The sequence below is a fragment of the Alpinimonas psychrophila genome (genome assembly GCF_014137865.1).
In the GTDB taxonomy this organism is placed as follows: domain Bacteria; phylum Actinomycetota; class Actinomycetes; order Actinomycetales; family Microbacteriaceae; genus Alpinimonas; species Alpinimonas psychrophila.
In genome coordinates, this window is record NZ_JACGWU010000001.1 from 805,917 (window position 1) to 862,614 (window position 56,698).

General features: G+C 58.5%; 53 protein-coding genes, 2 tRNA genes, 1 pseudogene and 1 riboswitch (2 of these 57 only partly in view). Of the genes and pseudogenes, 25 read left to right on the forward strand and 31 right to left on the reverse strand.

Annotation, left to right across the window (positions count from 1 at the left end):
- On the reverse strand, nt 1-1,902 hold the 5' portion of the coding sequence (locus FB555_RS03740) for an Rne/Rng family ribonuclease (protein ID WP_182484282.1). The gene continues 612 nt to the left of window position 1, outside the view; the window shows 1,902 of its 2,514 coding nt (coding positions 1-1,902); it begins with the start codon at nt 1,900-1,902; its stop codon lies beyond the left edge, outside the window.
- A 516-nt stretch (nt 1,903-2,418) separates the two neighbouring features.
- On the opposite strand from FB555_RS03740, the gene FB555_RS03745 reads away from it, so the two are divergent.
- The gene (locus FB555_RS03745) at nt 2,419-3,015 is read left to right on the forward strand and encodes a vitamin K epoxide reductase family protein (protein ID WP_182484065.1); all 597 of its coding nucleotides are present in this window, start codon (nt 2,419-2,421) and stop codon (nt 3,013-3,015) included.
- Nucleotides 3,016-3,101: 86 nt separating this feature from the next.
- A complete protein-coding gene (locus FB555_RS03750) occupies nt 3,102-4,610 on the forward strand; it encodes an MDR family MFS transporter (protein ID WP_182484066.1) in 1,509 nt (502 codons plus the stop codon).
- Here the strand turns inward: FB555_RS03750 and ndk are convergent.
- The 4 genes from ndk to ileS are packed head-to-tail and all read right to left on the reverse strand — an operon-like array spanning nt 4,607 to nt 10,104.
- Nucleotides 4,607-5,029: a nucleoside-diphosphate kinase gene (gene ndk, locus FB555_RS03755; protein WP_425485582.1), complete on the reverse strand. Its 423-nt coding sequence runs from the start codon at nt 5,027-5,029 to the stop codon at nt 4,607-4,609. The two genes, FB555_RS03750 and ndk, sit on opposite strands and share 4 nt — an antisense overlap.
- Entirely contained in the window at nt 5,026-5,382 is a 357-nt protein-coding gene (locus tag FB555_RS03760) for a DUF4233 domain-containing protein (protein ID WP_343046394.1), read from the reverse strand. The genes ndk and FB555_RS03760 overlap by 4 nt, the downstream gene beginning before the upstream one ends.
- A complete protein-coding gene (locus FB555_RS03765; protein ID WP_182484068.1) occupies nt 5,379-6,740 on the reverse strand; it encodes a bifunctional folylpolyglutamate synthase/dihydrofolate synthase in 1,362 nt (453 codons plus the stop codon). The genes FB555_RS03760 and FB555_RS03765 overlap by 4 nt, the downstream gene beginning before the upstream one ends.
- Nucleotides 6,733-10,104 carry an isoleucine--tRNA ligase gene (gene ileS, locus FB555_RS03770; protein ID WP_182484069.1) on the reverse strand — a complete coding sequence of 1,124 codons (3,372 nt, stop codon included), beginning with the start codon at nt 10,102-10,104 and terminating at the stop codon, nt 6,733-6,735. The genes FB555_RS03765 and ileS overlap by 8 nt, the downstream gene beginning before the upstream one ends.
- Nucleotides 10,105-10,412: 308 nt before the next feature.
- Between ileS and valS the strand changes: the two genes are divergently transcribed.
- Both valS and FB555_RS03780 read left to right on the forward strand, forming a co-directional pair.
- Entirely contained in the window at nt 10,413-13,040 is a 2,628-nt protein-coding gene (gene valS / locus FB555_RS03775; protein ID WP_182484284.1) for a valine--tRNA ligase, read from the forward strand.
- A gap of 2 nt (nt 13,041-13,042) precedes the next feature.
- Nucleotides 13,043-13,300, forward strand: a complete 258-nt coding sequence (locus FB555_RS03780; protein ID WP_182484070.1) for a hypothetical protein — start codon at nt 13,043-13,045, stop codon at nt 13,298-13,300.
- A 14-nt stretch (nt 13,301-13,314) separates the two neighbouring features.
- Here the strand turns inward: FB555_RS03780 and clpX are convergent, their stop codons facing one another.
- The 3 genes from clpX to FB555_RS03795 all read right to left on the reverse strand — a co-directional run bounded on the left by clpX (nt 13,315) and on the right by FB555_RS03795 (nt 16,046).
- A complete protein-coding gene (clpX, locus tag FB555_RS03785) occupies nt 13,315-14,592 on the reverse strand; it encodes an ATP-dependent Clp protease ATP-binding subunit ClpX (RefSeq protein ID WP_182484071.1) in 1,278 nt (425 codons plus the stop codon).
- A 170-nt stretch (nt 14,593-14,762) separates the two neighbouring features.
- A complete protein-coding gene (locus FB555_RS03790) occupies nt 14,763-15,428 on the reverse strand; it encodes an ATP-dependent Clp protease proteolytic subunit (protein ID WP_182484072.1) in 666 nt (221 codons plus the stop codon).
- A 30-nt stretch (nt 15,429-15,458) separates the two neighbouring features.
- A complete protein-coding gene (locus FB555_RS03795) occupies nt 15,459-16,046 on the reverse strand; it encodes an ATP-dependent Clp protease proteolytic subunit (RefSeq protein ID WP_182484073.1) in 588 nt (195 codons plus the stop codon).
- Nucleotides 16,047-16,203: 157 nt separating this feature from the next.
- Between FB555_RS03795 and FB555_RS03800 the strand changes: the two genes are divergently transcribed.
- Together FB555_RS03800 and FB555_RS03805 are read left to right on the forward strand one after the other, a co-directional pair.
- Nucleotides 16,204-16,836 carry a LysE/ArgO family amino acid transporter gene (locus tag FB555_RS03800; protein WP_182484074.1) on the forward strand — a complete coding sequence of 211 codons (633 nt, stop codon included), beginning with the start codon at nt 16,204-16,206 and terminating at the stop codon, nt 16,834-16,836.
- Between the two features lie 70 nt (nt 16,837-16,906).
- Nucleotides 16,907-17,068: a hypothetical protein gene (locus FB555_RS03805; RefSeq protein ID WP_182484075.1), complete on the forward strand. Its 162-nt coding sequence runs from the start codon at nt 16,907-16,909 to the stop codon at nt 17,066-17,068.
- A 24-nt stretch (nt 17,069-17,092) separates the two neighbouring features.
- On the opposite strand, the gene tig is transcribed toward FB555_RS03805, so the two are convergent.
- A complete protein-coding gene (gene tig, locus FB555_RS03810) occupies nt 17,093-18,544 on the reverse strand; it encodes a trigger factor (protein WP_182484076.1) in 1,452 nt (483 codons plus the stop codon).
- 72 nt (nt 18,545-18,616) lie between these two features.
- Nucleotides 18,617-18,691, reverse strand: a tRNA-Pro gene (locus FB555_RS03815).
- A gap of 125 nt (nt 18,692-18,816) precedes the next feature.
- Between FB555_RS03815 and FB555_RS03820 the strand changes: the two genes are divergently transcribed.
- Nucleotides 18,817-18,887, forward strand: a tRNA-Gly gene (locus FB555_RS03820).
- Nucleotides 18,888-19,019: 132 nt separating this feature from the next.
- On the opposite strand, the gene FB555_RS03825 is transcribed toward FB555_RS03820, so the two are convergent.
- Genes FB555_RS03825 through FB555_RS03835 form a run of 3 tightly spaced genes read right to left on the reverse strand, consistent with a single transcriptional unit; the run spans nt 19,020 to nt 20,909 of the window.
- The gene (locus tag FB555_RS03825) at nt 19,020-19,289 is read right to left on the reverse strand and encodes a type II toxin-antitoxin system RelE family toxin (RefSeq protein ID WP_182484077.1); all 270 of its coding nucleotides are present in this window, start codon (nt 19,287-19,289) and stop codon (nt 19,020-19,022) included.
- On the reverse strand, nt 19,282-19,545 hold the full coding sequence (locus FB555_RS03830; protein WP_182484078.1) for a type II toxin-antitoxin system Phd/YefM family antitoxin: 264 nt from the start codon (nt 19,543-19,545) through the stop codon (nt 19,282-19,284). The genes FB555_RS03825 and FB555_RS03830 overlap by 8 nt, the downstream gene beginning before the upstream one ends.
- 32 nt (nt 19,546-19,577) lie before the next feature.
- On the reverse strand, nt 19,578-20,909 hold the full coding sequence (locus FB555_RS03835; protein ID WP_182484079.1) for an MFS transporter: 1,332 nt from the start codon (nt 20,907-20,909) through the stop codon (nt 19,578-19,580).
- Nucleotides 20,910-21,009: 100 nt separating this feature from the next.
- Here FB555_RS03835 and FB555_RS03840 point away from each other — a divergent pair, with 100 nt between their 5' ends.
- Genes FB555_RS03840 through FB555_RS03850 form a run of 3 tightly spaced genes read left to right on the forward strand, consistent with a single transcriptional unit; the run spans nt 21,010 to nt 24,508 of the window.
- Nucleotides 21,010-21,537: a PadR family transcriptional regulator gene (locus FB555_RS03840; RefSeq protein ID WP_182484080.1), complete on the forward strand. Its 528-nt coding sequence runs from the start codon at nt 21,010-21,012 to the stop codon at nt 21,535-21,537.
- A complete protein-coding gene (locus tag FB555_RS03845) occupies nt 21,534-22,277 on the forward strand; it encodes an ABC transporter ATP-binding protein (RefSeq protein WP_182484081.1) in 744 nt (247 codons plus the stop codon). Before FB555_RS03840 ends, FB555_RS03845 begins: the two co-directional genes overlap by 4 nt.
- Complete coding sequence (locus FB555_RS03850) at nt 22,274-24,508, forward strand: FtsX-like permease family protein (RefSeq protein WP_182484082.1); 2,235 nt, start codon at nt 22,274-22,276, stop codon at nt 24,506-24,508. Before FB555_RS03845 ends, FB555_RS03850 begins: the two co-directional genes overlap by 4 nt.
- A 21-nt stretch (nt 24,509-24,529) precedes the next feature.
- On the opposite strand, the gene FB555_RS03855 is transcribed toward FB555_RS03850, so the two are convergent.
- From FB555_RS03855 to FB555_RS03865, 3 genes are read right to left on the reverse strand one after another with little or no spacing between them, the layout of a single operon-like run.
- A complete protein-coding gene (locus FB555_RS03855) occupies nt 24,530-26,014 on the reverse strand; it encodes an amidohydrolase (protein WP_182484083.1) in 1,485 nt (494 codons plus the stop codon).
- 6 nt (nt 26,015-26,020) lie between these two features.
- Nucleotides 26,021-27,028 (reverse strand): zinc finger domain-containing protein, encoded by a 1,008-nt coding sequence (locus tag FB555_RS03860; RefSeq protein ID WP_182484084.1) that lies wholly within the window; start codon nt 27,026-27,028, stop codon nt 26,021-26,023.
- A 3-nt stretch (nt 27,029-27,031) separates the two neighbouring features.
- On the reverse strand, nt 27,032-27,520 hold the full coding sequence (locus FB555_RS03865) for a ribose-5-phosphate isomerase (protein WP_182484085.1): 489 nt from the start codon (nt 27,518-27,520) through the stop codon (nt 27,032-27,034).
- Nucleotides 27,521-27,615: 95 nt separating this feature from the next.
- On the opposite strand from FB555_RS03865, the gene pepN reads away from it, so the two are divergent.
- Genes pepN through FB555_RS03880 form a run of 3 tightly spaced genes read left to right on the forward strand, consistent with a single transcriptional unit; the run spans nt 27,616 to nt 31,682 of the window.
- A complete protein-coding gene (gene pepN / locus FB555_RS03870; protein WP_182484086.1) occupies nt 27,616-30,183 on the forward strand; it encodes an aminopeptidase N in 2,568 nt (855 codons plus the stop codon).
- A gap of 9 nt (nt 30,184-30,192) precedes the next feature.
- Nucleotides 30,193-31,242: a mechanosensitive ion channel family protein gene (locus FB555_RS03875; protein ID WP_182484087.1), complete on the forward strand. Its 1,050-nt coding sequence runs from the start codon at nt 30,193-30,195 to the stop codon at nt 31,240-31,242.
- 32 nt (nt 31,243-31,274) lie between these two features.
- Complete coding sequence (locus FB555_RS03880) at nt 31,275-31,682, forward strand: globin (RefSeq protein ID WP_182484285.1); 408 nt, start codon at nt 31,275-31,277, stop codon at nt 31,680-31,682.
- A gap of 30 nt (nt 31,683-31,712) precedes the next feature.
- Here FB555_RS03880 and FB555_RS03885 read toward each other — a convergent pair whose 3' ends face one another.
- Nucleotides 31,713-32,348, reverse strand: coding sequence for a DUF8185 domain-containing protein (locus FB555_RS03885; protein WP_182484088.1), 636 nt, complete (start codon nt 32,346-32,348; stop codon nt 31,713-31,715).
- A 107-nt stretch (nt 32,349-32,455) separates the two neighbouring features.
- On the opposite strand from FB555_RS03885, the gene FB555_RS03890 reads away from it, so the two are divergent.
- Nucleotides 32,456-33,331 carry an acyl-CoA thioesterase gene (locus tag FB555_RS03890; protein WP_182484089.1) on the forward strand — a complete coding sequence of 292 codons (876 nt, stop codon included), beginning with the start codon at nt 32,456-32,458 and terminating at the stop codon, nt 33,329-33,331.
- Nucleotides 33,331-33,738, forward strand: coding sequence for a Rieske (2Fe-2S) protein (locus FB555_RS03895; RefSeq protein ID WP_182484090.1), 408 nt, complete (start codon nt 33,331-33,333; stop codon nt 33,736-33,738). The genes FB555_RS03890 and FB555_RS03895 overlap by 1 nt, the downstream gene beginning before the upstream one ends.
- Here the strand turns inward: FB555_RS03895 and FB555_RS03900 are convergent.
- A complete protein-coding gene (locus FB555_RS03900; RefSeq protein ID WP_182484091.1) occupies nt 33,735-34,229 on the reverse strand; it encodes a thioesterase family protein in 495 nt (164 codons plus the stop codon). The two genes, FB555_RS03895 and FB555_RS03900, sit on opposite strands and share 4 nt — an antisense overlap.
- On the reverse strand, nt 34,226-35,785 hold the full coding sequence (gene hflX / locus FB555_RS03905; RefSeq protein ID WP_182484092.1) for a GTPase HflX: 1,560 nt from the start codon (nt 35,783-35,785) through the stop codon (nt 34,226-34,228). Before hflX ends, FB555_RS03900 begins: the two co-directional genes overlap by 4 nt.
- A gap of 269 nt (nt 35,786-36,054) precedes the next feature.
- On the opposite strand from hflX, the gene FB555_RS03910 reads away from it, so the two are divergent.
- The 5 genes from FB555_RS03910 to FB555_RS03930 all read left to right on the forward strand — a co-directional run bounded on the left by FB555_RS03910 (nt 36,055) and on the right by FB555_RS03930 (nt 38,451).
- The gene (locus FB555_RS03910) at nt 36,055-36,300 is read left to right on the forward strand and encodes a helix-turn-helix transcriptional regulator (RefSeq protein ID WP_182484093.1); all 246 of its coding nucleotides are present in this window, start codon (nt 36,055-36,057) and stop codon (nt 36,298-36,300) included.
- 109 nt (nt 36,301-36,409) lie between these two features.
- Entirely contained in the window at nt 36,410-37,108 is a 699-nt protein-coding gene (locus tag FB555_RS03915) for a class I SAM-dependent methyltransferase (protein ID WP_220475748.1), read from the forward strand.
- A gap of 66 nt (nt 37,109-37,174) precedes the next feature.
- A riboswitch (SAM riboswitch) is annotated at nt 37,175-37,292 on the forward strand.
- Between the two features lie 36 nt (nt 37,293-37,328).
- The gene (locus tag FB555_RS03920) at nt 37,329-37,604 is read left to right on the forward strand and encodes a hypothetical protein (RefSeq protein ID WP_182484094.1); all 276 of its coding nucleotides are present in this window, start codon (nt 37,329-37,331) and stop codon (nt 37,602-37,604) included.
- A 108-nt stretch (nt 37,605-37,712) separates the two neighbouring features.
- Complete coding sequence (locus FB555_RS03925) at nt 37,713-37,937, forward strand: TM2 domain-containing protein (protein ID WP_182484095.1); 225 nt, start codon at nt 37,713-37,715, stop codon at nt 37,935-37,937.
- 130 nt (nt 37,938-38,067) lie between these two features.
- Nucleotides 38,068-38,451, forward strand: coding sequence for a nuclear transport factor 2 family protein (locus FB555_RS03930; protein WP_182484096.1), 384 nt, complete (start codon nt 38,068-38,070; stop codon nt 38,449-38,451).
- A gap of 3 nt (nt 38,452-38,454) precedes the next feature.
- Here the strand turns inward: FB555_RS03930 and FB555_RS03935 are convergent, their stop codons facing one another.
- Together FB555_RS03935 and FB555_RS03940 are read right to left on the reverse strand one after the other, a co-directional pair.
- Nucleotides 38,455-38,691, reverse strand: a complete 237-nt coding sequence (locus FB555_RS03935) for a hypothetical protein (RefSeq protein ID WP_182484097.1) — start codon at nt 38,689-38,691, stop codon at nt 38,455-38,457.
- A 213-nt stretch (nt 38,692-38,904) separates the two neighbouring features.
- Nucleotides 38,905-41,061, reverse strand: a complete 2,157-nt coding sequence (locus FB555_RS03940; RefSeq protein WP_182484098.1) for a GmrSD restriction endonuclease domain-containing protein — start codon at nt 41,059-41,061, stop codon at nt 38,905-38,907.
- A 191-nt stretch (nt 41,062-41,252) separates the two neighbouring features.
- Between FB555_RS03940 and FB555_RS03945 the strand changes: the two genes are divergently transcribed.
- The gene (locus FB555_RS03945) at nt 41,253-42,080 is read left to right on the forward strand and encodes a ribonuclease H-like domain-containing protein (protein ID WP_281362540.1); all 828 of its coding nucleotides are present in this window, start codon (nt 41,253-41,255) and stop codon (nt 42,078-42,080) included.
- A 17-nt stretch (nt 42,081-42,097) separates the two neighbouring features.
- On the opposite strand, the gene FB555_RS03950 is transcribed toward FB555_RS03945, so the two are convergent.
- The 4 genes from FB555_RS03950 to FB555_RS03965 form a co-directional block, all read right to left on the reverse strand.
- A complete protein-coding gene (locus FB555_RS03950; RefSeq protein WP_182484100.1) occupies nt 42,098-43,051 on the reverse strand; it encodes an abortive infection family protein in 954 nt (317 codons plus the stop codon).
- Between the two features lie 909 nt (nt 43,052-43,960).
- Nucleotides 43,961-45,631, reverse strand: a complete 1,671-nt coding sequence (locus FB555_RS03955; protein WP_182484101.1) for an AAA family ATPase — start codon at nt 45,629-45,631, stop codon at nt 43,961-43,963.
- A gap of 243 nt (nt 45,632-45,874) precedes the next feature.
- Nucleotides 45,875-46,612, reverse strand: a complete 738-nt coding sequence (locus FB555_RS03960) for a PaeR7I family type II restriction endonuclease (RefSeq protein ID WP_182484102.1) — start codon at nt 46,610-46,612, stop codon at nt 45,875-45,877.
- 2 nt (nt 46,613-46,614) lie between these two features.
- Nucleotides 46,615-48,312, reverse strand: coding sequence for an Eco57I restriction-modification methylase domain-containing protein (locus tag FB555_RS03965; protein WP_182484103.1), 1,698 nt, complete (start codon nt 48,310-48,312; stop codon nt 46,615-46,617).
- Between the two features lie 336 nt (nt 48,313-48,648).
- Here FB555_RS03965 and FB555_RS03970 point away from each other — a divergent pair, with 336 nt between their 5' ends.
- Nucleotides 48,649-48,807 carry a hypothetical protein gene (locus tag FB555_RS03970; protein WP_182484104.1) on the forward strand — a complete coding sequence of 53 codons (159 nt, stop codon included), beginning with the start codon at nt 48,649-48,651 and terminating at the stop codon, nt 48,805-48,807.
- Between the two features lie 740 nt (nt 48,808-49,547).
- Here FB555_RS03970 and FB555_RS03975 read toward each other — a convergent pair.
- The 4 genes from FB555_RS03975 to FB555_RS03990 are packed head-to-tail and all read right to left on the reverse strand — an operon-like array spanning nt 49,548 to nt 51,538.
- Nucleotides 49,548-49,988: a hypothetical protein gene (locus tag FB555_RS03975; protein WP_182484105.1), complete on the reverse strand. Its 441-nt coding sequence runs from the start codon at nt 49,986-49,988 to the stop codon at nt 49,548-49,550.
- A 28-nt stretch (nt 49,989-50,016) separates the two neighbouring features.
- Nucleotides 50,017-50,670 (reverse strand): arsenate reductase ArsC, encoded by a 654-nt coding sequence (locus FB555_RS03980; protein ID WP_182484106.1) that lies wholly within the window; start codon nt 50,668-50,670, stop codon nt 50,017-50,019.
- Between the two features lie 32 nt (nt 50,671-50,702).
- Nucleotides 50,703-51,131, reverse strand: a complete 429-nt coding sequence (locus tag FB555_RS03985; RefSeq protein WP_182484107.1) for an arsenate reductase ArsC — start codon at nt 51,129-51,131, stop codon at nt 50,703-50,705.
- Nucleotides 51,132-51,184: 53 nt separating this feature from the next.
- Nucleotides 51,185-51,538 carry an ArsR/SmtB family transcription factor gene (locus FB555_RS03990; RefSeq protein ID WP_182484108.1) on the reverse strand — a complete coding sequence of 118 codons (354 nt, stop codon included), beginning with the start codon at nt 51,536-51,538 and terminating at the stop codon, nt 51,185-51,187.
- A 103-nt stretch (nt 51,539-51,641) separates the two neighbouring features.
- Here FB555_RS03990 and arsD point away from each other — a divergent pair, with 103 nt between their 5' ends.
- The 3 genes and pseudogenes from arsD to FB555_RS04005 form a co-directional block, all read left to right on the forward strand.
- The gene (arsD, locus tag FB555_RS03995) at nt 51,642-52,073 is read left to right on the forward strand and encodes an arsenite efflux transporter metallochaperone ArsD (protein WP_182484109.1); all 432 of its coding nucleotides are present in this window, start codon (nt 51,642-51,644) and stop codon (nt 52,071-52,073) included.
- A gap of 18 nt (nt 52,074-52,091) precedes the next feature.
- Nucleotides 52,092-53,882: an arsenical pump-driving ATPase gene (arsA, locus tag FB555_RS04000; protein WP_182484110.1), complete on the forward strand. Its 1,791-nt coding sequence runs from the start codon at nt 52,092-52,094 to the stop codon at nt 53,880-53,882.
- Between the two features lie 336 nt (nt 53,883-54,218).
- Nucleotides 54,219-54,410: pseudogene (locus FB555_RS04005) on the forward strand (helix-turn-helix domain-containing protein); the annotation flags it as partial.
- Between the two features lie 280 nt (nt 54,411-54,690).
- On the opposite strand, the gene dapF reads toward FB555_RS04005, so the two are convergent.
- Nucleotides 54,691-55,608, reverse strand: a complete 918-nt coding sequence (gene dapF, locus FB555_RS04010; protein ID WP_182484112.1) for a diaminopimelate epimerase — start codon at nt 55,606-55,608, stop codon at nt 54,691-54,693.
- 9 nt (nt 55,609-55,617) lie between these two features.
- A protein-coding gene (locus tag FB555_RS04015) for a hypothetical protein (RefSeq protein WP_182484113.1) crosses the window boundary here: on the reverse strand, nt 55,618-56,698 show its 3' portion. 59 nt of this gene lie beyond the right edge of the window; only the last 1,081 of its 1,140 coding nucleotides appear in the window; its start codon lies off the right edge, out of view; it ends in the stop codon at nt 55,618-55,620.

Consider the following 56,698-nt stretch of genomic DNA (forward strand, 5'->3'; position numbering starts at 1 on the left):
TCGCGTAACAGGTTCATGGTGCACGATGACGCCACGGCCTGCACAGACCTCACAGGGCTCGCTGAACGTCTCGAGTAGTCCGAGGCCAAGCTTCTTTCGAGTCATCTGAACGAGACCCAACGATGTAACCTCAGCAACTTGGTGCTTCGTGCGGTCACGACTCAGGCACTCAATGAGGCGGCGGTGCACGAGATCACGGTTGGATTCCAGCACCATATCGATGAAGTCGATAACGATGATGCCACCGATGTCACGAAGACGAAGTTGACGAACAATCTCTTCAGCAGATTCGATGTTGTTCTTAGTGACGGTCTCTTCCAAGTTTCCGCCAGATCCGACAAACTTTCCCGTGTTGACATCGACAACGGTCATCGCCTCGGTACGGTCGATGACGAGTGAACCGCCAGAGGGCAGGTAAACCTTGCGGTCAAGCGCCTTTTCAATCTGCTCGGTAATGCGGTACTGCTCGAAAGCATCGCGGTTACCAGTGTGCGCCTCAACGCGATCCAGAAGCTCTGGAGCGACCTGGTTGAGATAGTTCTCAATCGTGGCTTTGGCCTCAGATCCGGAGATGACCATGCGGTGGAAGTCTTCGTTGAAGACATCACGAACAATTTTAATGAGCAAGTCGGATTCACTGTGCAGCAATGACGGGCAGGGCTCAATCTCGGCTTTACGGCTAATTTCGGCCCACTGCGTTGTCAAACGTTGAACGTCGATCGTGAGTTGTTCCTCCGTGGCACCCTCAGCTGCAGTGCGCACAATGACACCAACGTTTTCTGGCAAGACCTCTTTCAGGATGCGCTTCAACCGCGCGCGCTCCGTGTCAGGAAGTTTGCGGCTAATACCGTTCATCGATCCGTTCGGGACGTACACGAGGTAACGGCCAGGAAGGGAAACTTGGCTTGTCAAGCGTGCCCCCTTGTGGCCCACTGGATCTTTTGTCACCTGCACGAGGACTTTGTCGCCGGGTTTCAGCGCCAACTCGATGCGACGAGGCTGGTTACCCGTTTCGGCGGCATCCCAGTCGACTTCACCGGAGTACAAGACAGCATTACGGCCACGCCCGATATCGACGAAGGCTGCTTCCATGCTGGGGAGAACATTCTGGACTTTACCGAGGTAGACATTTCCAATCAGGCTCGCCTCGGAAGACCGGGCCACGTAGTGCTCAACAAGCACGCCGTCTTCGAGAACGCCAATCTGGATGCGTTCGTCCTTGTCACGCACAATCATGGTGCGGTCAACTGCCTCACGGCGGGCGAGGAATTCGCTCTCGGTTACGACAGTACGACGGCGACCTGCATCGCGGCCATCACGACGACGCTGCTTCTTAGCTTCCAGACGCGTGGAGCCCTTAATCCGTTGGGGCTCGGTAATGAGTTCCGGTTCGCGAGGAGTGCGAATACGGACAACAGTGTTGGCCGGATCGTTGTTCCCAACGTGCTCCTCTCCCGGGCGGCGGCGCGCGCGGCGGCGAACCGTTGAACCGCTGTCATTGCCAAAGTCATCATCAGGATCGTTACCGCGATCGATGCCGCGATCGAGATTGCGGTCGAGATTGCGGTCACCGTTTCGATCCAGGTTGCGATCGACATTCCGATCGTAACGAGGGTTACCCCGAGGCGATTCATTGTCAAAACGCTCGGGGAAACGTTCGTTGAAACGATCGCGGGGAGCCGAACGCTCGACGATGGGAGGTAGGTCTGGGGCATAAAACACAAGGTCAGTTACCGAGGTTGCCACCAGAGTCGGGTACTTCGGATTGGCGGGAATCTCAGGCACTACAGGAAGAACTTCGACCGATTTCTCGGCAGATTCCTCGACGGATTCTTCCACAGAAGCTTCTGCGGCAGTTTCCTTCACAGAAGCTTCGGCGGCGACCAGATCATCCACCGGCATGGCAGCGATCGTCGCCTCATCGAGAATCACGTTCACATGAGCGACTTCGGCAACTTCCAAATCAACCTCCGACGCAACCTCCGCAGAGACCTCAGCAATGACGTCCTCGATAAGGACTGGAACACTCTCCTCGACAACCTCGACGGGTACGTCTTCAGATTTCTTTCTTCTCACCATGACGGTGCACTCTCCGCCAAATCCGTGCCACCGCGCCTACTGAATTTGGCTAATACTCGTATGGCAAGAAACCGAAGTCTCTCACCTAAATCTTTTGTTAATCTTCCTGATTTACCGGCTCTAAAGCTCTGGCATCTCAGCGGCAAATCGCGGTGATTCCCCGTGCGCAAGACATGTTTGCCTTGCAAAGTCAATATTTGTCACTCTGCCCAATATAAAAGACAACACCTTTAGTATCGCACGTCCAGTCACAAGAACACGCTCTCCCGTCAAGCGCGGGGGCCTCCCTCGTCAACACTCATGCGATTGTTGGTCCGCGCATGGCATAGTGGACGTCATATGGATACCTCGCAGAGACGCCGCTCGATCGGCATTGCCACTTTCTTCATCATTGCCAGCGCCGTTGGCCTGCTCGCCGCTTTTGTTTTGCTGGTGGAGAAGCTCCAGATTCTGCAGTTCCCTGATTCAAAGGTTTCTTGCGACTTTGGGCTCGTGGTGCAGTGCGGTAAAAATCTTGCGTCGTGGCAAGGTTCCCTCCTCGGTTTTCCCAACCCGACTCTTGGCCTCATCGCTTGGCCCGTCGTAATGGCCACTGGTGTTGCGATCCTCGCGGGAGCGCGCTTTGCTAAGTGGTACTGGCGCAGCTTCAATATTGTTGCCCTTGCTGCCCTCGGTTTTGTGATCTGGCTGATCTGGCAGAGCATTTTCTTTCTCGGAACCCTTTGTCCTTGGTGCATGGTTACGTGGTCGGTTGTTATACCGCTGTTTTGGGTATCGACGTTGTGGAATCTGAAACATGGAATCTGGACCGCCAACGAACGCGCCCGTGAATTTGGGGCACGCCTGTTGGGTTGGTCACCCACTCTGACGTTTGCAAGCTATCTCGTTGTTGCCGTGATAGCCCAGATTCAATTGGATGTTCTTTCCTACCTCTAAGAAAGATATATACCGTTGTGGGAATGAACTAGGGCCAAGCGCGTTGACTCCGTCAGTAGGGCCAACAGAAAGAGTCACCGCGCTAAATGAATAACAACGTCAATAACACCTCAGATGCGCTCATTCTGGATTCACAAGAGCACGCTGGCTCCGATGGCAGAGCCGTGATCCTTGAACCGCGTAGCCGGTTAATCTTGACGGTCCTCTTAATTTCCGCGTTTGTGGTCTTCTTGAACGAAACAATTTTGAACGTAGCAATTCCCCAAATCATGGAGCACCTTGGCATCAGTGCCAATACCGGTCAATGGCTAACTACCGCTTACCTCTTGACAATGGCGATTGTGATTCCCGTCACCGGGTTTCTTTTGCAACGCTTCACCACGCGATCGATGTACATCACCGCCATGTCCCTCTTTAGCATCGGCACCTTCGTTGCGGCCATGGCGCCCGACTTCACAACGCTCATCCTCGGTCGGATCGTTCAAGCGGTCGGAACAGCCATCATGATGCCGCTCCTCATGACGACCGTCATGGTCCTCGTTCCTTCCAGTATCCGTGGCCGCATCATGGGCATGATTTCAATCGTCATGGCGGTTGCTCCGGCGATTGGCCCCTCCCTCTCCGGCCTTGTCCTCAGTTTCTTGGACTGGCGGTGGCTCTTCTGGCTCGTCCTCCCTATTGCCTTGACAACGCTGCTGATCGGGGCCCTTCGCATCACGAATGCAGGAGAGACGCGAAAACTGCGCATCGATATCCTGTCTGTTGTAATCTCCGCTTTTGCCTTCAGCGGCCTCATCTTCGGGCTAAGTTCTTTCGGCGACGCCGCGCGGGGCGAGGCTCTCATTTCGCCGTGGATTCCCCTGGGCATCGGCGCAGCGGCGCTGGTCATATTTATCCTGCGTCAGGTGAGGCTCCAACACACCAACCGAGCGTTACTCGACCTGCGCACGTTCCGCTCCTCGGCGTTCAGTTCCGCCATGATCTTGATGGGCATTGCCATGATGAGCCTTCTGGGAACCATAATTTTGCTGCCGATCTATATGCAGAATGTTCTCATGCTCGAGCCCCTGCAGGCCGGCCTATTCTTGTTGCCCGGCGGGCTCGTCATGGGAATCCTTGGCCCCATTGTTGGCCGTCTGTATGACGGCGTTGGTGCCCGAAAGCTACTGATCCCCGGCGCCATAGTCGTCAGTGCGGCGTTATGGCTTCTCGCCACATTCAACCAATTCACGGCACCGCCGATGGTTATTGTGGCCCACGTGACGCTCAGCATCGGTCTGGCGTTCATTTTCACACCGCTCTTTACTCTCGGACTCAGCTCCGTTCCCCCGCAGCTGTACTCCCACGCCAGCGCCACACTGGGCACGATTCAACAGATTGGCGGAGCCGCGGGAACAGCATTGTTCGTCACGGTCTTGACCACCGTTTCCGTAAATCTCGGCAATCAAGGTTCGAGCGTCGTCGCCGCGACTGCCGGGGGAATGCAGTTCGCGTTCCTCAGCGGAGCCATCTTGTCCGTTGTGGCTATCGGCCTCGCGATCGCCATAAAGAAGCCCGCGAGCCCAGAGGAATTGGCTCGCGAGCTTCTCCCCTAGCTAAACCAGAGGGCCAGTTCACGGGTGGCAGACTCCACGGAGTCGCTGCCGTGAACGAGGTTCTGCTGGACTTTGAGGCCCCAGTCGCGCCCAAGGTCACCACGGATAGTGCCCGGGGCAGCGAGAGTGGGATCTGTCGTGCCCGCGAGGGAGCGAAAACCTTCGATGACGCGGTTGCCCGCGAGACGAATGGCCACAACAGGACCACTCTCCATGAACTCGACGAGAGGCTCGTAAAAAGGCTTTCCTGCGTGTTCCTCGTAATGCTTGCCGAGGAGTTCACGATCGGCCTGCACGAGGCGGATATCAACAAGGGCATAGCCCTTGGCTTCGATGCGAGACAGAATCTCGCCCGTCAATCCACGGGCAACTCCATCGGGCTTGACAAGGACGAGTGTTTCTTCAATGTGAGCCATCATGAGGCCCTCCTTTTTTCTCGGTCGATTCGTACGCCACTAAACATGGCATAGGTCCAAATTGCGGCAAAAAGCGCGCCGATGACAAACATCATCGTCACGAAAACGCCACACAAAATCATGAGGCCCTGCAGAACCCATCCAACGGCGGGTGCCCACGGGTAGCGCAACAGGCCCGCCGTGGCGAAGAGAGCAAGGCAGAGGGCAGCGCCTCCACCCAGGGCGACCACCGGCGAAACTCCGCCCAAACCATTGACGACCAAAGCCGCGAGGCCAACAACCACGGCCTCAAAGACCAGCACGATGGAACCCAGGAGTTCCTGGACCGAACGCTGCCGGCGCGGCCCGGTCGTCACTTCGTCCATCCGTTGGTGTCATTCGAACGGCCAACGGCTTGGCCGACGAGCGTGATGGAGCCGGTGATCAGCACCGCGCCCTTGGGTGAGTGGGCGGCATACCCGCGAGCCATCTCGATGGCGACGTCGGCATCCGGTTCAATAATGACATTCTCGGCGCCAAAAATCTTCGTGGCGATTGCCCCAAGATTAGCCGCCGTGCGAGTCCGTTCGGAGGGTGCCGTCGTAATGATGACGCGGGCGACCTGGGGTTGCAAAGCCGCAAGGATTCCCTCGGCATCTTTGTCTTCGAGAATGGCGACAACGGCCGTGACGTCGTCAAACGTGAAATACGACTCCAGCGCGGTAGCTAGAGAAGCCGCGCCGTGAGGATTATGTGCTGCATCTACGAGAACGGTGGGCTCCGTCGCAATGAGTTGCAGGCGACCGGGTGACGTGACGGTGGCGAACGCTTCGGCGAGAATATTGGGATCCAATTCGACACTGGCACCCCCTAAGAATGACTCCACCGCAGCGATGGCCAAGGCCGCATTCTGTGCCTGATGATCGCCGAAGAGATCAAGGAAAAGGTCGTTGTAGGTGCCGGCGATGCCTTGGATGCTGAAAAGCTGACCACCCACGGCCATGGTGTTAGAGATCACCGTGACTTCGCGCCCAACATAAGCGAAGGGCGACTCCGTGAGCGTCGTGGCCTCCTCGAGAACAGCCAATACGTCTGGCTCTTGAGTTGCGGAAACGACTAGGGCTGATGGCTTGATGATGCCGGACTTGGTGCGCGCTATCGCATCCAAAGTGGAACCAAGACGATCCATGTGGTCCATCGCAATGGGCGTGAAAACGGCGACGACGCCGTCCGCTACGTTCGTGGAATCCCACTCGCCGCCAAGACCGGCCTCGACTATGGCAACGTCGACAGGAGTATCGGCAAAAGTGCCGTACGCCAGAATCGTGAGCACTTCGAAATAGGTTAGGCGCAGTTCATTCTTCGCCTCGAGTTCGCGGTCCACCATCTCCACGTAGGGCTTCACATCGAGCCAATTCGTCAGCAATGCATCATTGTCGATGAGCTCGCCATCAATGAGAATGCGCTCGGCAAAGGAAACGAGGTGCGGACTCGTGAAGAGCCCCGTCCGCAGTCCGTAGGCGCGAAGAATCGCCTCGATCATGCGCGCTGTGCTCGTTTTACCGTTGGTTCCGGCAATGTGAATAACCGGATACGCGCGGTGAACGTCACCCAGTAGCTCGACAACGCGGCGTGTAGGTTCCAGGCGTGGCTGCGGGTTGCCTTCGCCGAGGCGCGTGAGGAGCTCCTGATAGACGAGATCGGCGGCGCGCGCGAATTCTTCAGCTTCAGACATTGTGGATTCGCTCCTGACGCGAGACGGCAACGATAAAGGTGTCGGCGTTAGCGTACTGGCCGGCGGTAAACGTCACGAAATGTTCCGGTTGCACCCCTGTCACATTGGCCAACCACTCCGACGCGAGGTCATGAGTGAAGCCAGTGAGTTGGGGGCTTGAGGTTGGTGAATGGATGGTGAACTCTGTGGCCAACGTGTCGCCCGCGATATCAACCGCAATGACGGACAATAATGCGGTGGCATCTTGGTCCGCGAAGCACACGACATCAAGGCGAATGCGGTCACTTACGTCGAAACCGGCTGACTTGCGAGTGTCCTGAGTGGCCCGAATAAGGTCGCGCGCGAGCCCTTCAGCTTCAAGCTCATCGGTGGTGACAGTGTCGAGCAACACGAAGCCCTCCCCCGGCAAGAGTGCGAGCGCCCGCTGGGGGCCGCCTTCCGTCTCGGCCGTTTCGAGAGTGAGGTCATATTCGCCTTCAACGAGTTCGATGCCACCGGCCGTCACGACCCCGGCGGCCTCCGACCAGTCCCCCGCCTTGGCTGCCTGAATGATGCGCTGAACATCCTTTCCCAGCCGGGGCCCGGCGGCGCGAGCATTGACCGCCAGTTTGGACGTGATGCCATATTCGGCGGCGCTCGAGGCTGCCAACAGAACCAGAGTGACCTTCTTGACGTTGAGTTCGTCCCGCAAGATGTCACTGAAGGGCGCCAGCGCAATGGCGTGCTCCGTCACGATGGTGAGCTCCGCGAGAGGCAAGCGAACGCGTAGACCTGTCTTTTTGCGTAGAGCCAACGTTGATGACGTGATCTCGCGGATCGCATCCATGGACGCCACCAAGCTCGCGTCGGCCGGGAACTGCTCGGAGTCGGGCCAGTCCGTCAAGTGCACACTGCGGCCCCCGGTGAGTCCCTGCCAAATGTTTTCGGTTACTAACGGCAACAGGGGCGCCGCCACGCGGGTCAGCGTTTCGAGCACAGTGAACAACGTGTCGAATGCCTCGCGACCGGCACCTTCGCCGGATTCAGCAGATGCACCCGCCCAGAAGCGGTCGCGCGAGCGGCGCACGTACCAGTTGGTCAGAACGTCAGCGAAGTCCCGCAGCGAAGCCGCGGCCAGAGTGGCATCCAGTGCGTCGAAATGCCCCTGAACATCGACGATGAGATCACGCGTCTTGGCCAAAAGATAGCGGTCGAGCACGTTCGTCGAGTCGGTACGCCAGGTTGCCTGGTACCCGTCGGCGTTGGCATACAAGGTGAAGAAATAATACGTGTTCCAGAGCGGCAGCAGCATCTGGCGCACGCCGTCACGGATACCGTCTTCACTCACAACCAAGTTGCCGCCGCGCAGAACCGAGGAGCTCATCAGGAACCAACGCATGGCATCTGAGCCATCACGGTCGAAAACTTCGGAGACATCCGGATAATTGCGCAACGACTTCGACATCTTCTGGCCGTCATTACCGAGCACAATTCCGTGGCTGACCACGTTCTTGAAAGCAGGACGATCGAAGAGCGCCGTGGAGAGAACGTGCAGCGTGTAAAACCATCCACGCGTCTGCCCAATGTATTCGACGATAAAGTCGGCGGGGCTGTGCTCGTCAAACCATTCCTGGTTCTCAAACGGATAGTGCACCTGAGCAAACGGCATCGATCCGGAATCAAACCAGACATCGAGCACATCTTCGATGCGACGCATGGTCGAGAGTCCCGACGGGTCATCCGGGTTCGGGCGCGTCAGCTCATCGATGTAGGGGCGGTGCAAGTCGGTCGGGCGGACGCCGAAGTCGGCCTCAATTTCGTCGAGGGAACCATAAACATCCATGCGGGGAAATTCTGGGTTGTCGCTCTTCCACACGGGAATTGGGGAGCCCCAATAGCGGTTTCGGCTGATCGACCAGTCACGAGCGTTACCAATCCACTTGCCGAATTGGCCTTCTTTTACGTTCTCAGGAACCCAGTTGATTCCCTGGTTGAGGTCTTCCATGCGGTCACGAAAATCGGTCACGCGCACGAACCAGCTGGAGACAGCGCGGTAAATCAGCGGGTTGCGGCAGCGCCAGCAGTGCGGGTAGGAGTGGTCATAACTTGCCTGACGGATGAGGCGGTTGCCATCGCGCAACAGTTGCGTGAGGGGCTTGTTGGCGTCAAACACCTGAAGCCCCGCGACCTCGCCGATGACGGAGAGGAACTTGCCCCCGGCGTCGATGGAAATCTGCACGGGGATTCCGGCAGCCTCACAGATTTTTTGGTCTTCTTCACCGTAGGCGGGGGCTTGGTGAACGATTCCCGTTCCATCGGCCGTGGTCACATAGTCGGCGACCAAGATGCGCCATGCGTTGTTTTCATACTCAGGCACGTCGGCGTAGTGATCCCACAGGCGCTCGTACCGAACGTCGGCCAGATCACGTCCTTCGAAGGTGCGCGAAACACCGGCACGGGCATCCTCAGGACTCTCGTAGCCCAACTCCTTGGCGTAATTGCCGAGAAGGTCATTGGAGAGAAGGTACTCTGCGATACCCGCTTCGCCACCGTCAGTAGCGCCCGCGGGACCCGCGAGAACAACGGCATAGTCAATCTCGGGACCAACGGCCAGGGCCGCGTTAGTGGGCAATGTCCAGGGGGTGGTCGTCCAGGCCAGAGCCCGAACGCCGGCGATTCCCAAGGCCTCGGCCTTTTCTCCCTCAAGAGGAAAGGTAACCGTCACGGACTGGTCTTGACGCATCTTGTAGACGTCATCGTCCATGCGTAGCTCGTGGTTCGAGAGCGGCGTCTCGTCGTTCCAGCAATAGGGCAAAACTCGGAAGCCTTCGTAGGCCAAGCCTTTGTCGTGTAGACGCTTGAAGGCCCAGATCACACTCTCCATGAAGGTGATGTCGAGCGTCTTATAGTCGTTCTCAAAATCCACCCAGCGGGCCTGGCGGGTGACATATTCCTGCCACTCTCCGGTGTATTTGAGAACCGATTCCCGGGCTGCCTCGTTAAAGGTCGCGATGCCCATTTCTTCGATCTCTTCTTTCTTGGTGATGCCCAACTGACGCATGGCTTCCAGCTCGGCGGGTAGTCCGTGAGTGTCCCACCCGAACCGTCGCTCGACGCGCTTACCCTGCATCGTTTGATAACGGGGGAAGAGGTCTTTGGCATACCCCGTAAGGAGGTGCCCGTAGTGAGGAAGGCCATTAGCAAAGGGTGGGCCGTCATAAAAGACCCACTCGTCAGCGTCCGCTTCGGCCCGCTGATCGATGGACGCTTGGAAGGTATCGTCTGCCTTCCAAAAAGCCAAAATCTCCTTTTCAAGCTCAGGAAAAGACGGCGAAGGCACAATGTCGGCGGGGATTCCAAATGCGGTGCGGCGGGGATACGTCACGGTGGGCTCCAGTTATCGATAATCACTGTGCCAGGACGGAGAATTGCCCCTCCGCGGTACCACCTGAGCTTGCCCGAAAGTTACCTTTCGAGCCCCTTGTTCTTTGGCTGTGACGGGCCAGACCCGCTCGGCTCTACTGAAGGCCAATGGCCTCGTTCTTCCGAAGACTCCCCGGTGATGGCCGGATTAGCGTCGTTATCCACCATTCTACGCGTTCGGTAAGCTTGAGTCATTCACATTTGAGGCATCTTCGTCAGCTCAATCGCTGGCAACAGACACGGTGCCGCCCATAGAGAGATCGAGAGATTATCGTGACAAACACGCCCGCTAACGTTCCAGAAAAGCCGGCTCTCGAAGGTCTCGAATCCAAATGGAATGGCCTGTGGGAGACCGCTGGGACCCATCACTTTAAGCGCGAGGGCCAGACCCGTGCCAGCATCTTCTCGATCGACACTCCCCCGCCAACGGCATCCGGATCACTGCACATCGGTCACGTCTTCAGCTACACGCACACCGACGTTATTGCCCGCTTTCAGCGCATGCTCGGCAAAGAGGTCTTTTACCCGATGGGCTGGGACGATAACGGCCTGCCGACCGAGCGTCGCGTGCAGAACTATTACGGCGTTCGGTGCGACCCGTCGCTTCCGTATGAAACCGGATTCGCTCCTCCCTTTGAAGGCGGCGACAATAAGAGTTCCAAGGCCGCCGATCAGAAGCCCATCAGCCGCAAGAACTTCATCGAGTTGTGTGAGCGCCTCACGGTTGAAGACGAGAAGCAGTTCGAAGACGTCTGGCGCATTCTGGGTCTCTCCGTCGACTGGAAGCAGACATACCGCACCATCGGCGACGAGTCGCTCTTTGTGAGCCAGCTTGCATTTACCCGCAACGTTGAACGCGGCGAGGCCTATCAAGCGCAGGCCCCCACCCTCTGGGACGTCACTTTTAGAACTGCCGTCGCCCAGGCCGAGCTCGAAGACAAAGAAATGCCCGGGGCGTATCACCGCCTCGCCTTTCACAAGCCCGACGGTACCGACATCCACATCGAAACAACGCGTCCTGAACTTCTCGCCGCTTGTGTCGCGCTCGTGGCTCATCCCGATGATGACCGCTTCAAACCGCTCTTCAACACGATGGTCACGACACCGATCTTTGGCGTCGAGGTTCCTGTCCTTGCTCACCACCTCGCTCAGCCCGACAAGGGTTCGGGCATTGCCATGGTCTGTACGTTTGGTGACCTCACCGACGTGATCTGGTGGCGTGAGCTTGACCTGCCCATCCGCGCTGTGATCGGATTCGATGGTCGCCTACTCCCCGAGGCTCCCGAAGGAATTGTCTCCGATGCAGGCCTCGCCGCCTACGCAGAGCTCGCCGGCAAGACGGTGTTCTCGGCCAAGCAGACCGTGGTCGAAATGTTGACCGCATCCGGCGAAATGATCGGTGAACCCAAGCCGATCGTTCACCCCGTCAAATTCTTCGAAAAGGGCGACAAGCCTCTCGAGATCGTCTCCACGCGACAGTGGTACATCAAGAACGGTGCCCGCGACGAGGTTCTGCGCGAGAAACTCCTCGGCTTTGGTCGCGACCTCGAGTGGCACCCCGAGTTCATGCGCGTTCGCTACGAGAACTGGGTGGGTGGCCTCTCGGGCGACTGGCTTATTTCCCGTCAACGCTTCTTCGGCGTGCCGATCCCTGTCTGGTACCCCTTGGACGCCGATGGCAACCCCGTATTTGAGAAGCCCATGATCGCCACGCGCGAACAACTTCCCGTAGATCCCTCCACGGATGTTCCTTCCGGCTTCACCGAGGCCCAACGCGGCGTCGCTAACGGCTTCGTCGGTGAGGTTGATGTGATGGACACCTGGGCCACCAGTTCGCTAACACCTCAACTGGCCGGCGGTTGGGAACGAGATGAAGAGCTTTTCTCGCTCGTATGGCCGTTCGACTTGCGCCCCCAGGGACAGGACATCATCCGCACGTGGCTCTTCTCGACCATGCTGCGCGCCACGCTTGAGCTTGGCGAGAAGCCCTGGAAGCACGCCGCGCTCTCGGGCTTTATCGTGGACCCCGACCGCAAGAAGATGTCAAAGTCCAAAGGCAACGTTGTGACCCCGGCTGACATGTTGGAACAACACGGTTCGGATGCCGTTCGCTACTGGGCCGCTTCCAGTCGCCTTGGAACGGATGCTGCATTTGACCCCCAGAACCCTACACAGATCAAGATTGGTCGCCGTTTGGCCATCAAGGTCTTGAATGCGTCAAAGTTCATCCTGAGCTTCGAGTCTTCTGACAATGTTCAGGTAACGAACGCGCTGGATCTCAGCATGCTCGCGTCGCTGCGCACGGTTGTCGCAGATGCCACCGCGGCGCTCACCAACTACGACCACGCCAAGGCACTCGAAGTGACCGAGAGCTTCTTCTGGACATTCTGTGATGACTACCTCGAGTTGGTCAAGGAACGCGCCTACAACCTTGAGCATCCCGAGCAGGCTTCGGCTGTGGCGGCGCTTCGCCTCGCCCTCAACGTCATGCTGCGCCTCTTCGCTCCAGTTCTCCCCTTCGCCACCGCTGAGGTTTGGTCGTGGTACCACGAGGATTCCATTCACCGCAGTGCGTGGCCCGTCGTCGGCGAGTTCGACACGGTCATGGTGGGCGAAAGCGACCCTGCCATTTTGGTCGCAGCTTCCGCTGCCCTCATTGGTATTCGCCGCGGCAAGACTGACGCCAAGGCATCACAGAAGACCGTGGTTCTCTCGGCAACGGTCAATGCTCCCGCGGCAATGGTTGCTCTCCTGACCCACGCCCTTGATGACCTCCGTGCGGTCGGTCGCATCGAGGTTCTCACCCTGGCGGTCGCCGACGAACTTTCGGTCACGGACTTCGAGCTCGCACCGGTCGTGGCCGCAACAATCGAATCTGCCACAAAATTGGGAAACTAGGGATGCAGCTCGGAACACGTTGGAACCTTTGGAAGCCGGCGCCGGCGGGACTTCCCGAATTGGTGCTAGCAGCGATTCACAGCACGGAGGCTGATCTCACGGCTGTGGCAGCAATAAATCCCGACGTGGGGATCGACTCCTGGCGCTGGACACTCACGTGGCTCGAAGGCCGCCCTGTGGTGGAGTTGGATGACGGCACGACAATTCGCGTTGATACTCACGGCCTCGTAACGGTCACCGACGACTCCGACGACGCCTAGGCACGATTAAGAGCCTAGGCTGACTTCTCTGCGCGCACAGGTTCGCGGGCGATGATTGTGGGAGCAGCCCCATCGACCACGGATTCGCGCGTGACGATGACTTTGGCAACCTGATCTGTCGAGGGAACCTCAAACATGATAGGGCCGAGCACGTCTTCCATGATGGAACGAAGACCCCGTGCCCCGGTCTGGCGCAGTACTGCGAGGTCGGCGATGGCCGACAGAGCATCGGTTTCGAATTCAAGCTCAACACCATCGATGGCAAACATGCGCTGATACTGCTTAATCAGCGCATTCTTGGGCTGAATCAAGATATCGATCAGAGCTTCGGCATCGAGGGGTGTGACCGTGGCAATCACAGGAAGGCGGCCGATGAACTCGGGGATGAGACCGAACTTGTGGAGGTCTTCGGGCATGACCTCACTGAAAAAATCACGGTTGTCATCTTTGCTGTGTAGGGGGGCACCGAAACCGATACCTTTTTTGCCGGCACGAGCCGAAATGATGTCTTCGAGACCCGCAAATGCGCCGGCAACGATGAACAACACATTCGTGGTGTCGATTTGAATGAACTCCTGCTGGGGATGCTTGCGGCCGCCCTGAGGTGGTACGGAGGCAATCGTGCCTTCAAGAATCTTGAGTAACGCCTGCTGAACACCCTCACCCGAGACATCACGCGTGATGGAGGGGTTCTCGGCCTTGCGAGCGACCTTGTCGATTTCATCGATGTAGATGATGCCGCGCTCGGCGCGAGCAACATCGAAGTCTGCTGCTTGCAAAAGTTTGAGCAAAATATTCTCGACATCTTCACCGACGTAGCCGGCTTCTGTCAGCGCTGTGGCATCGGCAACAGCAAAGGGAACATTGAGGCGACGCGCCAATGTTTGAGCGAGATAGGTCTTGCCACAACCGGTAGGACCAATCAGAAGGATATTGCTCTTAGCAATCTCAACCTCGTCGGCTTTGGCCTCGGCGGAGGTGATCTCGTCACTCGCGCGCACACGCTTGTAGTGGTTGTACACAGCAACCGCGAGAGCGCGCTTAGCTTGCTCTTGACCAATGACGTACTCCCCCAGAAATGCAAAGATTTCTTTGGGCTTAGGAAGGTCGAAATCTTCAAGAACTGCTTCGCCGGCCTCAGCCTGACGCTCCTCGATAATTTCATTGCACAGCTCAACGCATTCGTCGCAAATGTAGACGCCGGGGCCCGCAATGAGCTGCTGAACCTGCTTCTGGCTTTTGCCGCAGAAGGAACACTTAAGCAGGTCAGCGCTTTCGCCAATGCGTGCCATTGTGTGTCTCCATCTACAAAACTTCTTCGGTGTGCAAATTTAGCCTAACCCGAACCGGTGACATCGCCATGCAACCTGCCGGCTCCGTTCAACAGCGTGCCGCTCTAGACACGCAGATACAACGAATCCCCAACCGAAGTCAGGGAATCGTCAACAGTGATAAACGCTCGCTAGACCGGAACAACCACATTCTTGCGCGAGGTCAGAACCTGGTCGATGAGACCGTATTCCAGAGCCTCAGCGGCAGAAAGAATCTTGTCGCGATCAATGTCCTTGTTGACCTGCGGAACACTGCGGTTCGAGTGCTTCGACAAGGTCTCTTCGAGCCATTCACGCATGCGCATGATCTCTTTAGCCTGAATCTCGATGTCGCTGGCCTGGCCGCGTCCACCTTCACCAGCGGAAGGTTGGTGAATGAGAACACGAGCGTTGGGCAACGCCAAACGCTTTCCGGGCGTACCCGCAGCCAAGAGAACGGCTGCTGCCGACGCTGCCTGACCGAGGCAGACGGTCTGAATCTGCGGGCGGATGTACTGCATCGTGTCGTAAATCGCCGTCATCGCAGTGAAGGAACCACCGGGTGAGTTGATGTACATCACGATGTCGCGATCGGGGTCTTGGCTCTCGAGCACAAGTAACTGAGCCATGACGTCATCAGCCGAAGCGTCGTCAACCTGAACACCGAGGAAAACGATGCGGTCTTCAAACAACTTGGCGTAGGGGTCTTGGCGCTTGTAGCCATAAGCCGTGCGCTCTTCAAACGTGGGGAGGATGTAGCGGCTCTCGGGAGCGCTCGAAGCGCCGAATGCCGTGCCACCGAAATTAGGGATGTTCATGTCAGTCCTGTTCGTCACAATTCTGGTGGGCTACTTGGTTGCCGTGCCGCCGCCACCGGCAACGTCGTTGAGGGTTTCGCGAACATAGTCAACAAAGCCATACTCGAGGGCTTCCTGGGCAGTGAACCAGCGGTCGCGGTCACCATCAATGTTGATTTGTTCGACCGTCTTGCCGGTCTGCGAAGCGGTGATCTCTGCGAGACGCTGCTTCATCGAGTTGATGAGTTGGGCCTGCGTCTGAATGTCGCTGGCAGTGCCACCGAATCCACCGTGGGGCTGGTGCAACAGCACGCGCGCGTTGGGCGTGATGTAGCGCTTGCCCTTGGTGCCGCTGGTCAGCAAGAGCTGGCCCATGGAGGCGGCCATGCCGATACCAACGGTCACAATGTCATTGGGAACGAACTGCATGGTGTCGTAGATGGCCATGCCAGCCGTAATCGAACCACCCGGTGAGTTGATGTAGAGAAAGATATCTTTCTCGGCATCTTCGGCCGCAAGCAGCAGAATCTTGGCGCAAATCTCGTTGGCGTTGTCATCGCGCACCTCTGACCCGAGCCAGATAATGCGATCTTTGAGAAGTCGCTCAAACACGCTGTTGGGCATTGGCATTTCGGCCATGTCACGCTCCATTTCACCTACACACGCCGGTACTTGACGCGATATGTCGAATCTATCGGAGCGCACCGACATGACACGGCAGTGTTCGCCCTTGGCAAAGAATTTGTACCGGATGTTCGCCTCAGGCGCAGAGAACACTGGCCAGTAAGCTGAAGAAATGGTCCTCCCCCTCACCGCGCTCTTGGCCGGCTTGGGTTTTGGCCTCGCTCTCATCGTGGCCATTGGAGCCCAGAACGCCTTCGTTCTGCGCCAGGGTTTGCGCCGCGAACATGTGCTTGTCATCGTCGCTATTTGCGCCATCTCAGACGCACTACTCATTGGCATCGGCGTTGCCGGGCTTGGTGCCATCATCAACCAACTGGAGTGGCTCCTTCTCGTCATTGAAGTAATTGGTGGCATCTTTCTCTGCACCTATGGTGTGATGGCGGCCAAGCGCGCCTGGAAGCCTGAAGTGCTCACGGCCGACACCGGGGGTGCGCCGCTGACACTCAAGGTTGCCGTCGGAACGATATTGGCTCTCACGTACCTAAACCCTCATGTCTACCTCGATACCGTTCTGCTCCTCGGTTCGGTGGCCGGCACCTACGAGTCCCAGCGCTGGTGGTTCGGCGTCGGAGCAATGTTCGGCTCGCTCCTATGGTTCAGCGTGCTCGGCTTCGGCGCGCGCCTTCTAGCGCCGGTCTTCACAAAACCTGCGGCATGGCGGGTGCTGGATGCCATTATTGCCGTCGTCATGTTCACCCTTGGAACGAGCTTGCTCGTCAGCTTCGCGCAGCGCCTAATGTCCTAGCCAGCTGCACAAGCGAGTCGGCGCAATTGGTGGCCTTCCAGCGGATTAACTCGTCGAGAAGGCGCAATTGGTGACCGACACGCCGATGGCGGTCACCAAATACGCCGACTCGATGAAGGTGTCGACGGTTCGGGTCACCAAACGAGGCATCTCGACGAGAATGGTGATTGTGGTCCGCAGGACGCCGCTGGCGACACCCACTAAGGCAAAAAGAAACCCCCTAGTTTTCTAGGGGGTCCCAATCAGGCAAAAAGTATTAGTCCTTTTTGACTGCAGGCTTCTTAGCCGCGGCCTTCTTTGCGGGCTTCTCAGCAGCAGCTTCGTCAGCCGCGTCTACAGCAGCGTCAGCCTTTGCCTTGGCGGGTGCCTTCTTGGCTGCAACCTTCTTGGCGGGCTTCTCAGCATCGCCTTCAGTAGCCCCCGCATCGGCGGTCGAAACGACCGCGAAAGCGCTCATGTCGACAGTCTTGCCCTTGGTGTCAACAACCTTGGACTTGCCCAAAACAATGGCAACAGCCTTGTTCCGAGCAACCTCGGCAACAATCGACGGGATTTGGTTGTTCTTGGTCAGGATCTCAGCGAATTCGCTGGGCTCCATTCCGTATTGCTGCGATCCCTGAATGATGTACTGGGTCAGCTCGTCCTGGCTGACTTCAACACTCTCAGCTTCAGCGATGGTGTCGAGCAGAATCTGGGTCTTGAAGGTCTTGGTGCTTTCTTCGGTGACCTCGGCGCGGTGCACATCATCTTCGAGGCGACTTTCGCCCTCAAGGTGGTTGTGGACCTCGGTCTCGATGAGGCCGGCAGGAACAGGGATGTCAATCGACGTCAGCAGTTGCTCAATGAGCTTCTCGCGGGCAACACGAGCGAGGTCGCCTGTCTTGCGACGCTCAACCTCTAACTTCAAGTTGGCCTTGAGCTCAACGATGGTGTCGAATTCGCTGGCAATCTGAGCGAAGTCGTCATCCGCCTTGGGAAGTTCGCGCTCCTTGACAGCGGTCACTGTGACGGTGATCTCGGCGATTTCGCCTTCGTTGTCGCCACCAAGCAACTTGGACTCAAACGTCGTGGTTTCCCCTGCGGTCAGCGAGTCAAGTGCCTCATCGATGCCCTCGATCAGTTCGCCACTGCCGAGCTCGTAGGAGATGCTCGAAGCGGTGTCGACCTCTTTGCCTCCGATAGTTGCAACCAGGTCAAGCTGAGCGAAGTCGCCCTTCTTGGCGGGGCGGTCAACCGAAATCAGGGTGCCGAAACGGCTGCGCAAGTTGTCAAGTTCTTCCAAAATTTCATCAGCGGATACCGACAGGGGCTCAACTTCAACCTTGAGACCGTCGAAGTCGGGAAGCGTAATGACGGGGCGAACATCCACCTCGATGGTGACAACGAGGTCACCAGTGAAGTCTTCGAAGCTCGGCCACGTCGTAATGTCAGCTTCAGGCTTGCCAAGGGGACGAATCTTGTTCTCGACAACAGCCTGACGGTAAAAGCCTTCGAGTCCTTCGTTGACGGCGTGCTCCATGATGGCAGCCTTGCCCACACGCTGTTCCAGAATGCGCGCAGGAATCTTGCCCTTGCGGAATCCGGGAATCGTGATTGTCTCGGCAATGTGCTCGTAGGCATGTGTCAGAGCGGGCTTGAGCTCCTCCGGCGTCACGGTGACCGTGATCTTTGCGCGAGTGGGGCTCAGGGTTTCGACCGTGGTCTTCACGTAGGGGTACTCCTGTGATGTGGTGTTGGGTGGTTGTGGATCTGGCCGTGCTGGTGTTTCTTTTCTTTCGTGTCGGGGCGACAGGATTCGAACCTGCGACCTCCCGCTCCCAAAGCGGGCGCTCTAGCCAAGCTGAGCTACGCCCCGGATCCTTATTTGCCAGAAGCAAACATGGGCTGCGTGTCATTCCCGCCGAAGCGAGAAGACCAAGAGCAACTCTAACGTATAGAATGAGTACCAGTGCCGAGCGACGTTATCGTTGCCAGCCCTTCGGGGATGTAGCTTAATGGTAGAGCCTTAGTCTTCCAAACTAATGACGCGGGTTCGATTCCCGTCATCCCCTCGTAACGCAGAAATGGTCCGCCCTCGTGGCGGGCCATTCTCGTTTCTCTAGTGCCTGTGAATCGAAGGAGAGTTTGAGACCTCTACTCAAACTCGGCGCTCCCGTCATCCAGCTATCCTTCAAATAAATCGACTAAAGATCTCGATAAACCTCTCGACGGTGCCCCATAGTCAGCACGAGAACAATGAGACGTTCGTCTTCAACCATGTACACGATTCGACAATCGCCCACCCGCACGCGCAAATATCCGGTATAACCGACAAGAGCCTTTGACGCGGGAGGCCTCGGCGTGTCCTTCAGAAGCGTGAGCGCGCCAAGGATTCGTCGCTGTACCTGTCGATCAAGTTTTCGAAGCTGGCGACCAGCCTGGGCAGAAAGCTCAACGTAGTACCCGTTAGCCAAGGGTGATGCCGAGCTCCTTGGCGATGTCGTCTAAAGAAATCGGGATACCCCCGGACGCCATCTCGGCGTCAGCCGCCTTCGCATCTGCAATATCTTGGGCATCCTCGAGCGCCTCCAACGCGCATTTTGCCACCGCCGCATCGAGCAACACCACGCTGGCACGCCCATGCTGAGTGATTGTGACTGGTTCGCGGTGAGCAAGCTCGAGAGTCTGGGCCCACTTTTGACGGGCTTCGGTAGCAGGAATAATGGTCATAGCTAAATTGTACATTTTAGCGTGGTAGGAGTCTAGGGCTTTTTCGTTTCTGGTCGAGAAGCCAGCACGTATGCCGCGACGAGCAGGAAAACGGCGATGGCGCCTGCCACAAAGAATGACTGCGGGACTCCTGACGTTTGAATGACAATCCCGGCTATTGCACTGCCTATAGCGGCACCAATGTTATGGCCGGTGTTGACCCAGGTCGTCGATTCTGTTTTGCGGGTGTCTCCCCCGAAATCATTTGCCCCAAAATAAGCCACGATCATCACCGGTGAGAAGAAGAGACCGGTGACCACGATTGCCGTTGCCACCCAAAACCCATTGCCGGTGAGTCCCGAAATCACGCCGACGAGTGTCGACAGTCCCGAAAGGATAAGAGCAATCAGGATGACCTGGAATCGCGGTCGTCCCGCAATCGGCATAGCACCAAAGATCAGACCACCGACGGCGCTGCCGCCTGCGAAAAGTCCGAGAACAATGCCCGCGGCTGCGGCACCGGATGTTCCAGGAAAGGCTGCGGGAACGGCAATTGTGAGGTTGCCGGAGATGAGACCAGCAACGATGGCGGGCAACAGAAGGCCGAGGAAATGAGGGTTTCGAAGCAACGTGGGGCGCTTTTTCGTTCGAGCTTTAGGGCTCGACTCGGAGCTTGAATGGGGGTTCGATTCAGCATTCACCGGAAAAACCGTTGATACGGGGGGCTCGCGTCGAATGGCGGGTGAGGAGACGAACATCACCGTGCCGGAGATCACAAGCACGGCGGGAACCAAGAGGACGAATCCTGGGGCAAACACAGCTAGGGCGAAACCCGCAGCGGCCGGGCCAACGAGCCAGAGCAACTCCTCCACGACGGAGTCGAAGCTCAGCGCTTTGCGCAGGAGCGCTGGTTGGGGTGTCAATTCGGCCCACGCCACACGCATCGATGGTCCCACCGGCGGCGCGACACTGCCCGCTAGCGAGGCGAGGACAACCATGAAGGCGCCCGGCCACGACATAAGCGCTCCCGCTGCCAGAGCGATGATGAACCCGCCAAAGGCAAGCGCCAGCACAAGAAGAACTACATATCGACCGTGACGATCGATGAGCGCAGCACGAACGGGTGCCAAAAACGACGCCGTGGCCCCGAATGCTGCGACAGCAATTCCGGCAGAGGCGACCGAACCCGAGGTTTCCTGAACGGCGAAGAACAGGGGCAGAATCACCAGTGCGTAGGCGGATCGTGCGACAAGAGCGCTGAGGAACGTGCGGGGAACATTCGGCAGTGTCAGAACGTCGACATAGCGTGCGCTCGTGAGCGAAGACATGGGAGAAACTCCAAGATGGGCGGGGAGGCGCGAGACCTGATCAGGCTCGATGTGCATCTGATGAATCTACCCTGCAGGGCCAAGGTCGCGGAGGCCCAACAGCCTACAATCTATCATGTATACATTGCGCGTATACGCATTGTGTATAGTTGCATTTATGGATAACACGCAGACCCTTTTGGGCATCCTCGGCACGGGTCCCAGTTATGGCTACGACGTAAAGCGAAGCTATGACCGCTACTTCGGTTCCAAAAAACCGATGGCCTTTGGGCAGGTCTACGCGACACTGGCAAGGCTATTGCGCGACGGCCTCATCGCGATGCTGGGTGAGGAAACGGGCAGCGGACCCGATCGCAAAAGATACGAAATAACCGAGGTTGGGCGTAAGCGCGTATCTGAATGGATGTTCACCCCCGACGTTCCTGAGGCCCAGCTACAAAGCAACCTTTTTGCTAAAACGGTCATTGCTCTCCTGTTGGAAGATGATGCCGAAGGGCTTCTCGATATCCAACGTGGCGAACACATGGCGCGTCTTCGCGAGCTGACGTCCGCGAAACGTGGAGCCAACGTCATGGAGGTTCTGATGTGCGACCATGCGATGTTCCACATTGAAGCCGATCTGCGGTGGATTGACCTCACGGCGGCGCGACTGACGGAGTTGCGCGCACAGGTGACAGGAGCATGAGCATGGAAATGGACATGAGTCTTGGCTGTAATTCCTCGGGAGTTCCCCTTCTCTCGTGCCGTAATCTCCGCGTTTCCTTCGGAGTGACCGAGGCCCTTCGCGGTGTAGACGTGGATATATATCCTGGCGAAGTTCTGGCGGTGATGGGACCATCCGGTTCGGGCAAGTCGACCCTGCTTCATGCCCTCGCGGGCGTTGTGAAACTCGATACCGGCACCGTCACCTACAACGGCAGTGACGTCACGGCATTGAGCGAGGCCGAGCGTTCGGCACTCCGGCTGAGCGCGTTTGGGTTCGTCTTTCAATTCGGTCAGCTCCTGCCTGATCTCAGTGCCGTCGACAACGTTTCACTGCCCCTCTTACTCGCGGGAATCCCCAGGCGTCGGGCACTGCAACAGGCAAAATCCTGGCTGGATCGGTTAGGACTGGCGGGATTCGGCGACAAACTCCCGGGCGAAATGTCGGGAGGCCAGGCCCAGAGGGTTGCGATTGCGCGGGCGCTAGTCAACGCGCCCAAAATTCTGTTTGCCGACGAACCTACGGGATCACTGGATTCGCTGGCTGCCGAGAATGTGATGCTGACTCTCACGGACTTGGCGCGAGCTACGGGAACAACAGTGGTCATCATCACTCACGACCCTAGAACCGCCGCCCATGCCGACCGCGAGATCATCGTGCGAGACGGGCTCGTGACATCCGGATCCGTCGCATTTTCACAGGCTTCGGATGTGCCCCAATGAGCTTCGACGTCACCAGACTGCTCATTGCCCACGACCGAGACTCAAAGAAGCGCCTCCTAGGGATTTCTGCCGGCGTTGCCGTCGGCGTCTCACTGATTCTGCTCATTTGGGGCACGTACAACGGGCTTCTGAACCGCGAGCTGCGCTCGGCCTGGACGCAGCTGGGGCCACAGTCCGCCTTGCCTTTCTACGTCTTCTCGAATCACCTCCCGAACCAAGGGGCGGCGCAGGCCGAGCTGACGGATTCCCAAGCGCTCGCATCGGTTTCCAGCGATTACTATCAGGGCCGGTCCATCGAGCGCATCATGATTGCAGTTCCCCCTGGCTACACCGGCAGCATTCCGGGCATCGCCCGTATCCCGGAGCCGGGGACCTATCTGGCGTCGCCCGCCCTCGCGGCCCTCATCAATTCGGTGCCGGCCGACCAGCTGGCGAGCAGGTTTGGCACTCTCAGAGGAGTGATATCGGATGCCGCCCTTGCCAGCCCCGATTCGCTTGTCGTCCTCATTGGTCAGTCGCCAGCATCCGTTAGCCAGACGTCAAACGCCAAGATTGTCACCGAGTTCACGGGTGCTATCTATGGGGGCAACGTCAACTATCTGACCCTTGCGATCATTGGCGCCATCGCCACTCTGATCCCCGTCCTGCTTTTGGTCGGTATCGTGACCGGGCTTGGCGTTGCCCAGCGCCGAGAAAGATTCGCCACGCTGCGTCTCATCGGCGCACCTCCTGGCGTGGTTTCGCGGATCGCCGCTTCCGAGACCGCACTGACGAGCACCCTTGGTGCGGTGGCTGGGGTCATTTTTGCCCTTCTCTTGGCTCCTCTGGCGGCCAAGATTCCCATCGACGGGATGACATTCTTCGTCTCCGATATTGTGTTGGATCCTCTCAGCGTGGGCCTCGTCGCGGTTGTCACAATCGTCGTCACCACCCTGGTGGCCTGGATGCGGGCCCGCCGCGTTGGCTTCGGCTCTCTGGGCACCACTCAACAGCAACACGAAAAACCTCCAAGAGCCTTCGCGCTCATTCCGCTAATCCTCGGCATTGTGGCTGTGCTCACCCCTGCAGCGACCAGCAAGGTCCAGGGTTTTCTTCATCGAGATGACCTCGCTATTTTTACGGGATTCTCACGCCCCGAGTTCTACATCCTTGGGGGCTTTGTGCTCACGACGATCGGATTGTTGGTTGCCGGGCCTTATCTGACCTTCCTGACCAGCCGTTTGGCCGCGCACCAGGCCCGCAGTGCGGCCGGAGTCGTCGCTTTCAACCGCATCCGCCGCTTGCCACGCGCTATGTTTCGCTCGGTGAGCGGTCTGGTAGCTGCGCTTTTTCTCGTGACAGTCTTTGCCACCGCTGTCACCACCGTTTACCGAGCCACGGCATTGGCCGACGATGCCGAGCACTTGTCGATGTCCACCTTGATCTCACGCCCCCTGGCAGACCCGACACCTGAGCAGATGCGGGTTCTGAATGACGCGCCTGGCGTGACCCATGCGGGCCTCGGGCTTTTCAGCCTCGAGACAAGCGCCGGTCTCTATTTCACGCGAACCGATGCTCAGCGCCTCGGACTGATGACGGCGACACAGGGCGCGACCATCACGACGGACTATGTCGAAGTTAATTCTGGGATCGAGAACAACGAACCGGTCGCCGTGCGTGAGGCTCCTGGTGTTCTTGCAACAGAACTGGAGAATTCCATTCTGTTCGTCGCCACTGACGGCACGCCGGCGAATGTCGAGAAAGCCCGAACATCCGTCATTCTCAGCGACATCGAAATGTACACCAGCCCCAGCACGAGGTCAGAGCTGCAAGCCAACGACATGGACACCCTCGCCAGTAGCTTCGCCACCCTCGCCAACATCGGCATCTTGATTACCGCGCTCATCTCCGTGGTTTCGCTCGCGGTCGCCACGATTGGTGGAGTACTCGATCGGCGACGAATCTTCGGTTTGCTGCGCCTCATGGGCATGCCCGTGCGAACGTTGCGCCGCATTATTGCGAGCGAGACGGCGCTTCCGTTCGTGACGGTTTTCGGCGTCTGTATTGCTCTGGGCGTTACCGTTGCGTGGGCGATCGTCACGGGTCTCTCGCCGAACCGCACTATCGATTGGCCCGACCCGTCGTTCCACGTCGTCATTGCGCTCAGTCTTGCTCTGGCCGCGCTTTCAATAGCAGCAACGTTGAGAAGTGCCGAGAAGCACACGGGCATCAGTGCGACGAGGTACGAGTAGCGGCGTCCAGTTCAAGACACTCTAAAGTACGGAGTGCGTGACGCGACCGGCAACCATCGTGAGCATGACGGGCATGTTGCGCAGCTCATCCACGGAGGACAGCAGCGGGTCGTAGTCAATGATGACGATGTCGGCCGGCTCCCCCACGGCGATACGCGAGCGAGCGGAGGCAGCGAGAGCGGCCTCCGGTGCAATGCGCTGCTCAGGATGCCAGGGCGGCAACCCGCCACGAGTGCGCTCCACGGCCGAAGCAATGGCGAACCATGGATCCAGCGGCGCCACAGGCGCGTCCGAACCGAAAGAAAGGGTAACTCCAGCGGTCAACAAGTCTCGAAATGGATAGGCCTCGGATGCGCTACCAGCCCACAAGGAATCGGCAGATTCGCGGTCATCCATGGCATGTTCCGGTTGAACACTGGCTCTGACTCCGAGCTCGGCAAAACGAGCAATGTCGGCGTAGGTCAGCAGTTGCGCGTGTTCAATTGACCCTTCACAGTGCACGGCCTCGAAGGCGTCGAGCGCCAGGGTGTTGGCGCGGTCGCCAATGGCGTGAACGGCAAGGGACAGTCCGGCGGCCCACGACTTCGCCATGATGCTCACCAAGTCGCTATAGGCAACGTTGAGAACGCCGTGAGCGTGAGGTTGACCCGCCATTCCGGGATACTCGGCGTAGCAAAAAGCGGTGCGCGAGCCCAAAGATCCGTCACTAATGATCTTGTGCGACCCGACGCGCAGGAGGCCGTCGGTGGATGCAATCGTATCGCCGGTGCGGAGGCCCATTTCGATCGCCCGGTCGATATCGGAGGTGTAAATGCCGAACTCCACGCGAAGCTGGTTGATGCCGTTTGCGATGCGCCGACGCCATGTGGCAACGTTCCAGTCCATCTCGAAATCGACGATGCCAACGATTCCCCGAGCCGCCGCCGCCCTTGCCGCATCGGCCGCGAAGGCGTCCCCTTCGGCGGCGCTAACGTTGCCGAGCACCATCATCACGTCGAACGCGTCTTGTTCCACGAGATACCCCGTGGCGTGGCCTGCCTTGCCCTGTTCGGCAAGGGCCGCCGAGTTGAGCCAGACACTATGGAGGTCGGCGCTCAGAACATAGACCGGGGTGTCGCCAGAGACGTCATCAAGAGCAGAAAAATGCGGCTGAACAGGCCACCGGTTCGCGAGGAATTTTGCGCCCAAGAAGGGGCCCTTCCCTGCGTCAACCCACTGCCGAACAATGCCCACAATTTGCTCTAGCGAATTGGAGGCTGAGACGTCATAGCGCCTTCGCGCTTGCGCCCAGTTGGAGAAGTGCACGTGGTTATCCCACAGCCCGGGAACAATGTAGCGCCCGCCTAAGTCGATCGTGTCCCCCTCGACTTCGGTGAGCGAGATCACTCCAGTGGCCCCCACAAAGTCGATGCCGCGAATGACGCCGTCGTCGATCACAACGTTGATAAGCGCGCCAATCAGGCTGCGTTCACCAGGAATCCGGGCATTCAAGAGGGTGAGGGTCATGATTTTCTAATTCTGACAGCCCGGGCACCAATACAGCTTGCGCGCGCCCATGACATCCAAACGAATGTTGGTGCCGCACCGCCGACACGGCAGCCCCTCACGTTTGTAGACCCAATAACGTTCGGCTCTCGTGTCTTGAAGAGGGGCATCTGCACCCAGTCGGGTGAGCATTCTGCCTTCCCGGATTCCGATGGGCAACAGTTCACACCAGTCACGCCAGAGGGCGCGCACCGTGTCGATCGGCACCAAGTTTGCGGGAGTGTAGGGACTGAGGTGGGCACGAAAGAGCATCTCGGCCCGGTACACGTTGCCGATTCCGGCGACGATGGATTGGTCCATCAGCAACTGGCCGATGGGCACTTTGCGTCGCGTTACAGCGTCCACGAAGCGCTGTTCGGCTTCCGGGCCAAGATCCGTTACCGGGTCGGGCCCCAAGCGATTCAGCACTAGCTGCACTCCCGACGCGTCCAGTACCTCGCACGCGGTCGGGCCACGCAGGTCCGCCACGGTGTTCGGGGTCAAGAGGCGCACGCGCACTGCGCCCACGGGCTCGTGTGGAAAAGTTTCATCGAGCGGCACGCCCAGATCACGTTCATCCTCGGAGACCCGCACGTTACGACGTTGCCCCTCGCTGGCGTACTGCACGCCACTGCGAGCGCCAGCCCCCCGCGGCGCTCCGACACTGTGGGATCCACCCTCGTCGGCACCACCCTCGGCGGCCGAGAACAGGGGACTCACGATTCCCGCGAAATCCCAGGCACCATAGATGCCGAGGTGCACGCGCAGCCACACACCAGAGTCCAGGCTTGCATTAGAACCGGGCGCATCAACGCCAGAATCGAACCCGAGAAACATCTGCTTGCCCACGGCCTTCGCCTCGTGCAGCGTCATTCCGTCGAGAACCGCTGCACCCTCGGCAAACCGCCCCTGAGGGGACGATGCAGCAATGGCGTGCCCCACGAAATCGCGCTGAAACTGAAGGGCTACCCGGTGAACACTGTGACCTTCGGGCACGGGTTAGTGATCAACGCCCTTGCCAGCGATGTCACCGGTGGTCTCGAACTCGGCCAGCTGGGCGATGCGGCGCACGTGACGCTCATCCCCGGAGAATGGCTCCGCAATGAAGGCGTCTATGAAACTCACGGCCTCTTCCAAGGTGTGTTGACGGGCACCAATCGAAATCACGTTGGCATCGTTGTGCTGGCGGGCCAGCTCCGCGGTCGAAATACTCCACACGAGCGCCGCTCGAGCACCGGCAACCTTGTTGGCCGCCATTTGCTCGCCGTTACCCGAGCCGCCGAACACAATTCCGAGCGCCGACACGCCAGCGCTCTGGTCCCGAACAACACCGATCGCGGCGTTGATGCAGAAGGCGGGGTAATCATCCAAAGCGTCATAGTCAACCGGTCCATGGTCAATGACCTCATGCCCGGCAGCACTCAGGTGCGTCTGCAGAAACTGGCTGAATTCGAGTCCGGCATGGTCGGTGGCGAGGTGAATGCGCATTTCCCAATTTTAGGGGCGGATAGGCTGGTCCGTGGGGCACAGCCGTTTACACCCCTCGACTGTTTTGCCCGACACACCTGTTGGAAGGAATAACGTTGCCCGGAGAAAACCTCACTCGCGTCGAAGCCCGCGAACGCGCAGACATCATTGCCGTAGACAGCTACACCGTCGAGCTTGACCTCATGCGCGGAGACACCGTCTTCGGTACCACGACCACGGTTGCGTTCGCCGCCACCCATGGTTCTTCCACGTTCATTGACGCCATAACGGCCAAGGTTCACAGCATCACGCTCAACGGCGCTGAGCTTGACCCCACTACGGTCAGCGACGGCATCCGCATTGCCCTCGACAATTTGCTGGAAGCCAACGTGCTCACCGTTGTCGCCGATGGCGCCTACACAAACACGGGTGAAGGCTTGCACCGCTTCGTTGACCCCGTGGATGGTGAGGTGTACCTCTATACCCAATTCGAGGTTCCGGATGCGCGTCGCATGTTCTCCGTCTTCGAACAGCCCGACCTCAAGGCCACGTTCCAGTTCACGGTGAAAGCACCCGCGCGCTGGCAGGTCGTCAGCAACCAGACCACCCCCGCGCCGACCCCTCACGCCGATGGCAGCGCCACCTGGGTCTTCGCGCCCACCCCCCGTATCTCCTCCTACATCACGGCGATCGTTGCCGGCCCCTATGACGTTGTGCGCAGCGAGCTCACCTCCAGCGATGGCCGCGTGATCCCCCTCGGCGTGTTCTGCCGAGCATCCTTGGCCGAATACTTAGATGCCGACTACATCTTCGAGAAGACCCGCCAGGGCTTCGCGTACTACGAAGAGAAGTTCGATTACGCGTACCCGTTTGAGAAGTACGACCAGCTCTTCGTTCCCGAGTTCAATGCCGGGGCCATGGAAAACGCGGGCGCTATCACGTTTACCGAGACGTATATCTTTAGGTCCAAGGTGACGGATGCCATTCGCGAGCGCCGTGTTGTCACGATCTTGCACGAGCTGGCTCACATGTGGTTTGGCGACCTAGTTACCATGCGCTGGTGGAACGACCTGTGGCTCAACGAGAGTTTCGCAGAATACGCCTCCACATTGGCGACCGCGGAGGCCACCGAGTGGACCGAAGCCTGGACCACGTTCGCCGCGACCGAAAAGAGCTGGGCGTACCGTCAGGATCAGCTTCCGTCTACGCACCCGATCGTTGCAGAGATTCGTGATCTCGATGACGTGCAGGTCAACTTCGATGGAATCACCTATGCCAAGGGCGGCTCGGTTCTCAAGCAGCTCGGAGCCTGGGTGGGGCAGGAGCAGTTCCTGGCCGGAGTTTCGCAATACTTCAAGAAGCACGCCTTCGGAAACACCGAGGTCAGTGACCTCATGGTGGAGTTGGAAGCCACCAGCGGCCGCGACCTCTCGTCCTGGACCAAGTTGTGGTTGCAGACGGCCGGGGTCAACACGCTGCGCCCCGTTTTGGGGACCGACGCAGACGGCACCATCACCGAGTTTGCGGTTGCCCAAACGGCCCCCGTTGACTGGCCCACCATCCGCCCGCACCGCCTGGCCATTGGGTTCTACAATTTGGTCGGCGGAGCGCTCGAGCGCGTACACCGCCTGGAGCTTGACGTCGATGGCACGCGCACCGAGGTGCCTGAGCTTGTGGGTCGCCCCCGCCCCGACTTGATTCTCATCAACGATGACGACCTGGCCTACGCCAAGATTCGCCTCGATGAGGACTCGATGCGGGTTGCCATTGCGCACCTCAAGTCCATCACCAACCCGCTGGCACGGTCCCTCGTGTGGGCATCGGTGTGGGATTCCACGCGCGACGCCGAGACCACGGCCAGCGACTTCATCGACTTGGTACTGGGAAACATTGCCACCGAGACCGAATCCACCACCACGCGCACCGTGCTCGGGCAACTTCAACTGGCCGCCGCCGCGTACACCGCACCGGCACACCGCCAGAGGCAACTCGACCGCATTGCAGCGGCAATGTGGAACCTCGCCAAGGAAGCTTCAGCCGGCAGCGACAACCAGTTCCAGTTCCTGCGCTCCTTCGCCCAGGTGGCCTCCACCGATGTTGACTTGGCAATTGTTGCCCAGGTTCGCAGCGGGGAAATCGCTCTGGACGGCCTCGACATCGATACCGACCTCGGCTGGGACTTGCTGATTGCGCTCGCCGGCGGCGGCAAAGCCACCGCCGCCGAAATTGATGCCTACCTTGCCAGCGACAACACGTCCACCGGTCAACAGTCGGCCGCGCATGCTCATGCTGCCCTTCCAACCCCTGAGGCGAAGAATGCTGCCTGGGCATCAGCTTTCGATGCGGACACCGCGCCGAACACGATCGTGCGCGCCACCGGAATGGGCTTTTTGAAGGTCAATGACACCGCTCTGTTGGAACCGTTTGTGGCTCGGTACTTCGAGAACATTACCCGCGTCTGGAAGGCTCGCAGCTTCTCGATCGCCTCGGCGCTCATCACCGGTTACTACCCGAGCCCCTTGTTCTCTCAAAGCCTGGTTGATGCCACGAACACGTGGCTTGCGGCGAACCCCGAGGAGCCCGCCCTGCGCCGTCTGGTCGTGGAGAACCTCGCCGGCATTGAGCGTGCTCTCATCGCGCAGGCGCTGGATGCTAGTGCCGTCGACACGATGACGAAGGACTAACGAAGCACCATGGATGGATTCTGGGCCTGGCTTTCCGGCACCTTTACGACGTTTGAAATCCCGCTGATAATTCTCTTCACCGTTATTGGCGCGGTCCTCCTGCGGTGGATTTTGCTGCTTATCAACCGCCGCGTGGTTCGCCAGATTGTCACGGGAGTGAAGCGACGCGAACGCACCGATGACACGCAGGCCATCATGTCATCTCCGCTGGTGGCCAACCGCATCGTTCAGCGCACCCGCACCATGGGAAGTGTGCTCGATAACGTCGTCACCTGGATGATCATCGCGGTTGCCATCATCATCATCCTGCAGGTGTTGGGGGCCTCCATTACGGCGGTGGTGGCATCTGTTGGTTTCATCGGGGTTGCCCTCGGAATTGGGGCCCAGTCCACCGTAAAGGACCTCCTGAGCGGCCTGTTCATGGTTTTCGAAGATCAGTTGGGTGTTGGCGATGTCGTTGACCTCGGTGTTGCCACCGGCATCGTGGAGTCCGTGGGCGTGCGCATCACCACCTTGCGGGACGTGAATGGCACCCTCTGGTTTGTGCGTAACGGTGAAATTGAGCGTGTGGGCAACATGTCGCAGGGCTGGGCGCGGGTCATCATCGACCTTGCTGTGCCTTATGACACGGATGTCGACGCCGCCCAACAAACAATGCTCGAGACCATGACCTCCATGGCAGAGAGCGCCAAGTGGCGTTCCTACATTCTCGAAAAGCCGGAAGTCTGGGGGCTGGAGACGATTTCCGCCGAAGCCCTCGTGATTCGTCTGGTCATGAAAACCCGCGCGAATTCAAAGGATGATGTGGCGCGCGAACTCCGCAACCGTTTGAAGAAAGCCCTCGATGAGATGGGCGTGCACCTGCCGGCCCTCAATACCGTCGTGCTCGCTGGGTTTGACGGGGCCGCCAGTGTTCGGGGGGCACGTCCGCCCAAAACAGCCACCCTCCCCACCGTTGCCGAGGCTGCGGCCCTGGCTGCCGCTGCCCGCCCTACCAAAGCGGTCCCCAAGACGCCCCGCGCTCCTCGCGCACCGCGCGCGCCGAAGGCGAAGCCGTGACCGATAAAGAACCCATCATCACTCCAGTGACATTGCGCTCCAGCGAATCCGGAGAGGCCGAACTTCGCACGTTCTACGATGACATCGGCGGCCAGCCGACGTTCATCAAGCTGGCCCACGAGTTCTACAAGGGTGTCGCCACGGACCCCGTGCTGCGCCCGATGTACCCCGAGGAAGACCTCAGCCCGGCCGAAGAACGCATGCGAATGTTTCTCGAGCAGTACTGGGGCGGTCCCACGACCTACAGCGATAGGCGCGGTCACCCCCGCCTGCGCATGCGTCACATGCCCTTTGCGATCAACCCGGATGCCCGCGACCGCTGGCTCCTGCACATGACCGCAGCGGTGGACACTCTGAACCTCGCGCCGCTGCACCGCGAAACCCTGATGGATTACCTCGACCGTGCCGCGCACGCCATGGTCAACACCTTCGACGCTTAGGCATCTGCCGCCAAATGCACGAGAAGTTTTCTAGCGAACGAGGATATGACCGCGTGCGGTGGTCAGCCGCATCCAGTTCGCACTGCGGGAGAGTTGTGGTTCATCTTCGCCGAGGAATCCAAGCCCAAACGCCGCGAAAGCCGCTCCTGAGACAAACTGCGTCATGGCAGGGTCAGAGCTGATCGGCCTCCCCCACACCTCACGCCGAGCTCTGGTCACAATGATTGTGCCCAAACCATTCGACCCGGCGATTTCTTCGATGCCGGCGCGCGCAATGGCTTCGAGGTCGGCTGCCGAAAAAGTACCGAGTAGCTTCCAATCGGAACGCGGGGCCGAGACACCTGCCCACGCAATACCGGCTTCGGCGACGGGCAGGGCAAACGTCAGCTCGGATCCGGTGATGCGTGCCAAACGATCCAGCATTCCGCGAATCGTCACCACGATATCCAGCGCCGCGGAATCGTCACGCTCAAAAACCCGTAGCCCTAAGACTGTCGGGGCCGTGTCGAGCAACCCACTGGGAACAAGCACCCCCACATACGCGGCCATAACAGACCCCGCCCCGATCAGACGCACGTGTTCGCAGCCCAGCTTGGCGGCACGTTCCAGAAAGACACTCAGGTCGGAAGCATCGTGTTCACTGGGAAGGGTCAGGTTCATACTCATTGCAGTTCTAAACTATCGAACAAAGACTTCAGCACGGAACACCAGCACGGAAACAACCACGCACCAGCACGATGCCACAACGAGCGCGAGCAACTTCGGGAGACTTCATGCACAACAATGTTCAGGCTCTCCTTGACACCCTCAACCTCACCGACGTCGGCGCCCGCACCGAAGAGGACATCTTCACCGGCCCCAGCCAGCCCATGCCACACGGCAGAGTCTTTGGCGGCCAAGTACTCGCGCAGTCTGTTGTGGCGGCAACGCGAACCGTGGATGATGAGCGCACTATCCACTCATTGCACGGTTATTTTCTGCGTCCCGGCGACCCGAATCTGCCGATTACCTTTTCGGTGGACCGCATCCATGATGGCCGTTCGTTTGCCACCCGTCGCGCCCAGGCGTACCAAAACGGGCAGCCCATTCTCTCGATGATTGCGTCATTTCAGGTCGAAGATGAGGGGTTAGATCACCAGGTTGATATGCCCACGGATCTCCCCGATCCGGAGTCGCTTCCCAGCATGTCGGATGTTCTCGGCACCATCGACCACCCCGTCGCCCAGTACTGGGCCACCGGGCGGCCCTTCGACATTCGCTACGTTGAATCCCCAATTTTTATGACGGCCTCCGGCCCCCGTGTTGCCCACCAGGCCGTGTGGATGCGCTGCGTAGACACCCTCCCCGATGACCCCACCCTGCACCGCGCGGCCCTTGCCTACGCCAGTGATTACACCCTTTTGGAGCCTATTTTTCGCCGGCACGGCATCCCGTGGTCAACACCGGGGCTCAAATCGGCGAGCCTGGATCACGCCATGTGGTTCCACCGTTTTGCACGCGTTGATGAGTGGATGTTGTACGTTGAGGAATCCCCCAGCGCTCAAGGCGGTCGGGGTCTTTCCCTCGGGCGCATCTATTCGCAATCCGGTCTACTTCTGGCTACAGTTGCTCAAGAGGGCATGATTCGCGTTCCTGGAAAGGGAAAATAATGCCTGCCAAAAACTTGACACGTCGAACCGTCCTTTCGGCCGGCGGCGTCGGCTTGGTCGCCGGGGTTGCCCTTCTGAGTGGATGCGCGGCCACGCCCACCGCGAAGGCGAAGTCCGGCACTGTGGTCACCAAGCTCAGCAATGTTCCCGTGGGCGGGAGCTTCAACGTTGACCTCGATGGAAACGGCCTAGTGGTCTCCCAGCCCACCGCCGGCGTGGTGACGGCGTTTAGCTCAGTATGCACGCATCAGGGTTGCAAAGTTGGCGGCCGCGACGGCGTTCTACACTGCCCGTGTCACGGTTCAGAGTTCAGTATCTCAACGGGGAGTCCCACGACGGGGCCCGCAACGACTGCCCTCACCGAGGTCAAAGTCGCGATTGACGGCGACAATGTCGTGGTTCTCTAGCTACTCTTCTTCTTGAACACAACGGGGGCTTCAACGAAGGAAGCGACCGCGAGGCGTTCAGCCTCCGTCAGCCGGCGCGGGGCCATTGTCTTCGAGTCGACCAACACGATGGTCGTCGACGCTCGGCAAAACAGCGTCTGTTCAGGCTGAACTTTACCCTCGTTCACCAGCGGCGTGAACACTTCGTAGCACACGTCGAGGCTGGCCCCGCCAAGGTGGCCAATCCATAACTGGATATCCAAGGGATCCCGAAGGTAGGGAATGGGCGCGAGGTACTCAATTTCCTGATGGGCAATCAGCGAGAACGTGGTGGCATCCGGGCCGCCTTCCAGAATGCGCGTCGGGAAGTGATCGTCGGCAACGCCATCACCACCCGCCCAGAACGCGTGAATGCGGGCCTCCTCAAACAGGCCAAACATTTGAGCGTTATTGACGTGCCCGTAGGCATCCAGATCGGACCAGCGAAGCGAGGTAGGGATATGCAATCTCACGATAAGTCCTTTTCTTGCTGTGGTGGGTTGGTCTTTTGGGCAGGTTGAGCCACGAGGAATTCGTCGAAGCTGGCCACATCCGTCGGTTTCACACGCACGTGGAGCCGGGTTCCGCCCTCTTCGTAGTCCGTTGTCGAAATGGCCCCGCGCTCGTGCAACGTCGACACGATGTCACCACGCTCGTAGGGTACCAAGAGGTCGAGCTCAACGTTGGGACTCGGAATCCTCTCGGCGATAACCGCCAGAATCTCCTCGACTCCCTCCCCTGTTCGGGCGGAGGCAAAAATGGCGTTGGGGGCAAGGCCGCGCAGTAATAATCGGGCATCTGCATCGGCGAGATCGGCCTTGTTGAAGATGACCTGTTCGGGCACCTCCGAGGCACCCGCTTCGCCGATAACATCGCGCACGGTCTTCAGCTGTGATGCCGGGTCGGCATGTGAGGCATCCACGATATGAAGAATCAGGTCGGCATCGGCCACTTCTTCGATGGTCGAGCGAAAGGCTTCGACCAGTTGGTGGGGAAGGTTCCGCACAAACCCGACGGTGTCAACAAACGTGAACACGCGACCATCGGCCGTCGTGGACTTGCGCACGGTGGCGTCCAGGGTTGCAAAGAGGGCGTTCTCGACCAGCACGCCGGCACCGGTCATGCGATTCAGCAGTGAGGACTTACCGGCGTTTGTGTAACCAGTGATGGCCACCGCCGGAATATCGTTGCGCTTGCGGTTCGCACGCTTGGCATCCCGCGCGGGCTTCATCTCTTTGATCTGTTTGCGCAGGCGTGACATGCGGGTGTGGATGCGGCGGCGATCCAGCTCAATCTTGGTCTCACCGGGGCCACGCGATCCCATTCCCGAACCGCTGCCACCAACTTGGCCACCGGCCTGGCGGGACATTGACTCGCCCCAGCCGCGAAGACGCGGGAGCAGGTACTGCAATTGGGCAAGTTCGACTTGAGCCTTACCCTCACGGCTCTTGGCATGCTGGCTGAAAATATCGAGAATAACCGCTGTGCGGTCGATGACTTTGACCTTGACGGCGTCCTCGAGGGCGCGTCGCTGGCTGGGGGCAAGCTCGGTGTCGGCAATGACCGTATCGGCCCCCAGTGCCTGAACGATGTCGTGCAGCTCTTGCACCTTTCCACGACCGAGGTACGTGGCGTTATCGGGGGTGGGGCGGCGCTGCAAGAGCCCGTCCAGCACGGTTGCCCCGGCCGTTTCTGCTAAAGCCGCAAGCTCCCGCAGAGAGTTTTCGGCGTCCTCTTGCGAGTGGCCCGCATACACGCCGATGAGCACCACGTTTTCGATGCGCAACTGACGGTACTCAACCTCGGTGACGTCTTGCAGTTCGGTGGAGAGCCCCGGCACGCGCCGAAGCGAGATGCGATCCGCCAGATCTTGCTGGGCACCATCAAAGTTTTCGCCGGTGTTGACGCTTTCGCTGAGGGCAAGGGCCCGCCCCGAAGAAAAGAGATTGACGCGGGCCTTTGCCGCATCATCGGTTGCCGCCCGGGCAAGAACGCGGTCTACCGCGGAGGTGCTGTCATCTTCAGTCATTTCCCTCAGAATACCGCGGTGGCCTGCACAAGCGCTGAAGGATTCTCTGCCCGCGAACAGAGAAAGCGGAACCAGAACTGTCTTTAGCGTCTAGTAACATTTTTGGTATACATTTAAACACACCGGCCTTGCCCCTAGACCACTCCGGTTTCCCCCACTACCGCCATGAATGTGTTCTGTGCGAAAGTAGATGGGAAATTCTTGTCTTTTTTGGCACGCGAATGACGACCCCCAAGAAACACAAACCACGCCAGGAAAGGCACACCACCATGGCAGACGCCCCTTCTCCAGCACTCTCCCCCGAAGAAACAGGAGTTGACGGGCTTTCCCAGTTTGGCGCCAGGGTGAGAGAGTTCCGCAAGGCACGCGGTCTCACCCAGCACCAGCTTGCCGAGACCGCCGGGATTGATCGCAAAACCATCAACCGCATTGAAAACACACGCTACTCTCCCACTCTGACGAATGTTTTTGCCATCGCCGACGCTCTTGAAATACCGGCCAATAAGTTGCTTTAGCGCAACATATTCTGTGTTTTTACGCAACAAACCCTCCGGGGCACTTCGGTCTGTTGCATCACGCGTAACAGGCCCGGCGCGGTGAGTGCCTGACGGTAATCTAGACAGCATGCCCGAAACAAACGCCCCCGTGCCCGAAGACGCCGTTTTTGAATCCGAAACCGGCTCCGAGGCCGCAGCACCCGAATCGCTAGCCCCTGCGACGGAGCACTACTTCTCGCCTCAGCCTGTCGGCGACTTCAAAACCGCCGAGATCGAGGTCAGCCTCGCCGGGCGCGAGCTCACGATCGAGACCGCGGGCAGCATCTTTAGCCCCGAGCGCCTCGACATGGGGACCGACGCACTCATGCGAATCGTGCCCCAAACTCCCGAAACGGGTAACTTTCTTGACCTCGGATGCGGCTGGGGACCCCTCGCCATCACCATGGCCCTTGAGGCTCCCGACGCCGCCATTTACGCTATTGATGTCAACGAACGAGCGCTCGAACTGACGCGCCGTAACGCTAAGCGCCTGAAGCTGGCCAACATCCACGTGTCAACGCCTCAGGATGTTGCGGCCAACGTCACGTTCGACATCATCTGGTCCAACCCGCCTATTCGCGTGGGCAAGGCCGAGTTGCACGCGATCATGGAGCAGTGGATCCCTCGCCTCGTCGTGGGGGGCATCGCATACTTCGTGGTGGCCAAGCACCTCGGTGCCGATTCCTTCGAGAAGTGGCTGCGCGCCGAGTTCGCAGGTGCCTACGATGTTTTCCGCGAGGACCACTACAAGGGCTTCCGGGTCGTGAAGGTCACGCGCCTTTCGTAAGTTTCACCAACCCATCACAACGGGCTCCGCGCCCAATGTCAGTGCCCTCTTGTAGAGTGCACATAGGTTCCAGAGTCACAGTGCCAAGTACCTAGCTTGCTGTGCGGCAACCCCCTTCCATCGAGTGGGGTGCCCTAGGGGAAGAACCGGCCCGTCGGCACCAGCTGTCGGGCAAGTCGATGGAGGGCCCCGCCCTCCTCACACTCCAGAGGAGACTCCCATGTCGGAAAACACCATGCCCTACACCGACGGTCTTGGCAACTATGACCGCGTTCAGCACGCCCGCGAAGAAGCCCTGTGGGCGCCGCTCTCCCCGGGCGAAAGGCGCCAATGGTCGCAGTGCCTCGTCGATTTTCGCCCCGACCGTGAAACCCCCATGACGAACCGCATGCTCGACTCCATGATGGGTCGTTACGGAGTCATCAGTCTCGAGCGCTGGGTCGAGCCCGTGCTCGCCTTTGACGCGGCCCGTTTCTCCGCGCAAGATTGGCGTTAACTGCACTTTCTGCAACAAAAGCAATCCTTCGCGCGCAATCGAGAATTGGCGAACACTGAAGCCGATAGTGCTACCGCGAATCCACCCCTCAATTTAAGGAAACCTCCTATGACAAACACCGCTATCACCACTGAGAAAAGCTTCGTTGTTGCCCTGCTGCTGTCGATCCTGCTCGGTACGCTCGGCATCGACCGTTTCTACCTCGGCAAGATCGGTACCGGCGTCCTCAAGCTCCTCACGGCTGGTGGTTTCGGCATCTGGTGGATCATCGACATCATCCTGATCGTGACCGACAAGATGACCGACAACGCTGGACAGCCCCTCGCTCACTAAGGTGTGAGCCAGAACGTTCACGAAACGCCCGTCTCGAACATTTCTTTAACGGATGCTCGGGGCGGGCCTTTTTGCACCCTCCCGCTGGACCTTCAGTTATTTTTCTACACGGTGCCGGTAGGCTGAAATTATGACCTCCAACGCGACGATCGTCCGAAACACCTACAAATCAATCTTTGCTAACGACGTTGAGGCTGTCATGGACATACTTTCTGACAACGTTGTCTGGCATACCCGCGGTTGGGGGCCGTTGACGGGTGACTACCAAGGCAAGGACGAGGTCAGGGGATTGCTTCAGAAGTTCTCCATGCTGACGGAGGGTTCTGCTGAGACCGAGGTGGAGTCTTTCTTAGAGGACGGCAACCGCATTGTGACCGTCATGTCGACGCGTCAAGAAAAGCCACAAGTGCATGAAAGTAAGCACGTCGACATCTGGGACATGCGCGACGGAAAGCTCGTCGAATACTGGGGCATCCAGGCTGACCAAACCGGTGCGGCTCAGGCTTTTAGCTAGGCCTTACTTCTTTCCAAACAAACCAAAGAGCGTCGGAAACCGCCCCTTCGACGTCTGCCGCACTGCCCGCACCTCAGGTGAGTACAACCCGACACTTTGCTTGGCCCTTTGCTTCAGCCGCGACGGTTGCGTCCACCCCTGCACTTGCGAGATCCCCAACTCGCGCTTCACCTGGCGCTTGATCTTGGTGACCCCCAGCATCCGGCGCATGGATGGCTTGCGGTACCTAAACAGCTTCATAATGTGACCTTCCTCTTGGGGCCACCGTACTCCCCTCGGGTGACATCGCTGCCAGGTTCCCGGCAACGTCTGTTACAGTGATTTCAAAGCAACGCGTGTAGCTCGGTCGGCTAGTTTCTAGTCCTCACAGCGAGGCGTTATGCCCCGGAAAGTCTAAGGACGCCCCGGGGCTGCTTTTATTTAACGCGGATGCTCGATTCCGCCACGCGGACCCTAGGACTCCTGCAATTCCTCCTGCACAGCCGCGTCAGCGTTGAGCGACTCGAGATAGTCCTGCCGCACGTCAGACAAACAGCGATCACTTTCCATGTCGACAAGCCAAAACCACCACCCGCCCTCGGACTGATTACCGGTAACGGCTCTTGCCGCAGCGCTCAATGTCTCGAATCGTTCCTCCCCAAGGAAGATTCCACCGTCTTCGCTGATCTGGCATCTTTCTCCGCGCTTAGCAACGACTCGAGCGAAGAGATCTTGCCCCGGCGACAAGAGCCCGGCCCGGACTAACTCAGAGACTGTCACTCGGTACGTTGCAAGTTCACTTGTGCCCGCGATGACACCGAAGTGGCCAACCGGAACGGGCCAAATCTGGAGGATGTCGTCAATCATGCTGACCGTTCGCGCATGGATTCTCTCGTCATCCCAGTCCTTTTCTCCCTCTTCGCAGACTTGCCGGGTGAGGAGCAAAGTCGTGAATTTAGAAAACGACTTCTTTTTTCCCTTCTCGCCCTCCCAGGCACCATTCGACACCTTGCTATTGAGAGCCTGTGTGATGAGAGTGAGGTTTCCCAATGTCTGAATCGTGTCGTCTCGCAAGACTCCTTGTTCGTCGATTTCAGCACCGGGCCAGAAGGCTCGCCACTCTTGGGGCATGACGTGTTCGATTGTGCAGGCTCCCCGCACCACACGCTGCACATCCAAAGGAGACCTTTGATCGAACCCTCGACGATGATCTTCGATGGCCTCAAGGACCATCCGCAGTCTTCCCCGAGCGAAGCGACGATAAATTGGCAGTGTCTTGAGTTCTCGTCGAATCTCAGCGTCGCCCGGCCAGTAAGTATTGGGGCTATCTTGCCGAGCTAGCGTGTCACGAATCGTCGTTCCTGCTGTTTCTCGAGGAGCAGCACTTGCAATTTTCATCATGTCAACAATGAATCTGTTGTATGCCTTCGTCGATCCGCGCACAAAAGCACGCCGCACAAGCCAGCTCTCCAGACTAACGAGTGCAAGGTTAAGTTGGGGTCCAGGTATTTTCGCCAACTCAGGGTCGAGCAACCACAGCAACAAGGGCTTAACGACTTCCGAATCAAGCGTGGCAGTGCGATAAACGAACATGTTGACTCGGTTAAGGGGGCCATCGGCAACAGCTGCGCCCTCAGTGAAATCCCGGTAAATACCGGCTGACTCACGCACCTTCGGTAAAAGTGCATCCACCGGTGTGCTCGCATCCGTCACGTGATGTTTAAATTGTGAGAACACTTCTCGCGCCGGCACGTCCTTGAGCGTCTTTGAGACGAGCCACTGCGTCAGAAAGAGTGAACTGCGGCTGTAGAGGATGCGGCCGGCCGACACTTCCTTCTCCCAAAATGGGGTCTCGAATTCCTCCCAATACTTGCGATACGCCTTCTCGGACTCCGCTGGTGATGCTTCAAGCCTTTGGAATACGAAATTCTTGATGAGATCCGCAGCAGTGAGTGGAGTTCCCCGGGCATTGAGGGTCTCAAAGATTTCTTGAGCGTCCTCGTCGACCTGGAGATCAATGACGACAATCTGCAAATAGTTACTGATGGTCTGCACGAGAGCTGTTGCGCGCGTTTCGGAGTCACCCTCTTCGAGCCAAGCGCCGATCTCGCCAGAGAAGAACTTGTGCGCAAGCGCCATTCGGCTTGAAGCTGCTTTCAAGGCCGTGTAGTCAACAGGGGTGGGAGCAGACATGACTTCGTTGAACGCTGCACGATCTCTGTTCGTTGGCCAGACCTTGAACTCATCCTCTTTGGTATTAGTGAAGTAGACGGGATTCTGCACAAGACCCAACACCTGTTTTGCGAGGTTCTCGAAGCCGGCAGTCTGAACACGATCGTGTACCGCGTCGAGAAATAGTTGAAGGGTGGTCAAGCGCTGCTGACCGTCAATAATGGTGCGAACGCCAAGCGTGCCAATCTCTGTCTGCTGCTGCTGAAGAACGACCGCCCCGAGGAAATGAGGAGTTGCTTGCTCGTGCCGCTCGACCCGCCCAGCCACTCGACGTATGTCATCCCACAAAGGAGCCCATTGTCCTTCTTGCGACCAGACGTAGGGCCGTTGAAACAAAGGAACCAAAAGGCGCTGCGGGTTGAAGAAGATTTCTTGAGGTGTCTTTACTTGAGTGAGCAACGTAGGTTCCAGTCCTTGAGTCCGTAGAACGAATTTTTCAATTAGGGCCAGTCTGGCGCAGTCTCGTTAACACTGGTTGCATTTTCTACGCCTTACCCTTCCCCGAATATGAACTACTACGCCAGCACGTCCTCCGCGAACTCCCAGTTGTGAAAACGCTGTAACGGTTACGTGGAATCTCCCACGCTTCAATGCCGGCACGAGCAAGAGCCTCCCGCACGCGTTCATCGTTCGCCTCACCGCGCAGATTCAAATATTCCGGATACCGAACACTGCCAACATCGATTACCTCGAACGCGTATCAAATCTCGAGGCGCCCGGCGTTTCAGGGAAGGCACTCTGAACCCATGGAACTGCAGCGCGAGAACGTGCTGGTGGACCTGTATCCCATCGTGCGTCAGACCCTGGGGATCGGCAGCCCCAGCTATTCCCTCAAGGAGCTCGAGCCCCTATACATGGGCGAGGCTGAACGTGAGGGGGTCGCCGATGATGCGGATTCCGTGGCCCTGTACGCGCAGTTCTGTGACGAACGCGACACCGGGGTCACCGAAGGCGCCACCAAGACGCTGGCCGACATCGAGCAGTACAACACCCACGACTGCCGCTCCACTCTCGAGCTGCGCAACTGGCTGATCACCCGGGCGGGCGAGAATAACATTACCTTGGCGTCGGCTTGTGATCTTGAACTGGATGTGCACATCATCGACTTCGATCCCGTGCACGGCAAGCTGCAGGCCTTGCTCGCGGATGTGACCCTGGAGAACCGCACACCCCACGACACTGCCATTGCGCTGGCCGCCGCAGCCATTGACATTCACCGCCGGGACGACAAGAGCTTCTGGTGGGCACACTTTGCGCGCCTCAGTTATCCGCTGGAGGATTGGGCGGAGACCCGCGACGTCTTGGCGGTGGAGAGCTTCACTGTCGAGCGGGAGAACATATGGAGCGGCTCCGGCGCTCTGTTCGAATACCTCATGCAAATCACCCCGCTGGGTCAATCGGCACCATTTGAGCCCTGATTCGTATAGCGAACAAGTTACTTCATTGTAGTCAAGCGACCTGAGTCAACCCGCGACTGCCATGTGTCGAGGACGAACTCCGCGACTGAAACAGTGCTGTTGAGCGCCAGCCTCGCGTGACGGGCAAGGGCTGCGCTGCGGGTCAACTTGCCGTGGTCAATTCCGAGTTCGTTTCGCAATTCGGCGAGCGAGCTGACGGTCGTCACAAGGGTTCGCAGAATCTGTTGCGAGGTCTGGCTTGCTCGGGCGTTCTCGGGTACCGACTCAGCGCTCAGTTCGAGCAGCGTGGCTACTTTGCGGTAGAGCTGCGGAATGTCGTCCCTTGCACCATATTCGACCTGGCTGCGGTCGAGGATGATCCTAAAGAGGCTCTCGAGTAGGTTCTTGCTCGAGGAGATCGCGGCGGGCGGATCGGAAGCGAGTCCACGACGGATCCTCGTGAGATGTTCCTCCAGAACAGCAGGCTCGGTCAGAAGCGTGCGTTCCTGCAGCTTGAGCTCGGGGGTGACTCCGTGGAAGGTATCGCGTCGACGCCATCCGTAGACCGCATGTCCGCTGATCCAGTCGGCCGGAAATAACTCGTACCCGTCCCGTGTGAGCGCGTCGTTGAAAGACGTGAGGAGGGCAGCGACTTCACTCTCATCTGCACGAACGAGAGGGTGGAGCATCTCAGCGAGAAAACGCAGGATGATTTGATCGTCGCCGCGCTGCAGCCCAAACCTGGCGTCGGTAAAAACCCAGTCGTTTTCCCAATCCGCGGGATTGTTAACTCGGTGCTGCCAGATGTCTGCAGCAGCATTCCCAAATCGTGTGTCAGTGCTCGCCAAGCTCTCAAGGTCGTAGATTCGCGCAAGAAAATCGGGCTCTTCTAGCCTGCCTGCCCACCAAATTTTGGACAACGCGATCGAGTCGAACAGCTTGCGCCGAGTGACTTCCGTAATCTCCGTGATCTCTATGTTTTCATTTGGCATGTCCGAATCGTATCCTGACGTCGGAATTGCACGCCACAGAGGCGGTCAATGGCGGCCCAGGACTTGAGGCCGCACATCATTTGGGTCAGTGAGAGACGGAGGTCTGTTAGCTCGCAGGCGACGGTGACGGACACGGTCGGCGTCGTGGTGCGGGTGATGAGACCGTAATGCTTCAAGGAGCACAGCGTCGGAGTGCGCATCTTCTAGCTGACGTCACCCAGTAGGCGAGACGACGAGACGGCGAGTCTTAGCGTCGGCTGCACAGCTAGAGCCCGAACAGGTTGATCAGATAGTTCAGCTGTCCCGCGCGATGAAATCAGTCTAGGGTCTGGCTCGGAACTTCGGGTTCCACCACCTCACGGTTCGCAAGAACCTCGTTGACCGTGGAGTCTAAATTGAGCAGCCTCGGCAGATGCGCGACGAAGCACTTGCCCTGGCGACTCGCCTATATATATATATATATATATATATATATATATGAGCGGCCGACCACGGAGCGGACCTCCCTGGAGGTTAGCTCCACCTCGAGCACCGTCCTGAAGGCACTCAATCGAGCAAGCGTGATGATGCGGCCGCAAGTAGCTCGCGGCTTAGCGGCTCAATCGTGGTTCTCACGGACAACAGCTATCAGGATCTGTGCCATTCGTGCTGGATTGACCTGCGGATTCACCAAGCTGTTGATCTTCGCGACGTATGGCCTGCCGCGACCGGGCATTTGTGGGGTGCCATCGCGTGCAAACGCACGTCGCACCGGGTAACGTGGCCGCACGCGCCACTAACGCACCACAAAAAGCTCGCTCAGCACCGTTCCGCTTTTCTACCCCATCCCATCAACATGACCACGGCAAAGGGAACCACCTGACCAGATGTACTACCGAGTTACGTTACTTATTCAAGTAAAGCGCGCGGCTACGCCGCGCCCTTTATGCACCCTAAAGGTATTGGGCCCACGATGGTCTGTAATACGGAAGCAAGAGTCCGATCTGACTTGACCCGCACTCGGACGGCAGATTCATAGTCCCTGTAGGTCCGGAAACCGAGCTCTGCGGCGACACTAGTCCGCAGAGGGGTCTCACGAATGGGAAGCAATCGGACTAAACCATCGAGATCGTCAGCATCCGAGAGGGCCTGTATCTCGCCCAAGATTCGGCCGAAGGGTGATGAGATCGACAACTCGATTGTTTCATCGTAGGGCCCTATTGTTGTCGGCAACTCTTCGCCCAGTTTCCGCCGCACTTCAGCTAAGGCCAATTTGCTAGCCAATCGCTCGAACGTTCCATTGGACCGAAGAGACTCAAGGGCGGCATCCCTCGCACCGGCCTTCATCGCATCGGCATCGCCGCCGATGGTGAGCGCCTGGGATTCGGCAATAGAGCTCCTTACCTCAGACAGGTAGTAGAGACTTTCAATCTCGCTAACTGGCAGCGGCAACACGCCTTTAGTGATGTAGGTTTGGCGTTCTTGCTCAGTGCGACCATCACCATCGATAATTCCTCGCGCCTTTACCCAATGATGCTGCTGACTGGCTTGGAGGCCGGCAACCGCTCGAATTACTTGGTCTGCGCCACCCGACGGCGTCACAGTCCAAAGCGGAAAAAGAATCCCGTACAGCTTGTTGTCCAAACTTTCGGGGTCACCTTCGACAAACAATAGGTTTTGCCGACCGCCGAGTATCGCGGCACGAACACTGTCAGGAGTCCCTGCGGACGGCTCGATTGCGTAGAGCGCCCAGCCCGTGACCGTATTGTCGACCCAAAGGCAACCGGTGAGAACCAATGCCTGACCGTTTCCCATACTCAACGCTGACGCCAGTTCGAGATCGTGAGTCAGGACAACAAAATGGCAATCGGGTCGACTCGCGATGACGGCCTCGACCATCCCCGACGAGATTGAGCGATGCAAATGGCGTTCGGGTTCATCGATGATCAAGATCGATCCGGTGGCTGCACTCAACACCTCAGAAGCAAGTAGGATAGCGCTCTTCTCGCCATCTGACATCTGAAAAATTGGGTACTCCGCACCACGCAGCGCATTGACAGCACTAAATGTTTGACGATCGGTGAGCTTAAGATGGACAGGCAACCCGGAGTCTCTCAAGATCGTGTTCAGGCGGTCTATCACCGGCGCGCCCTCTGCGCTCTGAATCTGTGCCAGATCTGATCCGGCTAGTGCGAGATCGGCAATCCGCCGATTCTGCCCATTCATGAGGGCGAGGAAGTCGAAGAGCACGATTCCTGCGCGCTGTCCATCAGCGTGGTCCAGATAACGCGACTCATCCATACGGCTCCACTGCTCCATGTTTCGTCTAGTGTCCTCGCGCTGGGCAGGACTGATATCTGGTCCCGCCGAGGCAAACCACAATCGCCGATGAGCGATAAGACGCTTTACAGGTGCGCCGCCAGCGTTCAGGAGCATCCACAATCCCAATGCCGATTTGCCCGCGCCATTGGCCCCTACTATCACTGTCGCTTCTCCCGATCGAGCAGTTATGGACTGCACACAGCCGGAAACGATGCTAGGCAAAGTCCAAGTTGCCAAGGGAACGGATGCAACGCTCGGTTCTTCTTCTTCAAGTGACATATCGAAATGGTATATGCCAGTGTTGGTTCCGATCGGCCCATTCTGAGAGGGTGGTATTTGCGAGTTGTCCCGAGGGCCTGATGGCTCTGCAATTTAGGTGTGTATTAAGATTTTGCAGGCTTGCCTGTCTCTTTGAGTCCGACGATTGAAAGGACCCCATTGTCCAGATTGATCGTGCAGCTTTGAGCAGACCAAATCCTCTGGTTTCTGCCATCACAAGCATCATTAGGAACGATTCCGCGCTTAGAGGGCAGCCTCCGCCGCGATGTGCCCTGAGAATGAAGCAACGAATCGCTTGAAACTAGTGATGTCGCTCATGACGCCATGCTCACCATCAATACCACCTTCGCGTGTCGAGGTGATTAGGGTTGCCTCGGTGTAGAGGTTCTCCTGCACCAAGCGGCGACAGAAGATCTCGTACCTCTGCAAATACGAAGCGTTCTTGAATTCAGGGAAGGTCGGGAAGTGCTTCGAGGCGTCGCGCTGACCCGGCTTTCGCGACTTGATGGCGTCCTCGACGAGCACGATCCATCCCACGAACGGACGTGATTGCTCCCCGAGCGCACCTTCGCGGAAGGCAGTCCACAGGTCGTGCGCCGTGCCGATAGCTTCTTCAGTCCGGTTGTTAAAGTTATTGCCAAACGAAGGTCCGACCTGACTCTTTAACTCAATTGCCGCGATGAGCCTTCCCTGGCGGATCACCAGTACATCCCAGTCTTTGGTCGGTCGGAAGTAGCCGGGAAGGGTGACGAGCCCCTTAGAGGTGCAGACCTGCGCATCATGCAGGCCGTTAACCTTGACCAGATCAGCAATGAGCTTCACAAATCCGTCCATGTTCTTGCCAGACGTAACTCCGGCGCGCTCGCCCTGATCGGCCCGGCCTTTCCTCAGCTGTTTCTCTGCCGCCACTGTCCGAGTCAGCCAAAACATGCTGACAGCATCTGCGGTTTTTTTCTCGTAGTTTGCGAGGTCGATCCCCATGTTTAGTTTTCTCCTTCGAGGAACGCAAGGTCCCCGGTTTCAAGTTGGTAAATACGCTCCAGTAGCTCTGCCGAGAGCTTTTCCCCTGCCTCGCCAGCGCTGGTCATTTCCTGCTGATCGACGAGCGCCACCTCATCCCAACGCGGAATCCGAATCCGCCGCAGGTTCTGCGCTTGGAACCGCAGATACCCGCCGCCGATCTTCACCGAATAGGCCTCAACAAACATGTGGGCAATGCCCGAGCGCAAGAGCGCCTGCAGTGCGCGTAAGTTCCAGGCGCTCGAAGTAATGAAGTAAAGGTTGTGGTGCGGATAGAGAGTCCCCGGGTCGTATGCGATTGCGTCGCCATTCCCCTTGATATCTGGAATAAGAAGCTTTGGCTCCAGCATCAGACTGGGTGTGACGCGGTCAATCGTCTTGTACCAGCGGCGAACAATGTCTGCCTTCGCGGTGTGACGCTTCTCAAGAACCCCACGGTGCTGTTCAAGATGTGCGGCGAGACGCGGATACTCCGCGAGATCGACCAGCCGGCCTGCGTCTGTGTAAGGGTTAACAACACCCTTTCCGGTCCATTTTAGCCGCCCTCCCTCTACATCCTTGTTCGTGGCAAGAGGTAGCTTTCGGTCATCCTCGACGTCGAGCTCATCGAATGGTGCGATGAAGACTTTATCTGCGCCGGTAGCGACACCAATGCCTATCCGGCAGCCGGCATCTTGCAACGTCGGAAATCGCGATTCCATGTCGCGGATGATGGACAACGAGTGATTTACGCTCAGGAGCCACGGGTTGGCCCCATTGGCGACGCGATCAATCTCGCTAACCGCTACTCTCTTACCTGGTCCATCGGGTTCTAAGAGTGCGTCGCGAAGACCGGAGAGATAATTTCGGTCCGCGGATTCGGACTTTGCAACACGGCTAACGCCCGGCTTGGCCCGCTCGATGACAGTGATTGACGGGTATGCTCCGACGCTAACTTCAAAGGCGGAGACTCCGTACATGTCCACATAGAAGCGCAGGTGGAAATCATCCGCGACCTTTTGCCGCAGTAAACGTCCATACTCGTTTTTCACCCAGGCGTCGGCACAGATGAAACTGAATTGCCCATTGGGCTTCAAGAGATCAAGCGATCGCTCAATGAACGGAACATATAGATCGGCCCGACCGACCATCGTTTGAAATGACCTCCGGTAGGCAGCTAGCAAATCTGGGACGATCAGTTCCTGACGAACATATGGTGGGTTCCCGATGATGAAATCGAACCCTTCCAGAAACTCAGTCCACAAGAAATCGTCGTGAATGAGCCATGTGTTGACGAGGTGTATCGACGCGGCCTTGGCAATGCCGTGGCCCATCAGATGACTCTTCAGCTCTGCCTTAAATCCAAGGAAAGTCTGTGTGTCGAGCTCGACCGCGCGTATTGAATCAAGAAGCGCTTCGTATGAATCATGCTTGTCACTTAGCTTCCAACTACTGATAAGTCGATCGACTGCAGAGAGCACAAATCGACCGCCCCCAAATGACGGTTCGAGAAGCCGTTTCTCGTGCAGATTTGCGCTTGGGACGTATCCGATCAAATCCAACATGAAATCCACGACAGAGTGCTTCGTGAAAATGGCGCCGCGCTTCTTCTCTTCATTCCCGTAGCTTTGCTCAGCAGAAATCAGGGCAGTCGTGGAAGCTGAAGTCAGGAAAATCGTCATCGTCTCTCCAGCGTAGCCAGCGCTACTGACATCGCAGACCCGGCCGGGTCACTGTCAAGTCGTGTCGTGTCGTGTTGGAGAAGTATCGATGCGTCCTTTTCTCGTTAATTTATTTCCTCGCGAACATTCCCTCATCATTCTGCGCCCGATTATGAGGACCGCGACCAATCTCTTCAATGGCCAAACAATCACGATTCCACAACGAGCTACTTCGGTCCGGATACTGAACAATTCCGAGATGAGCGCATAATTCGTCATCCACCCCTCACTCCCCTGAGATTTCAAGAGGAACCATTCCGGTTCATCGGCCGCATCAAGGATGAGGAGGTGGCTCAAATGAGTGAGACATCCGGAAACCCACAGCGCGCGGGATCCACCTGTCAGATGCGCACCCTTGCGGTTCGCATCACCGATGCCGAGTGCCAGTGGGAAGAGGAGCGAGTGATCCTCATGAGAGTGGCGTCGTCGTCATCCGGCATGAAGAAACCGCTCTAAAAGGGTGACCGGGTTGAACGAGACCTGCTCGAAGTTATCGACGCGGACACTGTTAGTGGCCACCCCGACGCTGTTGAATTGCATGACCTCGTTTTCGGTCTCGCCACTCAGGATCACGTACACATCCATTTGTCAAGCTACGACGGTGGGCCGAAGGGCACCCCGGTAACCGAATCAGATTTCTGGCTCGGTGCCGCGATTGGATGGCTCGTCGCGGAGGTGAGTGAGCCGGGCGGCATTACATCCCCCCAGACTCTGGTACTCAGATGGAAAGCATTTGACATCCAGCGCCGTCGTCGGCGGCCTCATGGGACACTTAGCCCGACTCGTTGCTTGAGGGTACGGATCACCGCCGTCGGACACCTTCGAAAGGGATTCCCTCCTGGTGGCGGCAGCTAGCGAGATCCACGCGGATATTTTGATCACTAACCGTCCCTCGCTTCTTGCTGCGCGGACGCTGAACACGCCGGAACCGATCACGATCCCAACTCCGGCCGAACGTCGCCGCGGATGGGTGAGTACCTAGGGCCGTTGCCGTTGCCGTTGCCGATTTTCTCGTTGAAATTCAGGCTCCCGATTCTCGGGTCGCCCTGCTCGGGTTCACACAAAGGCAGCGCGAGTAGCCTGGTCGACTAGTTTCTAGTCAAAAAGTCAGGCGTCACGCCCCAGAATTCTCAGGACGCCCCGGGGCGGCTGATATTTAACCTGCATGCGCCAGTTCGGCTGAAGGGCGCCCTGCGTTAGAGGCTTGGGGTCGCGCTCAGGATGGCGCAACGAGCCGTGATGCCGGCAACAGCACCGGTGACGCCGCCCAGGTCAGGCATGGTGCCAGTAGCTAAGAACTGGGCAAGGCCCGAATTGTCGCCAACGGTGAGGGTGGTGACCTGGGTTTTGAGATCCGTTAAAGCTTCTGTGAGAGGGCCGTCAGTGACGTGCGAGAGCGCAGTGTCGACCTGGGCCGGAATGGCCGATGCCACCGTTGCGAGCGCCACAAGATCGCCCGAGGTCAACTTCGATGTGACCTCGCCGATGGGCCCCGTTATCGCCCCACAAGCTGTCTTGTTAGCCGCGTTGTCCGCAGCGTTCAAGCTGGGGATTTGATTGCACGCGGTCAGCCCTAACGCAAGGGTTGCCACGGCCAGCGTTGCGAACAGGGGCTTGATCAATGTGTGAGAGCGCATGACTTTAGGTTATCGGGGAGGATGGGCGCTAGCTGGGAGAAAGCTCGGCGAGCAACTGCTGAACAAGCACGCGAATCTGCTCCCGCACCTCGGCCACGCCTTCGGCCGACATGCCGTCGGGGTCGGGCAGGTTCCAGTCGATGTAGCGCTTGCCTGGGTACACGGGGCAGGCGTCGCCACAGCCCATGGTGATCACAACATCCGCGGCTTGAACGACATCGTCGGTGAGCGGCTTCGGAAACTCACTGGTGATATCGATACCGATGTTATCCATGGCGGTAATAACGGTGGCTGAAATGTCGGATGCCGGCATCGACCCCGCCGACCTCACGTGCACGCGCCCACCAGCCAGCTCGTTCATGAGCCCCATGGCCATTTGCGAGCGGCCCGCGTTCTGCACGCACACGAAGAGAACTTCGGGAACATCCTTGGGGGCAGCATCCAGCGTCTGGGCCAGGGCGGTGAGACGCTCGCGCACGAAACGTGCCGTCGTGGTGATGAGGTGCGCCTTGATGGTGCTGGTGCGCAGGCGTGCCGCGTAGGATTCCAGCACGTAGCGGCCCACGGTCTGGGCCGAGAAAATGCCCTCGTACTCGGTGGCCAATTCGGTCGCTAGACGCTTGAGGGATTCCTCGGGGAATGCCAAGCCGGGCAGACCCCGCTGCTCTTCAATCGTGGACATGGGGTCTCCTTGGCGTCAGGTTGAGAGGGGGTTTAGGCAGCGGGGGCGATGTCGGCGATGAGGGCTTCGACGCGCGCGCGAATGTCGTCACGAATGGGGCGAACGGCCTCGATACCCTGGCCTGCGGGGTCATCCAGCTGCCAGTCTTCGTAGCGCTTACCGGGGTAGAACTTGCAGGCGTCACCGCATCCCATGGTGATGACGACATCGCTATCTTGCACGGCCTCATCGGTGAGAATCTTGGGGGTGTTGGTGGCGATATCGATGCCCTCTTCGAGCATGGCGGCAACGGCAACCGTGTTGATCGTGTCTTTGGGGGCGGAGCCGGCGGAGAGAACCTGGATGCGGTCCCCCGCGAGAGCCTGCAGGTAACCGGCGGCCATCTGCGAGCGGCCGGCGTTGTGAACGCAGACGAAAAGAACGGTGGGCTTGGGCTGTGTGGCGGCGTTCGTGGGGGTCATGAGATTCAGGATGCCTTCTGTTGGTGGACGGGAGGTTAAGGGTCGTGAAGGGGCTAGCTGCAGGAGGAGATGAGGCGAGGGTCGACCAGTTCGTCGAGGCCCAGAGCCGTGATGACCGAGCGGCCTTCGGTGGTGGGCTCGAAGTAGGCCCACTTTCCACGCTGAGTACGGGTGACGAGGTCGGCGTCGACGAGCACCTTCATGTGGTGGCTGAGTGTGCTTTGGGCGAGCTGCGTCTCGGGCGTGAGATCGCAGATGCAGGCGCCGTTATCGCCGGTGCTGGCCGCAACGTTGAGCAGCAGGGTGAGGCGCGTTTCGTCGCCGAGAGCTTTGAGCTGCTGGGCGCGCTTGGTGAGGGGCGAGGCTGTTGTAGCGGCCTCGGGGAAAAGAATCGCGGTGGTGGACATACGTTCAGCATATATCGATAAATTACGATATGAACAGGCGTAGAGTGAACATATCGAAAACAATCGATGCGAATAATGTATTTATTTTGTTAGGAGAAATGCCATGCAAGTCCGCGTTTTTGAACCAGCACTGTGTTGCAACACCGGAGTGTGTGGCCCAGACATGGCTGCAGACAGTGACGACAGCCTCGTCGTGTTTACAGCCGACATGGCCTTCATCAAGTCGCAGAACGGTGACATTGAGCGTCACAACATGGCCAATGACCCGATGGCCTTTGTCAGCAGCGAGACCGCCAAGTCTTTTCTCGAAGTCGCTGGTAGCGAAGGTTTGCCACTGACCACCGTGGATGGCGTGACCGTCATGACAGGTCAGTACCCCACGCGCGAGCAGTTGCTGAAGTTTGCCGGATTGGGTGCTGTCGCCCCGGCGAGCGCACCCGCAGCTCGGCCGCTGCTGACCATGATCGACGTGAGCACTGATGCCAACGCCGATTCGGCTCCAGGCAACGTGTGTGGCCCCTCCGGTTGCTGCTAGTTAGTAACGGACAATCCCATGACGACGCTCGCGTTTCTCGATACCCCTCCCCGCTTTCTCTTTTTCACCGGCAAGGGTGGGGTCGGCAAGACCTCCGTTGCCTGTGCGACCGCTATTCGTCTAGCCCACGCCGGTCAACGCGTTCTGCTGGTGAGCACTGATCCGGCGTCGAATGTGGGGCAGGTGTTGGGCATCCACATTGGGAACACCATTACGCCAATCCCCCACGTTGTGGGGCTCTCGGCGCTAGAGATTGACCCCGAGCAGGCAGCTGCCGCCTACCGCGAACGCATCATTGCGCCTGTGCGCGACTTGTTGCCGGCGGTGGAGATCACCCTCATGACCGAGCAGCTTTCGGGCTCGTGCACCACGGAGATTGCGTCGTTCAACGAGTTCACCGACTTGTTAGCCACCCCCGAACTGACCGCGGCCTATGACCACGTCATCTTTGATACCGCTCCCACGGGGCACACCATTCGGTTGCTGCAACTGCCCGGATCGTGGACTGACTTCTTGAACGAAGGCAAAGGCGATGCCTCGTGCCTGGGACCTCTGTCCGGTCTGGAGAAACAGCGTGCGACCTACGCGCGCGCGGTGGATGCCTTGAAGGATCCCGCCATAACGCGTCTGGTACTCGTCTCTCGTGCGCAAAAGTCATCGCTGGCCGAGGCTGCCCGCACCCTCAGCGAGTTGGCCACCATCGACATTGCGTGCACCAACCTTGTAATCAACGGGGTACTGCCGGCCAGTGTTGGCGCCAAACCTGGTGCCAGTGAGGACGAGCTGACCACCGCCATCCGTACCCGCGAATCCGCTGCTATTGCCCAGATGCCTGCCGCCCTGGCGGCGATCACCACCGACATCATCGATCTGAAGATTGCCAACATGATGGGCGTTGAGGCCCTCGTGGGGCTGCTCGCAGATGAACAAGCGGTTGAGCACGAAGAGGGTGTTGGCGGAGCACCCTGGGTATTGGGCGTTATGGAGGCTCCTCATGCACCCCTGCGTGCCATCATCGACCAGCTGGAGGCCGACGAGCACGGCTTGGTGCTGTGCATGGGCAAGGGTGGTGTGGGCAAGACCACGGTTGCGGCGGCCATTGCGGTGGCGCTCGCCCATCGCGGACACGACGTTACCCTCACCACGACCGACCCGGCGGCGCACCTCTCGGAGACCCTGCAGGGTGAGGTGCCGAGCCTCACGGTGACGCGCATTGACCCCGAGTCGGCGACGCAGATTTATCGTGATCGTGTGATGAAGAGCAAGGGTTCCAAGCTCGATGACATTGGCAAGGCGGCGCTGTGGGAAGACCTGCAGTCCCCCTGCACCGAAGAAGTTGCGGTCTTTCAGCAGTTCTCGCGGGCCGTACACGAGTCGCAAAATAAGTTCGTGATCGTTGATACTGCTCCCACCGGGCATACCCTCTTGCTTCTGGATGCCGCGGGCTCCTACCACCGCGAGGTCGCCCGGCAAATGGGTGACTCGATTGCGTACATCACGCCCTTGATGCGGTTGCAGGATCCGGTTGCTACCAAGGTCGTTATTGTGACCCTGGCCGAGCCCACCCCGGTGATGGAGGCGGCCGAATTGCAGGATGATCTGAAGCGGGCTGGCATTGCTCCTTACGCATGGGTGGTCAACAACTCGCTCGCAGCTGCGGGGCCGTCGAGCCCGTTTCTGCGTCAGCGGGCGGCCAACGAATTGCCGCAGATTGCGCGGGTCGAGGAATTGGCGCCGCGGGTGGCGGTCATTCCGTTGCTGGCCGAGGAGCCCATCGGTGAGGCGCGGTTGACGGCGCTCGGGCGCTAGGCGCGGGTCTTCAGCGGCTTTCCGCCGGTTCGCCTCCTCCATAGGCCCCTCTGCGATTGGCATTTGACTTTTATTCAGTCGATGTCGCCTCTCTCAGTCGAGGACTCTGGGAAGTCCGAATTACATTGGACCATCGAATCGGACGCGTGCTTTTCTCACCTGAGCTTGAGAAAGGTTGCAACGTGGTGCTTTTTGCCGGGATCAACAAAGACAAAGAAAACACCACCCTCCTGGATGAACCTTTCGATCAAACGGAGAAAGTTATGGCGACAACGACAAATATCGGATTAAACTTTTATCGTTTAGAAATGATATTTCTCACATCGGAAGGCTGCCGGGATGACCCAGACAGACGTTGCCAAACTCATGGAGACTCATCAGTCCGTCATCTCAGACTTCGAGCTCATGGGAGGAAGCCCAAAAATTCAAATAATCCAGCGCTACGCGCGCGCGGTCGGCTATCGCGTGCTCCTTGAGCTCGCACCGACAACACCCGTTGCCCAAGATACCAAGGCAACCACCTCGTAATCGAGACATTCCCGCTCACGATTCACTCGCCAACGCGGCAATCGTAGAGCCGTCCACTCGAGATTTCCGTCTGAAGAATCGACTGGTCACTAGTGGTCGCAATGAAGACCCTATGGCGTATCGAGTCGCCCCAAATGGCTGCATTTTTCACCGCAAATCGACCATTTGCGACCTCCCGGTGAAGGAATCTCTCGGGAGGTCACCACTGGTGACCGTTTGATTATGGATGACCGAACGTCGGTCACCAAAAGGCCCGCTAGGTCTATCGATCGCGAGCGAACTACGCGAGTTCGACGATCCCAGTAAATACCAGCTCAGCCGGGCCGGAAAGTGATACATGCTCGCCCTCCTCGGTGGGAAACATGCGCACGGCCAACGATCCACCGGGCACCTCGACGCGCCAACTATTGGGGGCGCCGGCGCCAGCCCAGTGCCGGGTTGCCAACGCTGCTGCCACAACTCCGGTGCCACAGCTGAGCGTTTCGCCGCTCCCGCGCTCGTGCACGCGCATACGAATCTGGCCCACGCCATCTTTGACCATAGGGTCGCGCATGACCACGAGTTCCACGTTGGCACCTTCGGGCGTCGCCGGGTCGAGCTGAGGAACGAACGTCAAATCCGCACCGTCTAGCTCGGCATCGTGCGAGAGCGCGACGACCACATGCGGGTTCCCCACGTTGATGCCGATACCCGGGCGCTGAACGGCCACACCCTTGACGCGCACGAGCGGTTCGCCGCCATCGAAGCGCCAGCGCCCCATGTCGACCTGAAAATTATTGCCACTGTTGGTGAGATCCCGCACTCCTCCGCGCGTGCCAATAGCCATCGTGTCGCCAGGGTTGATAACGGCCAGACCTGACTCGAGTAAATACTTGGCATACACGCGGATTCCGTTGCCACACATCTCGCTCAGGCTGCCGTCGGCGTTGTAATAATCCATGAACCATTCGGCGGCGGAATCTTCGGTGAGGGCTGAGGCTCCCGCGGGATCCGGTATTAAAGCACCATCGCTGCGCAAGGTATTGAGGTTCTTGCTTTTCACCGCACGGATCACGCCGTCAGCCCCGATGCCGAAGTGACGATCGCACAGACTCGCAATTTGGCCGGGGCTCAGCGGCCGCTCGCCCTCGGGGTCGCTGTACAACACGAAGTCGTTGCCGGTGCCGTGTCCCTTGGTGAAGTGCAGTGCCGTTGCCATGGCTCAAGCCTACGGCGTGAGAGGGATGGATCTCTTAGGAGGCGCGACAGGCACGCGCGCGACGTCGTCGCCGTCGGCGAGAGCCGCCGAAGAGTTGCGCACAAAGATGACAATCCAACAGAAAATCAGGGAGCCCGTGAGCATCTCATAGGAGGTCAAGTTGAAGTACTGCACCGGGTAATACAGCACCGCCGCAACCGCCAACGAGGCCACCAGAATCCAGTCAGCAATGTAAAACATGGCGGGAAACCCGGGAACGATTAAGCGGTTAAAGACGAGGAGAAATAGGAAAATAATAGTCAGAGCGTTTGCGGCAATGTTATGCACAATGAGGGATTGGTTGACTGGAATCAGCCCGACGATCACGAGGGAGACGCCCAAGCCGAGAAATGACCAGCGGATGACGCGCGTGCGCCACGGTCGATAATGTGGCCGGCGCTTGAAAACGGTATCCACATCATTGACGAGGTAGTCGGCCAAAACGATGATAATCACGCCAGATAAAGCCACGGTGACGTTGAACGTGAAGCCGGCGAACCCATCTGTGATGCCCAGGGCGCTCAGATTCATGTCAAACCAGCGGCTATCGGTCGCCGCCAACATGCTGGCCACCCCGCCACTGACGAGGAAGACGACAAACACGTTAGCCAAGGAGGTCGAGGACACGTTTGCCCCCGACAGATACGAGAAATAGGCCGAAATCGAGCTGGCAACCCCCACGCAGATGGAACCCGCAAGAACATCAAATTTTACGTCCCCGAAGACGCTTTGCATGAGTGTGAAGATCGTCAAGATGGCGAGCAAAATAATGGCGCCGTGACACACAGCGAGGCCAAACGTGTCAAAGGCTCGCTTCGTGCGCGATAGGTGAGGAGTGTGACGGCGGTGCCAACCATCTTCACCCGAGATGGACGGCACATAGGCGGCGGGAAAGCTCAGGATGGCACTTATCGCACCAACGGCGGCCGCAACTTGGCCCACGGAGTTGGCCCCGAAAAGGGGCCAGACACCACCCCACATTGTCAAGCCGCCGACAAGCAGGCCCACACCGAGGAAGATTGCCGCGGCTAGAAGCGCCTTCGCCTCATGC

Bases quoted from the DNA above. Each gene is read 5' to 3' on its own strand.
- FB555_RS03745 (WP_182484065.1), top strand. From the start codon at position 2,419: ATGGATACCTCGCAGAGACGCCGCTCGATCGGCATTGCCACTTTCTTC.
- FB555_RS03750 (WP_182484066.1), top strand. From the start codon at position 3,102: ATGAATAACAACGTCAATAACACCTCAGATGCGCTCATTCTGGATTCA.
- ndk (WP_425485582.1), bottom strand. From the start codon at position 5,029: ATGATGGCTCACATTGAAGAAACACTCGTCCTTGTCAAGCCCGATGGA.
- FB555_RS03765 (WP_182484068.1), bottom strand. From the start codon at position 6,740: ATGTCTGAAGCTGAAGAATTCGCGCGCGCCGCCGATCTCGTCTATCAG.
- FB555_RS03780 (WP_182484070.1), top strand. From the start codon at position 13,043: ATGCAGCTCGGAACACGTTGGAACCTTTGGAAGCCGGCGCCGGCGGGA.
- clpX (WP_182484071.1), bottom strand. From the start codon at position 14,592: ATGGCACGCATTGGCGAAAGCGCTGACCTGCTTAAGTGTTCCTTCTGC.
- FB555_RS03790 (WP_182484072.1), bottom strand. From the start codon at position 15,428: ATGAACATCCCTAATTTCGGTGGCACGGCATTCGGCGCTTCGAGCGCT.
- FB555_RS03795 (WP_182484073.1), bottom strand. From the start codon at position 16,046: ATGGCCGAAATGCCAATGCCCAACAGCGTGTTTGAGCGACTTCTCAAA.
- FB555_RS03800 (WP_182484074.1), top strand. From the start codon at position 16,204: ATGGTCCTCCCCCTCACCGCGCTCTTGGCCGGCTTGGGTTTTGGCCTC.
- FB555_RS03830 (WP_182484078.1), bottom strand. From the start codon at position 19,545: ATGACCATTATTCCTGCTACCGAAGCCCGTCAAAAGTGGGCCCAGACT.
- FB555_RS03835 (WP_182484079.1), bottom strand. From the start codon at position 20,909: ATGCACATCGAGCCTGATCAGGTCTCGCGCCTCCCCGCCCATCTTGGA.
- FB555_RS03840 (WP_182484080.1), top strand. From the start codon at position 21,010: ATGGATAACACGCAGACCCTTTTGGGCATCCTCGGCACGGGTCCCAGT.
- FB555_RS03845 (WP_182484081.1), top strand. From the start codon at position 21,534: ATGAGCATGGAAATGGACATGAGTCTTGGCTGTAATTCCTCGGGAGTT.
- FB555_RS03850 (WP_182484082.1), top strand. From the start codon at position 22,274: ATGAGCTTCGACGTCACCAGACTGCTCATTGCCCACGACCGAGACTCA.
- FB555_RS03855 (WP_182484083.1), bottom strand. From the start codon at position 26,014: ATGACCCTCACCCTCTTGAATGCCCGGATTCCTGGTGAACGCAGCCTG.
- FB555_RS03865 (WP_182484085.1), bottom strand. From the start codon at position 27,520: ATGCGCATTCACCTCGCCACCGACCATGCCGGACTCGAATTCAGCCAG.
- FB555_RS03875 (WP_182484087.1), top strand. From the start codon at position 30,193: ATGGATGGATTCTGGGCCTGGCTTTCCGGCACCTTTACGACGTTTGAA.
- FB555_RS03885 (WP_182484088.1), bottom strand. From the start codon at position 32,348: ATGAGTATGAACCTGACCCTTCCCAGTGAACACGATGCTTCCGACCTG.
- FB555_RS03890 (WP_182484089.1), top strand. From the start codon at position 32,456: ATGCACAACAATGTTCAGGCTCTCCTTGACACCCTCAACCTCACCGAC.
- FB555_RS03895 (WP_182484090.1), top strand. From the start codon at position 33,331: ATGCCTGCCAAAAACTTGACACGTCGAACCGTCCTTTCGGCCGGCGGC.
- hflX (WP_182484092.1), bottom strand. From the start codon at position 35,785: ATGACTGAAGATGACAGCACCTCCGCGGTAGACCGCGTTCTTGCCCGG.
- FB555_RS03910 (WP_182484093.1), top strand. From the start codon at position 36,055: ATGGCAGACGCCCCTTCTCCAGCACTCTCCCCCGAAGAAACAGGAGTT.
- FB555_RS03915 (WP_220475748.1), top strand. From the start codon at position 36,410: ATGCCCGAAACAAACGCCCCCGTGCCCGAAGACGCCGTTTTTGAATCC.
- FB555_RS03920 (WP_182484094.1), top strand. From the start codon at position 37,329: ATGTCGGAAAACACCATGCCCTACACCGACGGTCTTGGCAACTATGAC.
- FB555_RS03925 (WP_182484095.1), top strand. From the start codon at position 37,713: ATGACAAACACCGCTATCACCACTGAGAAAAGCTTCGTTGTTGCCCTG.
- FB555_RS03930 (WP_182484096.1), top strand. From the start codon at position 38,068: ATGACCTCCAACGCGACGATCGTCCGAAACACCTACAAATCAATCTTT.
- FB555_RS03935 (WP_182484097.1), bottom strand. From the start codon at position 38,691: ATGAAGCTGTTTAGGTACCGCAAGCCATCCATGCGCCGGATGCTGGGG.
- FB555_RS03945 (WP_281362540.1), top strand. From the start codon at position 41,253: ATGCCGGCACGAGCAAGAGCCTCCCGCACGCGTTCATCGTTCGCCTCA.
- FB555_RS03950 (WP_182484100.1), bottom strand. From the start codon at position 43,051: ATGCCAAATGAAAACATAGAGATCACGGAGATTACGGAAGTCACTCGG.
- FB555_RS03955 (WP_182484101.1), bottom strand. From the start codon at position 45,631: ATGTCACTTGAAGAAGAAGAACCGAGCGTTGCATCCGTTCCCTTGGCA.
- FB555_RS03960 (WP_182484102.1), bottom strand. From the start codon at position 46,612: ATGGGGATCGACCTCGCAAACTACGAGAAAAAAACCGCAGATGCTGTC.
- FB555_RS03965 (WP_182484103.1), bottom strand. From the start codon at position 48,312: ATGACGATTTTCCTGACTTCAGCTTCCACGACTGCCCTGATTTCTGCT.
- FB555_RS03970 (WP_182484104.1), top strand. From the start codon at position 48,649: ATGAGTGAGACATCCGGAAACCCACAGCGCGCGGGATCCACCTGTCAG.
- FB555_RS03975 (WP_182484105.1), bottom strand. From the start codon at position 49,988: ATGCGCTCTCACACATTGATCAAGCCCCTGTTCGCAACGCTGGCCGTG.
- FB555_RS03980 (WP_182484106.1), bottom strand. From the start codon at position 50,670: ATGTCCACGATTGAAGAGCAGCGGGGTCTGCCCGGCTTGGCATTCCCC.
- FB555_RS03985 (WP_182484107.1), bottom strand. From the start codon at position 51,131: ATGACCCCCACGAACGCCGCCACACAGCCCAAGCCCACCGTTCTTTTC.
- FB555_RS03990 (WP_182484108.1), bottom strand. From the start codon at position 51,538: ATGTCCACCACCGCGATTCTTTTCCCCGAGGCCGCTACAACAGCCTCG.
- arsD (WP_182484109.1), top strand. From the start codon at position 51,642: ATGCAAGTCCGCGTTTTTGAACCAGCACTGTGTTGCAACACCGGAGTG.
- arsA (WP_182484110.1), top strand. From the start codon at position 52,092: ATGACGACGCTCGCGTTTCTCGATACCCCTCCCCGCTTTCTCTTTTTC.
- dapF (WP_182484112.1), bottom strand. From the start codon at position 55,608: ATGGCAACGGCACTGCACTTCACCAAGGGACACGGCACCGGCAACGAC.